Origin of the sequence: Rhodococcus sp. IEGM 1372 (genome assembly GCF_030056835.1) — a bacterium.
Classification (GTDB): domain Bacteria; phylum Actinomycetota; class Actinomycetes; order Mycobacteriales; family Mycobacteriaceae; genus Rhodococcoides.
This window is the reverse complement of sequence record NZ_JASHKS010000007.1, coordinates 1-57,671: the sequence shown is the minus strand read 5'-3', so window position 1 is coordinate 57,671 and position 57,671 is coordinate 1. Positions and strand designations below refer to the sequence as shown.

General features: G+C 64.0%; 50 protein-coding genes, 3 tRNA genes and 2 pseudogenes (1 of these 55 running past the window's edge). 32 read left to right on the top strand and 23 right to left on the bottom strand.

Features of this window, described 5'->3' with window-relative positions:
• The 4 genes in view from QM590_RS09715 to QM590_RS09700 are tightly spaced (each overlapping or abutting the next) and all read right to left on the bottom strand, a layout consistent with a single transcriptional unit that may run on beyond the window.
• On the bottom strand, positions 1–221 hold the 5' portion of the coding sequence (locus tag QM590_RS09715; RefSeq protein ID WP_269594731.1) for a class II aldolase/adducin family protein. 442 nt of this gene lie to the left of the window's left edge; the window shows 221 of its 663 coding nt (coding positions 1–221); its start codon is at positions 219–221; the stop codon falls past the left edge of the window.
• The gene (locus tag QM590_RS09710) at positions 221–1,156 is read right to left on the bottom strand and encodes a carbohydrate kinase family protein (RefSeq protein ID WP_269594732.1); all 936 of its coding nucleotides are present in this window, start codon (positions 1,154–1,156) and stop codon (positions 221–223) included. The genes QM590_RS09715 and QM590_RS09710 overlap by 1 nt, the downstream gene beginning before the upstream one ends.
• Positions 1,153–1,632 (bottom strand): SRPBCC family protein, encoded by a 480-nt coding sequence (locus QM590_RS09705; RefSeq protein ID WP_269594733.1) that lies wholly within the window; start codon positions 1,630–1,632, stop codon positions 1,153–1,155. The genes QM590_RS09710 and QM590_RS09705 overlap by 4 nt, the downstream gene beginning before the upstream one ends.
• A complete protein-coding gene (locus QM590_RS09700; protein WP_269594734.1) occupies positions 1,614–3,041 on the bottom strand; it encodes a flavin monoamine oxidase family protein in 1,428 nt (475 codons plus the stop codon). Before QM590_RS09700 ends, QM590_RS09705 begins: the two co-directional genes overlap by 19 nt.
• 137 nt (positions 3,042–3,178) lie before the next feature.
• Between QM590_RS09700 and QM590_RS09695 the strand changes: the two genes are divergently transcribed.
• A complete protein-coding gene (locus tag QM590_RS09695) occupies positions 3,179–3,790 on the top strand; it encodes a TetR/AcrR family transcriptional regulator (protein ID WP_269594735.1) in 612 nt (203 codons plus the stop codon).
• A gap of 17 nt (positions 3,791–3,807) precedes the next feature.
• Here QM590_RS09695 and QM590_RS09690 read toward each other — a convergent pair whose 3' ends face one another.
• Positions 3,808–4,380 (bottom strand): TetR/AcrR family transcriptional regulator, encoded by a 573-nt coding sequence (locus QM590_RS09690; RefSeq protein WP_269594736.1) that lies wholly within the window; start codon positions 4,378–4,380, stop codon positions 3,808–3,810.
• A gap of 103 nt (positions 4,381–4,483) precedes the next feature.
• On the opposite strand from QM590_RS09690, the pseudogene QM590_RS09685 reads away from it, so the two are divergent.
• The 4 genes and pseudogenes from QM590_RS09685 (at position 4,484) to QM590_RS09670 (ending at position 8,881) form a co-directional block, all read left to right on the top strand.
• Positions 4,484–5,398 (top strand): annotated as a pseudogene (locus QM590_RS09685) (metal-dependent hydrolase).
• A complete protein-coding gene (locus tag QM590_RS09680) occupies positions 5,395–6,504 on the top strand; it encodes a PDR/VanB family oxidoreductase (RefSeq protein ID WP_269594737.1) in 1,110 nt (369 codons plus the stop codon). Before QM590_RS09685 ends, QM590_RS09680 begins: the two are co-directional and overlap by 4 nt.
• A 17-nt stretch (positions 6,505–6,521) precedes the next feature.
• Positions 6,522–8,051, top strand: coding sequence for a flavin-containing monooxygenase (locus tag QM590_RS09675; RefSeq protein ID WP_269594738.1), 1,530 nt, complete (start codon positions 6,522–6,524; stop codon positions 8,049–8,051).
• On the top strand, positions 8,048–8,881 hold the full coding sequence (locus QM590_RS09670; RefSeq protein ID WP_269594739.1) for an SDR family NAD(P)-dependent oxidoreductase: 834 nt from the start codon (positions 8,048–8,050) through the stop codon (positions 8,879–8,881). Before QM590_RS09675 ends, QM590_RS09670 begins: the two co-directional genes overlap by 4 nt.
• 25 nt (positions 8,882–8,906) lie before the next feature.
• Here QM590_RS09670 and QM590_RS09665 read toward each other — a convergent pair whose 3' ends face one another.
• Positions 8,907–9,560 carry a TetR/AcrR family transcriptional regulator gene (locus QM590_RS09665; RefSeq protein ID WP_269594740.1) on the bottom strand — a complete coding sequence of 218 codons (654 nt, stop codon included), beginning with the start codon at positions 9,558–9,560 and terminating at the stop codon, positions 8,907–8,909.
• Between the two features lie 125 nt (positions 9,561–9,685).
• On the opposite strand from QM590_RS09665, the gene QM590_RS09660 reads away from it, so the two are divergent.
• The 4 genes from QM590_RS09660 to QM590_RS09645 are packed head-to-tail and all read left to right on the top strand — an operon-like array spanning position 9,686 to position 14,161.
• Complete coding sequence (locus QM590_RS09660; protein WP_269594741.1) at positions 9,686–10,819, top strand: VOC family protein; 1,134 nt, start codon at positions 9,686–9,688, stop codon at positions 10,817–10,819.
• Entirely contained in the window at positions 10,816–11,751 is a 936-nt protein-coding gene (locus QM590_RS09655) for a fumarylacetoacetate hydrolase family protein (protein ID WP_269594742.1), read from the top strand. The genes QM590_RS09660 and QM590_RS09655 overlap by 4 nt, the downstream gene beginning before the upstream one ends.
• Positions 11,748–13,349 (top strand): bifunctional 3-(3-hydroxy-phenyl)propionate/3-hydroxycinnamic acid hydroxylase MhpA, encoded by a 1,602-nt coding sequence (gene mhpA / locus QM590_RS09650; RefSeq protein ID WP_269594743.1) that lies wholly within the window; start codon positions 11,748–11,750, stop codon positions 13,347–13,349. Before QM590_RS09655 ends, mhpA begins: the two co-directional genes overlap by 4 nt.
• A complete protein-coding gene (locus QM590_RS09645) occupies positions 13,346–14,161 on the top strand; it encodes an SDR family oxidoreductase (protein WP_269594744.1) in 816 nt (271 codons plus the stop codon). Before mhpA ends, QM590_RS09645 begins: the two co-directional genes overlap by 4 nt.
• On the opposite strand, the gene QM590_RS09640 is transcribed toward QM590_RS09645, so the two are convergent.
• The 3 genes from QM590_RS09640 to QM590_RS09630 are packed head-to-tail and all read right to left on the bottom strand — an operon-like array spanning position 14,158 to position 17,826.
• Positions 14,158–15,258 (bottom strand): lipase family protein, encoded by a 1,101-nt coding sequence (locus QM590_RS09640; RefSeq protein ID WP_269594775.1) that lies wholly within the window; start codon positions 15,256–15,258, stop codon positions 14,158–14,160. The genes QM590_RS09645 and QM590_RS09640 overlap by 4 nt on opposite strands.
• A 53-nt stretch (positions 15,259–15,311) precedes the next feature.
• Positions 15,312–16,436 (bottom strand): Nickel transporter NicT, encoded by a 1,125-nt coding sequence (nicT, locus tag QM590_RS09635; RefSeq protein WP_269594745.1) that lies wholly within the window; start codon positions 16,434–16,436, stop codon positions 15,312–15,314.
• A gap of 28 nt (positions 16,437–16,464) precedes the next feature.
• Positions 16,465–17,826 carry an MFS transporter gene (locus QM590_RS09630; RefSeq protein ID WP_269594746.1) on the bottom strand — a complete coding sequence of 454 codons (1,362 nt, stop codon included), beginning with the start codon at positions 17,824–17,826 and terminating at the stop codon, positions 16,465–16,467.
• A gap of 200 nt (positions 17,827–18,026) precedes the next feature.
• On the opposite strand from QM590_RS09630, the gene pgfA reads away from it, so the two are divergent.
• Positions 18,027–19,079, top strand: coding sequence for a cell envelope lipid trafficking protein PgfA (gene pgfA, locus QM590_RS09625; RefSeq protein ID WP_269594747.1), 1,053 nt, complete (start codon positions 18,027–18,029; stop codon positions 19,077–19,079).
• Between the two features lie 8 nt (positions 19,080–19,087).
• Here pgfA and QM590_RS09620 read toward each other — a convergent pair whose 3' ends face one another.
• Entirely contained in the window at positions 19,088–19,735 is a 648-nt protein-coding gene (locus QM590_RS09620) for an SACE_7040 family transcriptional regulator (protein WP_094687514.1), read from the bottom strand.
• A 91-nt stretch (positions 19,736–19,826) separates the two neighbouring features.
• Between QM590_RS09620 and QM590_RS09615 the strand changes: the two genes are divergently transcribed.
• The 7 genes from QM590_RS09615 to QM590_RS09585 all read left to right on the top strand — a co-directional run bounded on the left by QM590_RS09615 (position 19,827) and on the right by QM590_RS09585 (position 26,721).
• Complete coding sequence (locus tag QM590_RS09615; RefSeq protein ID WP_269594748.1) at positions 19,827–21,404, top strand: carboxyl transferase domain-containing protein; 1,578 nt, start codon at positions 19,827–19,829, stop codon at positions 21,402–21,404.
• 5 nt (positions 21,405–21,409) lie between these two features.
• Positions 21,410–23,407: an acetyl/propionyl/methylcrotonyl-CoA carboxylase subunit alpha gene (locus tag QM590_RS09610; protein WP_269594749.1), complete on the top strand. Its 1,998-nt coding sequence runs from the start codon at positions 21,410–21,412 to the stop codon at positions 23,405–23,407.
• Complete coding sequence (locus tag QM590_RS09605) at positions 23,404–24,570, top strand: acyl-CoA dehydrogenase family protein (protein WP_269594750.1); 1,167 nt, start codon at positions 23,404–23,406, stop codon at positions 24,568–24,570. The genes QM590_RS09610 and QM590_RS09605 overlap by 4 nt, the downstream gene beginning before the upstream one ends.
• On the top strand, positions 24,567–25,052 hold the full coding sequence (locus QM590_RS09600; RefSeq protein ID WP_331712071.1) for a MaoC family dehydratase: 486 nt from the start codon (positions 24,567–24,569) through the stop codon (positions 25,050–25,052). Before QM590_RS09605 ends, QM590_RS09600 begins: the two co-directional genes overlap by 4 nt.
• Positions 25,049–25,858 carry an HpcH/HpaI aldolase/citrate lyase family protein gene (locus QM590_RS09595; protein WP_269594751.1) on the top strand — a complete coding sequence of 270 codons (810 nt, stop codon included), beginning with the start codon at positions 25,049–25,051 and terminating at the stop codon, positions 25,856–25,858. Before QM590_RS09600 ends, QM590_RS09595 begins: the two co-directional genes overlap by 4 nt.
• 78 nt (positions 25,859–25,936) lie before the next feature.
• On the top strand, positions 25,937–26,389 hold the full coding sequence (locus QM590_RS09590; protein ID WP_269594752.1) for a MarR family winged helix-turn-helix transcriptional regulator: 453 nt from the start codon (positions 25,937–25,939) through the stop codon (positions 26,387–26,389).
• A 116-nt stretch (positions 26,390–26,505) separates the two neighbouring features.
• Positions 26,506–26,721, top strand: a complete 216-nt coding sequence (locus tag QM590_RS09585) for a hypothetical protein (RefSeq protein ID WP_156516371.1) — start codon at positions 26,506–26,508, stop codon at positions 26,719–26,721.
• Positions 26,722–26,744: 23 nt separating this feature from the next.
• Here the strand turns inward: QM590_RS09585 and bla are convergent, their stop codons facing one another.
• On the bottom strand, positions 26,745–27,683 hold the full coding sequence (gene bla / locus QM590_RS09580) for a class A beta-lactamase (RefSeq protein WP_269594753.1): 939 nt from the start codon (positions 27,681–27,683) through the stop codon (positions 26,745–26,747).
• 104 nt (positions 27,684–27,787) lie between these two features.
• On the opposite strand from bla, the gene QM590_RS09575 reads away from it, so the two are divergent.
• Positions 27,788–28,642 carry a LysR family transcriptional regulator gene (locus QM590_RS09575; protein WP_269594754.1) on the top strand — a complete coding sequence of 285 codons (855 nt, stop codon included), beginning with the start codon at positions 27,788–27,790 and terminating at the stop codon, positions 28,640–28,642.
• On the top strand, positions 28,639–29,520 hold the full coding sequence (locus QM590_RS09570) for a serine hydrolase (RefSeq protein ID WP_269594755.1): 882 nt from the start codon (positions 28,639–28,641) through the stop codon (positions 29,518–29,520). Before QM590_RS09575 ends, QM590_RS09570 begins: the two co-directional genes overlap by 4 nt.
• 86 nt (positions 29,521–29,606) lie before the next feature.
• Here QM590_RS09570 and QM590_RS09565 read toward each other — a convergent pair whose 3' ends face one another.
• Entirely contained in the window at positions 29,607–30,647 is a 1,041-nt protein-coding gene (locus QM590_RS09565) for an Lrp/AsnC family transcriptional regulator (RefSeq protein WP_317813300.1), read from the bottom strand.
• A 129-nt stretch (positions 30,648–30,776) separates the two neighbouring features.
• Between QM590_RS09565 and QM590_RS09560 the strand changes: the two genes are divergently transcribed.
• Both QM590_RS09560 and QM590_RS09555 read left to right on the top strand, forming a co-directional pair.
• A complete protein-coding gene (locus QM590_RS09560) occupies positions 30,777–32,003 on the top strand; it encodes a M20 metallopeptidase family protein (protein WP_269594757.1) in 1,227 nt (408 codons plus the stop codon).
• Positions 32,000–33,322 carry an MFS transporter gene (locus tag QM590_RS09555; protein WP_269594758.1) on the top strand — a complete coding sequence of 441 codons (1,323 nt, stop codon included), beginning with the start codon at positions 32,000–32,002 and terminating at the stop codon, positions 33,320–33,322. The genes QM590_RS09560 and QM590_RS09555 overlap by 4 nt, the downstream gene beginning before the upstream one ends.
• A gap of 120 nt (positions 33,323–33,442) precedes the next feature.
• Here the strand turns inward: QM590_RS09555 and QM590_RS09550 are convergent, their stop codons facing one another.
• Positions 33,443–35,062 (bottom strand): BCCT family transporter, encoded by a 1,620-nt coding sequence (locus tag QM590_RS09550; protein WP_269594759.1) that lies wholly within the window; start codon positions 35,060–35,062, stop codon positions 33,443–33,445.
• Between the two features lie 233 nt (positions 35,063–35,295).
• Positions 35,296–36,090, bottom strand: coding sequence for an endonuclease/exonuclease/phosphatase family protein (locus tag QM590_RS09545; RefSeq protein WP_269594760.1), 795 nt, complete (start codon positions 36,088–36,090; stop codon positions 35,296–35,298).
• A gap of 200 nt (positions 36,091–36,290) precedes the next feature.
• Between QM590_RS09545 and QM590_RS09540 the strand changes: the two genes are divergently transcribed.
• Positions 36,291–36,941 carry a LysE family translocator gene (locus QM590_RS09540; RefSeq protein ID WP_269594761.1) on the top strand — a complete coding sequence of 217 codons (651 nt, stop codon included), beginning with the start codon at positions 36,291–36,293 and terminating at the stop codon, positions 36,939–36,941.
• Between the two features lie 263 nt (positions 36,942–37,204).
• On the opposite strand, the gene QM590_RS09535 is transcribed toward QM590_RS09540, so the two are convergent.
• Entirely contained in the window at positions 37,205–37,861 is a 657-nt protein-coding gene (locus QM590_RS09535) for a hypothetical protein (RefSeq protein ID WP_269594762.1), read from the bottom strand.
• A 283-nt stretch (positions 37,862–38,144) separates the two neighbouring features.
• Between QM590_RS09535 and QM590_RS09530 the strand changes: the two genes are divergently transcribed.
• The 7 genes and pseudogenes from QM590_RS09530 (at position 38,145) to QM590_RS09500 (ending at position 49,514) form a co-directional block, all read left to right on the top strand.
• The gene (locus tag QM590_RS09530; protein ID WP_269594763.1) at positions 38,145–41,489 is read left to right on the top strand and encodes a DUF4132 domain-containing protein; all 3,345 of its coding nucleotides are present in this window, start codon (positions 38,145–38,147) and stop codon (positions 41,487–41,489) included.
• On the top strand, positions 41,486–42,574 hold the full coding sequence (locus QM590_RS09525; protein WP_269594764.1) for an ATP-binding protein: 1,089 nt from the start codon (positions 41,486–41,488) through the stop codon (positions 42,572–42,574). The genes QM590_RS09530 and QM590_RS09525 overlap by 4 nt, the downstream gene beginning before the upstream one ends.
• Positions 42,529–44,211, top strand: a pseudogene (locus tag QM590_RS09520) (DUF5682 family protein); the annotation flags it as partial. The gene QM590_RS09525 and the pseudogene QM590_RS09520, both read left to right, overlap by 46 nt.
• A gap of 98 nt (positions 44,212–44,309) precedes the next feature.
• Entirely contained in the window at positions 44,310–44,798 is a 489-nt protein-coding gene (locus tag QM590_RS09515; RefSeq protein WP_269594765.1) for a DUF5682 family protein, read from the top strand.
• A gap of 20 nt (positions 44,799–44,818) precedes the next feature.
• Positions 44,819–45,952, top strand: coding sequence for a VWA domain-containing protein (locus QM590_RS09510; protein WP_269594766.1), 1,134 nt, complete (start codon positions 44,819–44,821; stop codon positions 45,950–45,952).
• Positions 45,949–47,850: a YehQ family protein gene (locus tag QM590_RS09505; RefSeq protein WP_269594768.1), complete on the top strand. Its 1,902-nt coding sequence runs from the start codon at positions 45,949–45,951 to the stop codon at positions 47,848–47,850. The genes QM590_RS09510 and QM590_RS09505 overlap by 4 nt, the downstream gene beginning before the upstream one ends.
• 347 nt (positions 47,851–48,197) lie before the next feature.
• Complete coding sequence (locus QM590_RS09500; protein ID WP_269594769.1) at positions 48,198–49,514, top strand: hypothetical protein; 1,317 nt, start codon at positions 48,198–48,200, stop codon at positions 49,512–49,514.
• A 1,015-nt stretch (positions 49,515–50,529) separates the two neighbouring features.
• Here QM590_RS09500 and QM590_RS09495 read toward each other — a convergent pair.
• The 3 genes from QM590_RS09495 to QM590_RS09485 form a co-directional block, all read right to left on the bottom strand.
• Positions 50,530–50,602 (bottom strand) — tRNA-Arg (locus QM590_RS09495).
• A gap of 50 nt (positions 50,603–50,652) precedes the next feature.
• A tRNA-Ser gene (locus tag QM590_RS09490) sits at positions 50,653–50,742 on the bottom strand.
• Between the two features lie 123 nt (positions 50,743–50,865).
• Positions 50,866–51,630: a dienelactone hydrolase family protein gene (locus tag QM590_RS09485; RefSeq protein ID WP_068054886.1), complete on the bottom strand. Its 765-nt coding sequence runs from the start codon at positions 51,628–51,630 to the stop codon at positions 50,866–50,868.
• 93 nt (positions 51,631–51,723) lie between these two features.
• Between QM590_RS09485 and hisC the strand changes: the two genes are divergently transcribed.
• Positions 51,724–52,776, top strand: coding sequence for a histidinol-phosphate transaminase (hisC, locus tag QM590_RS09480; protein WP_128646486.1), 1,053 nt, complete (start codon positions 51,724–51,726; stop codon positions 52,774–52,776).
• Here the strand turns inward: hisC and QM590_RS09475 are convergent.
• Positions 52,765–53,811, bottom strand: a complete 1,047-nt coding sequence (locus QM590_RS09475) for an alpha/beta hydrolase (RefSeq protein ID WP_128646485.1) — start codon at positions 53,809–53,811, stop codon at positions 52,765–52,767. The two genes, hisC and QM590_RS09475, sit on opposite strands and share 12 nt — an antisense overlap.
• Before the next feature lie 288 nt (positions 53,812–54,099).
• Positions 54,100–54,303, bottom strand: coding sequence for a DUF3072 domain-containing protein (locus QM590_RS09470; protein ID WP_032395510.1), 204 nt, complete (start codon positions 54,301–54,303; stop codon positions 54,100–54,102).
• A 141-nt stretch (positions 54,304–54,444) separates the two neighbouring features.
• Between QM590_RS09470 and QM590_RS09465 the strand changes: the two genes are divergently transcribed.
• Both QM590_RS09465 and QM590_RS09460 read left to right on the top strand, forming a co-directional pair.
• Entirely contained in the window at positions 54,445–54,768 is a 324-nt protein-coding gene (locus QM590_RS09465) for an excalibur calcium-binding domain-containing protein (RefSeq protein ID WP_094638902.1), read from the top strand.
• Between the two features lie 78 nt (positions 54,769–54,846).
• Positions 54,847–55,782, top strand: coding sequence for a pseudouridine synthase (locus tag QM590_RS09460; protein ID WP_187298385.1), 936 nt, complete (start codon positions 54,847–54,849; stop codon positions 55,780–55,782).
• Here the strand turns inward: QM590_RS09460 and QM590_RS09455 are convergent.
• The 3 genes from QM590_RS09455 to QM590_RS09445 form a co-directional block, all read right to left on the bottom strand.
• On the bottom strand, positions 55,768–56,730 hold the full coding sequence (locus tag QM590_RS09455) for a GGDEF domain-containing protein (protein WP_187298384.1): 963 nt from the start codon (positions 56,728–56,730) through the stop codon (positions 55,768–55,770). The two genes, QM590_RS09460 and QM590_RS09455, sit on opposite strands and share 15 nt — an antisense overlap.
• Before the next feature lie 160 nt (positions 56,731–56,890).
• A tRNA-Ser gene (locus QM590_RS09450) sits at positions 56,891–56,980 on the bottom strand.
• A 45-nt stretch (positions 56,981–57,025) separates the two neighbouring features.
• Positions 57,026–57,538, bottom strand: coding sequence for a MarR family winged helix-turn-helix transcriptional regulator (locus QM590_RS09445; protein WP_411741319.1), 513 nt, complete (start codon positions 57,536–57,538; stop codon positions 57,026–57,028).
• Between the last annotated feature and the right edge of the window lie 133 nt (positions 57,539–57,671).

Sequence of the window (57,671 nt, the reverse complement as noted above, 5' to 3'; positions counted from 1 at the left end):
GTCGGTTCGCATGCGCCGGCGCGCACGACGGCGTCCATACCGACAACCGTGACATCCTCGATCGTCGCGTCCGCCAACACCAGCTCGGTCGCCGTCACCGCCACCACATCACCCGCGCGTGCACTGACATTGCCTGCGGTACCGAGAACCAGACCCCGTCGGCCCAGGTGCCGGGCGGTCGTTGCGACGGACTGCCGTAGCTCGTCGACGTCGGCCGGCATCAGATGGTCCTGCAGGTACGTGCGAACTTTCGAACGAATTCGAGGTCGTAGGTGCCGAAGTCTGTTCCGAGGCCCTGCGCCACCTGCGCGGCGGTCGCATTGCCCAGTTCGGCAGCCTCCACGGCGTTCATGCTCAGGGACAGGCCCCGAACGAACCCGGCCGAGAACGCATCTCCGCATCCGCTGGTGTCCACCACGTCCACGGCATACGCGGGGACCTCGACGGCCGAGTCGTTCGTGACGACGAGAGTGGGCGAGGCCCCCGCGGTGGCCACCACACAGGACGCTCCGAGCTCGAGCAGTCGACGACACCCGTCTTCGACAGTCGCGCAGCCGGTCCAGCCGAGGACCTGCTCGTCGTTGGGCAGCAGGTAGTCGACGTGGGGCAGCGCGGCGGCGAACGCACCGAGTCCTTCCGGAACCGACGGTGCCAGGCTGTCGACGGTGACGACGACGCCGTCCTCGTGGGCGCGGCGCGCGATATCGCGCGCGGTGTCCGGTCCGAAGAACTCGGGTCCGCCCAGATGCAGGAAGTCGACGTTGTGGAACATGTTCCACGGAACATGCCGGGCCAGATAGCCGTTGGCTCCGATGACGTGCAGAGCCGGCCGTGATCCGTCCGGCCTGATCGGCAACACCGACGCCGAGGTCTGCACTCCCTCCATCCGATGGACGAGCGAGACGTCGATGCCCTCGTCGACGAGGAGCTGCAGTAGAAACGTGCCTGCCGAATCAGCGCCGACGACTCCCGCGGTGTGCACCGCGGCACCCAGCCGGGACAGCACCAGCGCCGTTCCCGCGGCGGTCCCCGCGGCGGACATCGCGATCTCATCCGCCAGGACCGCCGTCTGACCGTGCGGAATCTCGGTCACCGGCCGCACCAGGGTGTCGAGTATGTGCACCCCGAGGGTGAGGACTTCCGCCGGTTCCCTCATCGGATCGTCGCGGTTCGCTCGGAGAGGATCAGCGCCTCCAGGTTGCACATCGAGATGTCGAATCGCGCAGACATCCCGGCGGTGGCGATGGGTCGCACAATCCGTCCCAGCCAGCGCGGGGAGACGTCGAACCAGAATTCGAAGGTCATCGCGGTCGAGGTTCCGCCGCTGAGCGGTGCGAAGCGAAAGACGTTGGTCACGTTGGTGAGCGGCGCGAATCCCTGACCCGAATCGACTCGCAGTCGGTTCGGTTCCAGATGCCGGACGGTCCACGTGGCGTTGGTGGTGAAGCGCCCGAGTGCCGCCACTTTCTCGGTATAGACGCCACCTGTGCGTGCGGTGCCGTGATGAGCGGTGACGGCACGGACGTCGGACACCCATTCCGCATAGCGGCTGGTATCACCGGTCAGTGCCCAGACCTCCTCGGGGCTCACCGAGAGTGTGCGATGAGCCGAGACTACGAAGCGTTGTTCCACGAGAGTTCTCCTTCGGTCGAAAGTATTTCTGCTGCGGCCTTTTCACCCGATCGCACGGCACCGTCCATGTATCCGTTCCAATAGTCGGAGTGCTCGGCACCGGCCCATCGCACTCGGCCGAACGGAACATCGCGCCACCGTCCGAGCCCGGTCAACACTCCGGGGGTCAACACCGCGGTCGGCCCACCGCGGGTCCACTGTTCGTCGGTCCAGTCCAGTTCGATCCACTCCGTCGGTTCCAGTGCGCGCGGACCCACCACCGAGGCAAAAGCACGCAGCACCTCACCGCGGCGCTCGGATTCGTTGCCCTCGGACCAGTTTCGGCCACCTCGATGGCGCGCGCCCCAGGTGCCGACGAATCCCATCAGCACTCCGTGGCTTCCGTCGGGAGGCGAGTTGTCGAACATCGAGGACACCGGCACGTCGCTGTCGCGAAAGAGTGCCTGGCCGGACAGCCCGCTCGCACGCCAGAACGGTTCGGGATACACGGCCTCGCACTTGGCCAGTCCGCCGAAGTTCATCCGCTGGAACAGTGCTTCCTGCGCCGCGGGAAGCGCAGGGCTCCAGTCGATTCGGGTGGCCAGAACAGGCGGAATCGCGACGACGACCGATCGGGCCACCCACGACTCGGTATCGCTGTGCACCACCACGCGATCCGGATGCTGCTCCACGCGGCGCACGGGAGTATCGAGGCGGACCGAATCACCGAGTCGCGACGCCATTTCGATGCAGATCGCCTGTGAGCCACCGAGAAATCGCCACTGCTGCGCTCCCCCAGCGACACTCATCAAGCGGTCGACGGTGCCGGGGGTGTACTCGTTGCCTGCCCCGGCCACGTACGCCAGGCCGAAGAGCGCCGACACATCGGCGGATGTGCCGCCGAACACCGAACCGAGCAGGATGTCGAGCAGTTCCACACCGCCGTCGGTGGCCGAGTGTTTTCGGGCCCAGGTGGACAGAGTCTGCAAGTCCCACTCGGAGGCACGCGGTGCCGACCACGGTCTACCCACGGGGATCTGCCCGGCAGCCCGATCGATTCGCGCCACCAGCATCCCGACGTCGGGTAGCGCCGCCAGATCCGGCGGCACTCCGCCGTCGAAGCGTCGGGCGCGTCCGTTCTTGACGTAGACGCTCGATCCGATGTCGTATGCGGGAAACGTCCCGACGCCCACGGACGCGGCCAGGCGGAGTATGTGGTCCTGCGTCGGACCGACGAACTGTCCGCCGGTCTCCACCACCGCGTTCTCCCCGAGTGCGTGGTTGACCGTCCGTCCGCCCACCCGGTCTCTGGCCTCGAGAACCTGGACGGTCAACCCTGCGGCCGTCAGTTCCCTGGCGGCAGTCAGACCCGCGAGTCCTGCGCCGACGACCACCACGTCCACACGCGAGGCTTCCGAGATCTCGTTCATCGGTGCTCCTTTCCGGGCTGTTCGATGTAGCGGCGACAGTAACTCAATATTGGCCACTAGGCCAGGATTGGCGAAAAGTGCCTGCTGGAGAGCACTGCGATGGAGCTCAGCGACAACACCCCGGCTACGTTGTAGCCATGACCGAAGAGCGCCGGAAGACTCGATACGCGCGTGGCCAGGAGCGCCGCGACGCCCTGGTCGACGCCGCCATCGGCGTGATCGGAACACGCGGACTCGAACGCGTCTCGTTTCGGTCCGTCGCCGACGCCGCCGGCTTCCCGCCGTCGACGACCAGCTATTTCTTCGGCTCGGTCGGCGAACTCATCGATGCCGCGATCACTCGAATCGCCGAGAACGTGACGACCAAGGTCACCGCTCTACTCGACGTTGCGCAATCCGGTGGACTCACTCGCGACGATCTCGCCGACGCGATCATGGACCTCGTCTCACTGCTGTCCTCTCCGCAGGACGACGACTCCCTCGTGCAGTTCGAGGCGTACCTCGCCGTGCGTAGACGACCGGAGCTCGCGGATTCGGTGCACCGAATCATGCGGATGATCGAGGAGGCGGCCGAGGCCGCGCTGGGAGCATTCGGCATCGAGGAACCACATCTACCGGCTCGGCACTTCCTGGCCCTGATCGACGGCTACACCCTGCACGAGATCGCCAGGCCGACACCGGGTGGCAATCGGGCCGAGCTGAAGGACGCCCTGCTCCGCGTACTCGACTCGTACGTGCCGCGGGCCTGAATTCGAGGAGGAACGCGTCAGGTGGTTCCGACGAGAAGCGGCACGATGCTGCGGTGCGCGAACGCGAGCAGATCGTCGTAGGTGTCGAGCGGGGCGGCGGCCGACGGGGTCAGCAAGATCGAATGCACGACGCGCACAACGATTTCCGGAGCATCGGGCACGGCAAAGGTATCGGATTCCAGTTCACCCCTGGCAATGTGCGCGGCAGCGTTGATCGCGGACACGAGCAATGCCGATGCGTTCGTGGTCAATTGCTCGAGCACCAACGAACTCTCGGAATCGAACATCTTGATCAACACCGGATTGGTGCGCACCGAGTCGATCGTGGTCGCGAACCCGTGGGCGGCCCGATCCGCGCGTGACGTCTGTTCCGCAGCCGCAGCCGCCACCGCTACCAACAATCGCGACGACTCCCGCGCCATGACGGCCCGCACCAGGTCATCCTTGGACCCGATCCGGCGATAGACGGTAACCCGGTTGATCCTGGCGCGCTTGGCGACGTCGCCGATGGTGGTTCGCGGAATTCCGACCTCACCGAACAGTTCCAGGGCGGCATCGAGGATCGGCCCGTCGTCACCATCTGGATGCATCGTTCGATCCTATCGGCCGTCCAACTCCTACTAAATGCCACATTGTAACACATACTGTTGCTCTGTAGCATCAGGTGACCATCCTGCAGAAACGGAGTTCGGAATGTCTCGGAACAAGGCGGTCGACGCGAACGAGCACTACACGGACGAGTCCTATGCGATCGTCGCGCGCGCAGTGACATTCGACTGGTCCGGCGTTCCACTCCAGTACATCCCCCACGAGTGGTACGCCACCCACTTCTGGAATGTGATGCACCTGGTCCTGCCCGAGGGAGAACGAGCGATGGCGGACGTGTTCGCCCAGGCGCTGCCGTTCATCGACGACCGCAGGCTGCACGAGGAGGTCGTGGGATTCGTCGGCCAGGAAGCAACGCACGCGTCCTCCCACGAGAGCTTCCGCAACTATCTCGTTGCGCACGGAGTGGACATCGAACCGATTCTGCAGCGCATTCGTTTCGCCGTGGGTGTGGTGTTCGGCGACCACGGCCTCACCGGCCGCGCAGGCAAAGCTTGGTTGAACGAACGCCTCGGAATCTACGCAGCGGCAGAGCACTTCACTGCCGTGGTGGGCGAATGGCTGCTCGACAACACCGAATTCGACCGCATCGGCGTCGACCCCACGATGCTCGACCTCCTGCGCTGGCACGGCGCGGAAGAGCTCGAGCATCGCAACGTCGCATTCGACGCGTTCCAGTACGTCGACGGTGGCGGATTCCGTCGTGCCAGAACGGCAGTCGTCGCCAGTGCCGGATTGGCCGTGTTGTGGTTCAGCACCGCCGCGTACCTGTACAAGAACTCGGTTGCGACGCCGCGCACCGGCAGACGCCGAATGCGGGCCCCCTAGCCGATCGCCTTCGCACGCGCGTCGCGCAAGCACTTGATACCGGGCCTGTCGTTCCTGTTGGTACAGCTCGCCCTCTACATCCGCCCGGGCTTCCATCCCTCGAACATGGGCGACATCGACAAGGCCGTGCAGTATCTGGCGATCTCCCCGGCAGCACTGGCGGCCCAGCAGTGACGACCACAGCGCCTCCGGTACACAGCCATCTGGGCGAGGTCGACGTGACGGCACCCGGACTCGGACTGCGGGCCGTCGGTGCCGCGTCCCGCCTCTACGCCAAGCTCGTCACCGATTTTTCGATCGTGACGGCCATGTCCCCGGCGCGGCCCCGGCGAAGCGTCGGATACGAATTCGAGACCGTCGTCGACGAGACGATCGACGAGGCCGAGGACGTTCGCTCACTGTTGTTGTCTCGCAGAGACGGTGCGCCGCTTCCGAACTGGTTGCCCGGCGCGCACATCGACGTCACCACCCCATCCGGTTCGGTGCGGCAGTACTCGCTCGCCGGCCGCCCCGGCGCAGGTGATCGCTACCGCATCAGTGTCCGCAAGATCCCCGGCGGCACGGCATCCACCGAGATTCACACCCTCACCCGCGGCGATGTCCTCCGAGTTCGCGGACCCCGCAACGCCTTTCCGATGGCCGAGGCCGAGCACTACCTCTTCGTGGCCGCCGGAATCGGCATCACCCCCATCCGGGCGATGATCGAACGCGCCGCCGCGGACGGTGCGCGGTGGACGCTGTACTACCACGGTCGCTCTCGGGCGAGTCTGCCGTTCGTCGCCGTGCTGCAGCAGTTGGCCCTGACCTCACGTGGTCATGTGATCGTCAAGACCGACGATGTCGACGGACTTCCGAATCCGGCGGACATCGTCGATCTCGGAATGGGCAACTCCGCGATGTACGTCTGCGGGCCTGCGGCACTGTCGAGCAGGCTTCGTGCCGAGGCGCTCTCGAGTACGGCCGTCCGTGAATTCCACACCGAATTGTTCACGCCCGCAGCGGTGGTGGACGGCACGCCGTTCGTGCTGCAGCTCGCCCACTCCGGCGAGACCGTCGAGGTCGGTGCCCAGGAGACCGCTCTCGATGCCCTCCGTCGATCGAGGCCGGACCAGCCCTATTCCTGCCGCCAGGGCTTCTGCGGAGCGTGCGTGGTCGGTCTCGTCGGCGGACGCGTCGATCACCGTGACCGCGTTCTCGACGCCTCCGAACGCGAGAACTCGCTCACCCTGTGCGTCTCGCGCGGTGCCGTCGACGGCGAAGTTCTCGTCCTCGACCTGTAGAAGGAGCTCGAACTCTCATGACTGCAACACAATCCGGCACGGCGATGCCGCACATCGATGTCGCGATCATCGGCGCGGGATTCGGCGGCCTCGGTGCCGCAATCCGACTCGAGCAGGAAGGCCGCGGTGACTTTCTGATCTTCGAGCGCGACACCGCCGTCGGTGGAACGTGGCACGTGAACACCTATCCCGGCGCGCAGTGCGACATCCCGTCCGCGCTGTACTCCTTCTCGTTCGCGCCCAACCCGGACTGGACGCGGTTGTACCCGCTGCAGCCCGAGATCGAGGCATACCTCAACGACTGCACCGACAAATTCGGGATCAGGGATCGCATCCGCTTCGGCCACGAGGTACTGGACGCAACCTGGAACGACGAGCAGGCCCGGTGGGTGGTGCGGACGAGTGCAGGAACGTGGTCGGCGCGCATCCTCATCGGAGCCCTCGGACCGTTCAGCGAACCGGCCACGCCCAGAATCGAAGGCCTGGAATCGTTCTCGGGCAGTGTGTTCCATTCGGCGAAGTGGGACCACGAGCACTCCGCCGCGGGTCGACGCATAGCCGTCATCGGCACCGGAGCATCTGCGGTGCAGTTCGTTCCGCGCCTGGCCCCCGAGGCCGCGCACCTGACTCTGTTCCAGCGGACGCCGACATGGATTCTTCCGCACCCCGACCGGCCGATCTCCGAATCCGGCAGGTCCGCGCTTCGGAAGTACCCCCGGGCCCAGCGGGCCATGCGCCGGCTGTTCGATCTGTTCCAGGAAGCGTTGGTACCCGGACTCATCGGCCATCGCTCGTTGCTGGCACCGCTCACGGCCATGGGGCGTGCCCACCTGCGTCGTCAGGTCAAGGATCCTGTTCTTCGCGAGAAGCTCACGCCCGACTACGAATTCGGCTGCAAGCGACCCACCTTCTCGAACAAGTTCTATCCCGCACTGTGCCGAGAGAACGTCACGGTCGAGACCACCGGCATCGCTCGGATCGTGCCCGAGGGCATCGTCACCACCGACGGGACCGTGCACGAGGTGGATGCGATCGTTCTCGGGACGGGATTCACCGTGTCCGGCCACACCGGCTTTCGGCGCATCGTCGGCCGCGACGGAAAGTCGTTGGCGGACAAATGGCCCGACGGCGAGATGTCGTCGTACCGGGGTACCACGGTGCACGGCTTCCCGAACTTCTTCATGCTGCTCGGCCCCAACTCGGTGGTGTACACCTCGCAGGTGGTCACCATCGAGGCTCAGGTGAACTACATCCTCGCGGCGTTGCGCGCCATGGACTCCAACGCGATCACGGCGCTCGAAGTGAGCATGCGCGCGCAGTCGACGTTCGTCGAACACACCGACCGCACGCTCGCGGGATCGGTATGGAACTCCGGCGGGTGCAGCAGCTACTACCTGAGCCCGTCGGGTCGAAACGTGACGTACTGGCCCGGTTCGGTGCGCAACTTCACCCAGCGTATGTCGACGATCGATCTCGGCCACTACCACTGGCGCAGTGTGGATTCCCCGGCCGATACCGAGCTCGTGACGACGAAGGACCTCGCATGAAGAACCGAATCGACCTGGCCGGGAAAGTGGCGTTGGTGACCGGTGGAGCGCGTGGAATCGGAGCCGCGTCGGTCGCGGAATTGGTATCCGCGGGAGCCTTGGTGGCTGTGGTCGATCGAGACTTTCCGCCGGACGCTGCGCGATCCGAACGGATCCTGCTGCTCACCGGTGACGTCACCGATCCCGACGCGATGGCGGACTGCGTGGCCGCGACGGTGAGCGAATTCGGCGGTCTCGACATCGTGATCGCCAACGCCGGCATCACGCCCCCGCCCGCCACCATCAGGACCGTCGACCGCGCAGTTTTCGACTCGGTGATGGCCGTGAACTTCGGTGGCGTGCTCAATATCGTGCGCGCTGCGGCCGACGAGATCGTCGCGAGCGGTGGCCACATTCTGCTCGTATCGTCCTGTGCCGCTTTCACTCCCGGCATGGGCGGGTCTGCTTACATGGTGAGCAAAGCGGCGGTCGAACAGCTCGGCCGCGCGCTACGAATCGAACTCGCGGCCGTGGGCGCAACAGCGGGTCTGGCGTACTTCGGTGTGGTGGATACCGATCTGGCCCGCAACACCCTCGACAGCGATCCGATGGGCCGGCGGATCGGCGGGTTCCTACCGTGGCCGCTGAACCGGCGTCTGCCCTCGCAACGCGCCGCGGAGTTGCTCGTGCACTCGGTCCGCACGCGTCGGGCCCGACTCATCGCGCCGTCCACCTGGACGCCGTACTTCTGGTTCCGCGGAGTTCTCAACCCGATTCTGGAACGCAGACTCGTCAAGGACCGCGCGATCGCCGAGATCATCCGGGATCTGGAGAAGACGCACGCACGCTGAGTCTCGCCAGCGCGTGCACTGGCTGCTAGTCGCTGTCCCCGTCCACGCTGGGTACGTCACTCATGGGCGGTAGCGATCGCGCGCACAGGTCGCGTGCGTCGGTGTCGGATACTCCAAGGGCGAGCAGAACGCCGTAGGCCATCCGGTCGACGGACTCGACGTCGCTGCGCTCGGGTTGCTCGAGCAGTAGCTGCCCCATGCCCAGCAATGCGCCCGCCACCAGCGCCAGAGACAGCTGGAGGTCCGGTACCCGAAAGTAGCCTGCGGCGTCTCCGGCCTGGATGTCTCTGGCCGCCCGCGGACCGAGACCGTGTTGCGAGGTGATCAATTCGGGGCCGGAGTGGATGAGTACGCGGCTCAGTTCCGGCTGCAACCGGAACAGACGACCTGCGATTCGGAAGGACCGGGTGAAGGCTTCCGCCGGGTCGGCCGAGCTGTCGGTCAACGAATCGAGATAGTTGCCCAGCAGTTCCAGGGCACCGTCGACCGCGGCCTGGAACAGCTGCTCACGGCTGACGAAGTGGTTGTAGAAAGACCCCATCCCGACGTCGGCAGCCTGGGTGATCTCCGCGATCGGAGCGTTCAGTTCGCCGCGGGCGATGAATCCTTGCGCCGCTGCGATCAGCGCGCCGCGCGTGCGCGCTTTGCGCCGCTCGAGCCGATTCGGGGTCTCTGTCATGTTCCCTACTTCTGTCTGCGCTGGTCGACGCCCTGACCCTTCCTCACCGCTGACGAATTTGTCAATACTATTGACTGACGCCACACTCATAGGTGACGATATTGTCACCAACGAGGGAGGGCTTCATGGGACACGACGTCGACGGCCACAAGGACATGCACGTGGACCAAGGCGCACTCCCCGGCGAGCACCCCGGTCGCGCGAAAGATCCGATCATCAAAGTTCGGGACATCGCCTGGCTGGAGTTTCGCAAGCCGGATCTGATCAAGGCCGAGGCATTCGCCGTCGCCTTCGGTTTCACCGTCTCGCTCCGCACTCCGGAGGAGATCCATCTGCGCGGCACTCAGGTCGGCGCACCGTGCGTGATCATCCGCCGCGGTAAGAGAACACGCTTCGTGGGCGCAGCCTTCGCCGCCGCAGACGACGGCGACCTCATGAGATTGGCCGAGGCCACCGGGCAGCGGGTCCAGCGCCTACCCGACACACTCGGCGGTGCCGCGGTCACTCTCACCGACCCGGGCGGGCAACCCGTCCAGGTGGTGTCCGGGTACACCGAGCATCCCGAACTTCCCGGCCAGGAAGCGCACACCTACAACTTCGGTGATCCCCGCTACCGCCTCAACGCGACGCAACGCCCACCGCGTCAGCCCGCCCGAGTCCAACGCCTGGGACACGTGGTGCTCCAGCGCACCGGCTACCTCGAGAACCTGGACTGGTACCTGCATCACCTCGGCCTGATCGTCAGCGACTTCCTCTACTACGACGGTCAGCGTGATCGCGGTCCGGTGATGAGTTTCATCCGCTGCGATCGCGGCAACACTCCGTCCGATCATCACACTCTCGCAATGACTCTCGGCCCGTCCAACCGGTATGTGCACTCCGCCTACCAGGTGTCGGATCTCGATGCCATCGCCGCGGGCGGCGAGTACCTGACCCAACGCGGGTACCGGCATTCGTGGGGTATCGGCAGGCACATCCAGGGCAGCCAGATCTTCGACTACTGGCGTGATCCCGACGGTTTCCTGGTGGAACATTTCAGCGACGGCGACATGTTCGACAACTCCCTCGAACCCGGCTGGGCCCCGATGACGGCGTCCGGGTTGGCTCAGTGGGGGCCGCCCGCGTCGAAGGACTTCCTCGGAATCGCCCCCAGCAGAGCGTCATTGCACGAACTGAAATCGATCTTCTCCTCACTGCGCAACGACAACGAGTTCGACACCGATCGCCTTCGCGGCCTGATGAAAGTGGCATCCTCATGAGCATCGCTGTACTCCGCACCGCCGACGCCTGGTGGGTCGAAACCCCTGCGGGCGCGTCACGCATCGACACCTCGGCGGTGAGCACCGCCGAGCTCCTCGCCGATCGGCCTGCCATCGAATCCGCCTGCAGCGCAACCGATGTCGTTGCCGTGGAAACACTGTCGTTGATCTCGCCGGTGACGGCTCCCTGCCGCGTCATGGCGAACATGACCAACTACGTCTCCCACGTCAAGGACTCGGGGATGAACCCCGACACCGTTCCGCTGACGTTCTTTCGCAAGACCTCCGGTTCCATCAGCGGACCCACCGACGACGTCGTCAAGCCGCCGCACGTGAAGCTGCTCGACTACGAGATCGAGATCGGACTCGTGTTCGGCAAGACGCTCACCGTCGGAACCAAGGTCGACGCCTCCAACGTGGCCGAGTACGTCGCCGGCCTCGTGCTCACCAACGACGTCTCTGCCCGCGACGTCCAGTTGCCGAAGACTCAGTTCTACGAGGGCAAGTCGTATCCCACCTTCACTCCGGTCGGGCCGCGCCTGGTCCTTCTGGAGGCCGGTGAGTTCGACCGGTTCGGCGAACTCGCCCTCACCCTGCGGGTCAACGGCTCCGTGCGACAGAACAGTACGGTCGCCGACATGATCTTCCGCCCGGTCGAGTCGCTGAAGGCGCTGAGCAAGTTCCAGCGGGTCGACCCGGGCGACCTGCTGCTCACCGGTACTCCTGGCGGCACCGCATTGAAGGCCCCCGCCAAGCCGATCGAAATGATCGGATCGCTGGTTCCCCCGTCGGTCAAGTGGAAGGTCTTCTTCAAGAAGCAGGCCAAGAATCCCGCGTTCCTGAAAGACGGCGACGTCCTCGAACTGACCTGCTCGACTCCCGACGGAGCCCTCGATCTGGGAGTCCAGCGCACCCGGGTCTCCTACCGATGACCGGTACCGAGTCCGACGGCAGACACTTTCCCGTGCTGATCGTCGGAGCCGGTCCGACGGGCATGACCGCTGCGTTGCTGTTGGGCCGGTACGGCGTGCCCTGCCTCGTGCTGGACAGGTGGGAAGACGTCTACCCGCAGCCGCGGGCAGTTCATCTCGACGACGAGGTGTACCGCATCCTCGGCGATCTGGGCCTGGCCGAGGACTTCGCGGCCATCTCGCGTCCCGGTCGCGGACTGAGGTTGTGCACCAGGGACATTCGAACCCTGGCCGAGTTCGAGCGCGATCCCGACGATCGACCGCACGGCTACCCACAGGCCAACATGTTCGATCAACCCGAACTCGAGCGTCTGATGCGTTCCCACATCACGCGTTACGACTCCGTGCAGATGCGTGGCGGATGCGAGATCACCGATGTGCAGAACCTGACGGATTCGGTTCGGGTCCGGTACGACTCGACCGAGGACGGGACGCCACATTGGGTGACCGCCGACTACGTCCTCGGCTGCGACGGTGCCAACAGTGTGGTGCGCAGGTCCATCGGCTCTAAAATGGAGGATCTCGGTTTCGAGCAGCGATGGTTGGTCGTGGACATCGAGACCGACGTCGATCTCGAACAGTGGGACGGCGTGCACCAGGTGTGCGATTCCGAGCGATCGGCGACGTACATGCGCATCGGCCCCACCCGCTACCGCTGGGAGTTCCGGATGCTCGACGGCGAGACCCTCGACGAGTTCACCGATCTCTCGGCCATCCACCCTTTCATCGCACCGTGGTTCGTTTCCGGCGAGATCCCGGACATGAAGCTGATTCGCAGCGCGGAGTACACCTTCCGTGCACAGGTGGTCGACCGGTGGCGTGATCGCCGGGTGTTCCTGCTCGGCGACAGCGCGCATCTGACGCCGCCCTTCATCGGGCAGGGGATGGGCGCGGGGCTCCGAGATGCGCGCAATCTGGTCTGGAAGCTCGTCGGCGTGCTCGACGGGCATCTGAAGGAGACCTCGCTCGACAGCTACGAGACAGAACGAAAGACGCACGCCAAGCAGATGATCGAGTTGGCAGTCGCGATCGGATGGGCCATGACCGGCGGCAGCCGGCTCACCGGCATCATGCGCGCGAACATCGCACCCGCTCTCGGCTATCTGCCGTTCATCGGCGAGAAGGTCACCGCCAGCACCACCCCGCCACTCGCTCGATCGCCGTACGTGCTGCGTTCACCCGTACCGGTTCGCACACTGGCCGGAAAGCTCTGCCCCAACAGCCCGTTGGACGGCGGAGCTCGTCTGGACGACCTCGCACCGGGCCGGTTCCTGTTCGTCTCGTCGACACCCCTGGCCGTCGGGCACCGTCGAGAGATCGAACGCCGCGGAGCCGTCGTCGTCGAGGTTGCGGCGTCGTCGGAGCTGGGGGTCTGGCTGCGCCGCGGCCACGCTGTCGCCGCCATCGTGCGGCCGGACCGCACGGTCATGGCGTCGGGCACCTCGGTGCCGTCCCTGCACACCAAAGTGCCGACCACAGCTTTTCGCAGGACAGAATGCCCGGCACCTGTCGCGACGAAGCCGGCACCTACCCGCACCGTGAACAAGAGGCGTAGATGAACACTGCAATAGTCACCGGAGCGACGTCCGGAATCGGCGAGGCCGTCGCCGAGGTTCTGATCGCTCGCGGCTACCACGTCATCGGAACGAGCCGCGACAGCTCCTCGGTGGCGAACCCGATACCCGGCGTCGACTACCGCGACCTGGATCTGACCGACCCGGCATCGATCCGGCGGTTCGTGGACGGCATCGCCGACACCCCGGTGAATGTGCTGATCAACAACGCAGGCGAAAGCCAGTGCGGCCCAATCGAAGAGCTGCCCATCGAGGCGATCACCCGACTGTTCCAGCTCAACGTCTTCGGAGCGATCGAGTTGACCCAGGCCGTGCTGCCGGGCATGCGAGATCGTGGCAGCGGAAAGATCGTCAACATCGGGTCGATGCTCGCGAGCTTTCCGCTGGCCTACCGCTCGTCGTACGCCGCCACGAAGGCCGCGATCAAGGGGTTCTCCACGGCCGCGCGCTACGAGCTCAAGCCCTACGGAATCGACATCACCACAGTCGAGCCCGGGGCCATCGCCACCGGGCTCTCGGCCCGTCGAACCAAATACTGCGGCCCGCATTCGCCGTACCTCCGTGACTTCACCACGGTGATCTCACAGCTGGACGCCAAAGAGGCCGAGGGGATCACGGCAGAGACCGTCGCGCTCACCGTCCTCAAAGCCGTCGAGGACAAGAAGACGCTGCCCATCTACGCGGTCGGCAGCAATGCTCCGGCGGTGTTCCTCGCCCAGCGATTACTGCCGCGCACGGTGCTGGAATTGTTCACCGCACGCGCCTACGGACTGCCCAGCAAGCGACCGGTGAACTAGCGAAACAGGTTCGCGACGAACGGAATCGTATCGGCCTGCGACTGAACGAAGGCTCCACTGTGGTCGGTGTTGTAGGCCCTGAACGTCACGGGCTGACCGTTGGCCGTCAGACGGGCGACGTAGGCGGCGGTGGTCGGGAACGGAACGTCGATGTCCTGCAGTCCGTTTCCCATGAAGAAGGGCTTGTCGAATCCCGTTTCGGGCATCGCCATGTAGTCGTCGAGCACGGCGGCGAAGTTCGGCAGACCGGTCAGTGGTGCCGTGAAGAAGTCACCGATCGTCACACCGTCGAGTTGTGCCTCGAAGTCCGTCACGCACGTCGTCTCGGCCAGGTCTGCGTACTTCTTCCCGAGCGGAGTCAGGATGTCGTCCAGCCCGAGCTCGGGATGCGCGTAGCGCAGCGACGCGCCGATGTACGCGACGTAGGCGGTCAGGCCCGACGGTAGTGCCACCGGCGGTACGCCCGGTCCACCGATCGAGATCAACTTCTCGATGTACGCGGGAGTTCCGGTTCCGACGGCACCGCGGTAGTCGAGATCGGGGCCGCCGAACTCGGTCGCGTACCGAGCGGTGTAGATCGCAGCGCCACCGCCCTGCGATTGGCCGACGGCCACCCAGGATCGCGAGAGGTCCTCACTGTAGTTGCGGCCCGCCTTGACCATGTCGACCACGTTGTGCGCCGTGGTTCGACCGTCGAGATACGTTGGCAATCCAGGTGTTCCGAGGCCGGCATAGTCACTGGCGACGATGGCGTAGCCCTGCGCGAGCCAGTTCGCCAGGTACGGAAGATCCCGCGCGGCGTACGTCGGACCGATCAGAGACGGCGCACACGCGTCGCCGAGCCCGGAAGTGCCGTGGGCCCACGAGATCACCGGCCAGCCACCCTCCGGCGCAGTTCCCGGCGGTAGGAAGACGGTGCCGGTGCTCAGAGCCTTCTCACCGAAGGTGTCGGTGGTGACGTAGGTGAGCACCTCGGCCGAGGCCGCGCCGGGAATCCAGAGGTTTCGGTCCAGATCGCGAGTCGAGACGACGTCACCGATCTCCTGAGTGATAGCCGGTGCAGCGGAAGCAGGTACGGCCAGCAGCGCCGTAACCATGCTCGACGCGAGCGCCGCGGCAACTGCGAGGACACCGATCCGACGCCGAGAGTTCACTGGTTCTCCATTTCGTTCGAGTGTGTGAAGCCACCGCGTTCGTCGATGCGCGCCACCTTGTAATACACGACCGCTCCGATCCACACGACGAAGAACGTGCCGACGACGAGTTGGCCGGCCACATTCAAATCGACGACGGCCAGCGCGTCCCACAGTCCGCCGGTCAGCCCGTACTGCTCGGCGAGCAGGGTCAAGAGCTGCACCGTGCCGATCACCAGAGCAACGAAGACGGACAGTCCCGTCATCGTCATGTTGTAGTAGATCTTGCGCACCGGCGTCACGAACGCCCAGCCGTACGCCTTGGACATGAAGATGCCGTCGATGGTGTCCATGGTGGTCATGCCCGCGGCGAACAGAACCGGCAGCGCGATGATCGCCATCGGCGGCAGTCCTCCTGCCATGGCCGTCGTGCCTGCGACCGCGAGCAGACCGACCTGGGTGGCGGTATCGAATCCCAGCCCGAACAGCAGACCCAGCGGGTACATCTGCCACGAGTGGTCGATCAGCTTGTCGTATCGGCCCCGGAACAATCGGTTCATCAAGCCGCGCTTGGCCAGCAACTCGTCGAGTCCGGCTTCGGTGAACTCACCTCGTTTCGCGCGTCGCCAGACTCCGACGATTCCCGCGAGCACTGCGATGTTCAACGCCGCGATGAGATACAGAAACGTTCCGGACACCAGCGTGCCGATGATGCCGCCGACTCCGGCGAACGTGTCCTGGAACGCCGTCGCCTGCGACGCCACGAAGGCAATCGCGGCGACGAACACGAAGACGACGGTCGAATGACCGAGTGAGAAGAAGAGCCCGACGGCCAACGGCCGCTTGCCCTTCTGCAGTAGAAAGCGGGTGGTGTCGTCGATGGCGGCGATGTGATCGGCGTCGAAGGCGTGCCTGAGCCCGAGGGTGTACGCCAACACGCCGGCTCCGGCGTAGACCAGCGTGCCGTCCGCTCCGGTGAGGTTGTGGATACTCGGAATGGAGTTGTAATGGGTGAACAACCCCCACCCGATCACGTGCAGAGCGGCCACGACTCCGGCCATGGCCAGCAGGCGGGGGATCTCGTCGGGAGTGAATCGACTCTGCCGCCGGCCGACCTCGGCGCGCGATAGCTCACTCGTCATGAAGAACATTGTGACCGACGACAACGAATTACTCTTCCCGCGCAGCCTCGGCCAGGACGCGCGTCGAGTCCCGTTCCACGGACCAGTAGGCCAGGAGGGCGAACACTCCCCCGATCGCCAGCAGCGGAAGAAGCGGAATCAGGCCGACGGTGAGTGAATCCGCCGCGTCGGACACCACACCGACCATGAGCGGCCCGACGGCACCACCCGCGGTCGCGGCGATCTGCAGCATGCCGAATCCGAGACCCCGATCGCGTGCCGGAACCACATCGGCGACACAGGCGGTGAGCGTGGGAAGGGCGAAGGCCGAGAAGAAGGCGAACACGGTGAGCAGAACGACGAACTTCATCGTGGAGTTCATGCCGAGCGCGATCGACATGAACACACTTCCCACCAGAATTCCGCTACCGCCCAGCAGTACTCGCCACTGCGCGAGGCTGGTGCCGACGACGGCTCGACGGGTTGCCATCGCCGCGACGAGCGTGCCGAACACGATTCCCAGCAGTGTCATTCCTCCGCCCGCCGTCGCGGCGGCCGATTCGGACAGGCCGTACCGGCGTTGCAGCAGGCTCGGCAGCCAGAAGGTCAGACCACCGATCGACAGACTCATGACCGTCAGAGCAGCGCCGGTAAACCACAGCGTTCGGATGGGCAGCAGTCGGCGCAGCTGGGTGGCAAGCGGTCCGGACGGCGTAGGAGTCTGCGCACTCGGGTCTGCGCGGGCCGCCAGCCGGTCTGCGTATCCGCGTTCGGGCTCTTTCAGACGCGAGACGAGAACTGCGACAAGCAGTCCCGGGATCGTCATGACCATGAACGCCCCGCGCCAACCCAGCCAGTCCGCCAGCACACCACCCAGGACTATGCCCGCCCCGCCCAGGTACGCCGAGGTCCGCCACCAACCGAACGCAGTGGATCGCGTTGCAGGCGGGTAGAAGTCGGCAAGAAGGCTCGCACTCGCCGGGTTGTCCACGGCCTCCGCGGCGGCAAGACCGACCCGCACGAGGTAGAAGATCAGGAAAGTGGGTGCCAGCGCCGAACCGAGAGTCGCCAGAGACCACAGAACGACGACCCAGGTCACGATCCTGCCGCGATCGTGACGGTCGGCGAGGTATGCAGCCGGTATCGCGAGGACACCCGCGGCGATCGCGGATGCACTGGGCAGCGATCCCGCCACCGCGTCGCCGAAACCCCATTCGTCCTGCAGCTGAGGAAGAACCGCGGCCACGAGGCTGAATTCGATACGGTCCACGAAGGCCACGAGCACCAACACGATCGCCGGTCCCCAGCCGAACGGCAGGACTGCAGAACCGGGCCCGGTTCGCAACGTCCCGATGGTTCGCCAACGATTGCCGCGATCGACCGTTGTACCTCGATCGATACCGGTCGCCATGTGTCGTCCCCCGATTCAGCGTTGTGCGGCGAATGACGAGTGACCCCAGTGTGCACCTTTTCGGAAATTCTCAACATCGGTTGATGTCTCTGTAAATTCCCACGAACATGCTGACAGGTCACAACGCGGAAGCGGATATTCAGGGCTCTCGCCACGGCAGGATGAGACGGCCGGAAACGAAAAGAATTGGGACGGTGTTCATGTCACGGGTGAGAATCGCGATGTGCTTGCTCGCGGGGCTGGGATCCTTCGCGATCGTCGTCGCTCTACTTCTGCCCACCCTCGTGTACGACCGCCTGGCGGTGACTCCACTCGACATCGACGCCACCACGGTGGCCACCACCGCAGACGGTGCGGGCGGTGAGGTCCTCGACTCGACGACGATCACCGGACCCGGCCCTCTCTCCATCGCGACGGATGTACCCCTCGTTCTCCAGCGGTACATCACCGTCGAGGATCCCTCCGACGCAGACCGCGTCACCTTCCAGGCGGGAGCGACCGTGAGACGCGCCGACCGCGACGGTGACGCGGGCCTGCTCACCGCCTCGGTGGATCGGGTGACGAGCGACCGGCGCACCGGACTACCCGTCGAGCCTGCCGGATCCTTGCAGACCACACTCGACTCGCCGGCTATTCCTCTGCCGCGCACAGGCTTACAGCATCGCTTTCCCTTCGATACCCAGCCGATCACGTACACGGTCTACGACGCGACGGCGTGGACGAGCTTCGAGGCGAACTTCGTCGAGGAGCTCACCATGGAGGGGCTGCCGATCTACCACTTCCGATCGATCGTGACCGAAGCCGACCTCTCGACCACCACGCAGTCGCCGATCAACTCGGTGACCCTCCCGGCATCGAAGTGGGGATTGGGCGACGGGGACGAGCCGATCACGATGAAGCGCTGGTACTCGAACGTGCGCGACATCTACGTCGAGCCCACGAGCGGGAGCCTGGTATGGGGACAGGAAACGCCGTACCAGTACTTCGCGAGAGATCCGAAGGTCCCCGAGGTGACGATCTTCAAGGCCTCACTTGCCCTGGACGAGACGGGTCGGCTCGAGCAGGTGGCCTCGGCACGCGACGCGGCCAACAAGTTGGCCTGGGTGACCTCCCGGGGACCGCTCCTGGGATACGCGGTCGGTGGAGTGTGCCTCGCCGGTGCCGTTGCCGCCGGAGTGGTCGGATCCCGTCGCGCTCGTTCGCCCGAGCCCACCCACCGACAGGCACAGCAAGCCGAGCGCGCGTCGGTGTAGGTGGACGCTCAGGTCGATGCTGTGCGGCTCGGCGCAGCAACCCCCAACGCCCCCAGCGCCATTGCCCGCAGCACCGGACGAGCGTTCTTCGACGGAGTACGCCCCGCACTGTAGGGCGTCGAGTTGATCAGACCGAAGACCGCGTGCGCCGTGGTTCGGGCGTCGGATTCGTTCAATTCCGGGTCGACGGCACACAGCACCTCGACCCACAGTTCCACGTACTCGCGCTGCATTCGGCGCACCTTGCGGCGCGCACCCTCCGGAAGACTCTGCAGGTCGCGATCCTGGATTCTGATGAATGCCGGTGTGTCGAAGGCGAAGTCGAGGTGGAACTCGACCAACGCGGACACGGTGTCCGCGGCGACCTCACCACGATCGACCACCGCACGGCCACCGTCGAGCAGATACTCCGAAATCCCGACCATCAACTCGACGAGCACGGCCTCCTTGTTGGGGAAGTGCCGGTAGACGGCCGGTCCGCTGACACCGACGGCCGCGCCCAGATCCTCGAGTCGCACCGAGGTGAACCCGCGTTCGGCGAACAGTGATGCTGCAGCGCCCAGCAACTGCTGCCGACGCTCGGCCTTGCGTTGCTCACGCACGGTCGTCGGTTTCGCTTCCGACTCCTGCACCGTCACCTCCTCGACTCTGGACACTCAGTTAATCGTAGTTTACTATCGTGTCAGTTATCAACGATTAACTGAACCTTCGTGACACCGACGTCCAACCCCTTAAGGCGTGCACCTCATGGCGATCGACACAGCTGCCAACCGGGCAGATCACGAGCTTCTCACCAGTGAGCTCGCAGAGAAGCTGGCCACTGCTGCCCGCGGCGGGAGCGAAAAGTCTCGGGAACGGCACATCGCCCGCGGCAAGCTCCTCCCCCGCGACCGCGTCGACGAGCTTCTCGACCCCGGTAGCCCGTTCCTCGAGATCTCACCGTTGGCAGCCAACGGCCTCTACGACGACGAGTGCCCCGGCGCAGGCGTGATCGCCGGCATCGGCCGCGTCTCCGGTCGCGAATGCGTGATCATCGCCAACGACGCCACCGTCAAGGGCGGCACCTACTACCCGATGACGGTGAAGAAGCATCTACGCGCGCAGGAGATCGCACTGCAGAACACCCTGCCGTGCATCTACCTCGTCGACTCGGGCGGAGCATTCCTTCCGCGCCAGGACGAGGTCTTTCCCGACCGCGACCACTTCGGCCGCATCTTCTTCAACCAGGCGACCATGAGCGCCAGGGGAATTGCGCAGATCGCCGCCGTCATGGGCTCCTGCACGGCAGGCGGCGCGTACGTGCCCGCGATGAGCGACGAAGCGATCATCGTCAAGAATCAGGGCACGATCTTTCTCGGCGGCCCGCCTCTGGTGAAGGCCGCGACCGGCGAGGTCGTCACCGCAGAGGAACTCGGCGGTGGTGATCTTCATTCGAAGATCTCCGGCGTCACCGATCATCTGGCCGAGGACGATCGAGATGCGCTGCACCGCGTCCGCCGCATCGTCTCCACCCTCGGGCCCCGCACTCCGCGGCCGTGGGACCTTCTTCCCACACGCGCACCGGTAGCCGACCAGACCGATCTCTACGACGTGGTCCCCACCGACCCACGCACTCCCTACGACGTGCGTGAGGTGATCGGCCGCGTCGTCGACGCGGGTGAATTCGACGAGTTCAAAGCCGAATACGGCAAGACGCTCGTCACGGGATTCGCCCACGTCCACGGCCATCCCGTCGGAATCGTCGCCAACAACGGCGTACTGTTCGCCGAATCCGCCATGAAAGGCGCGCATTTCATCGAACTGTGCGACAAGCGCAGCATTCCGCTGGTCTTCCTGCAGAACATCTCCGGCTTCATGGTCGGCCGCGACTACGAGGCAGGCGGCATCGCCAAACACGGCGCGAAGATGGTCACCGCGGTCGCCTGTGCCCGCGTCCCCAAAATCACCGTCGTCATCGGCGGTTCCTACGGCGCGGGTAACTACTCGATGTGCGGCAGAGCGTATTCACCACGCTTTCTGTTCATGTGGCCCAACGCTCGAATCTCGGTGATGGGCGGCGAGCAAGCGGCGTCGGTGCTCGCCACGGTGCGCAGCGAACAACTCGACGCTGCCGGTCAGCCGTGGAGTGACGAGGACCAGGAATCGTTCAAGGCTCCCATCCGTGACCAGTACGAAAGTCAGGGCAACCCTTACTATTCGACGGCCCGCCTGTGGGACGACGGCATCATCGACCCGGCCGATACCAGGCAGGTTCTCGGACTGGCCCTCTCGGCGTGCGCCAACGCGCCGCTCGAGCCGGTCTCCTACGGCGTTTTCAGGATGTGAGAGATATGACCACGATGATCGACACCGTTCTGATCGCCAACCGCGGCGAGATCGCCGTGCGGGTGGCACGAACACTGCGCCGCATGGGAATTCGCACCGTCGCCGTGTACAGCGATGCCGACGCCGATGCCCGGCACGTCCGTGAGGCGGACACCGCCGTACGGCTCGGACCCGCGAACGCTCGTGAGAGTTACCTCGACATCGCCAAGGTGATCGCGGCCGCGAAAGCCACAGGAGCTCAGGGCATTCACCCCGGATACGGATTTCTCTCCGAGAACTCCGAGTTCGCAACCGCCTGTGCCGAAGCCGGAATCGCATTCCTCGGGCCCCCGGCGAAAGCCATCGAAGTGATGGGCGACAAGATCGCCGCGAAGGCCGCCGTCAGCGCATTCGGCGTACCCGTCGTTCCGGGAATCTCCCGTCCCGGCCTCACCGACGCCGACCTCGTCGCCGGCGCGCCGGACGTCGGATTCCCGGTACTCGTCAAACCCTCCGCCGGTGGCGGCGGCAAGGGCATGCGTCTGGTCGAGCGTGCCGAGGATCTTCCTGCAGCATTGACGAGTGCTCGCCGGGAGGCGGCCTCGTCCTTCGGAGACGACACCCTCTTCCTCGAGCGATTCGTGTTGCGGCCCCGGCACATCGAGGTACAGATCCTCGCCGACGGACACGGCAATGTCATCCACCTCGGCGAACGCGAATGCAGTCTGCAGCGCAGGCACCAGAAGGTCATCGAGGAGGCTCCATCACCGCTGCTCGACGAAGCAACTCGCGCACGCATCGGCGAGGCCGCCTGCAACACTGCCCGCAGTGTCGACTACTCCGGTGCCGGCACAGTCGAATTCATCGTCTCGGCCGATCGCCCCGACGAGTTCTTCTTCATGGAGATGAACACTCGTCTTCAGGTCGAGCACCCGGTCACCGAGATGGTCACCGGTCTCGACCTCGTCGAGTGGCAGGTTCGGGTGGCATCGGGCGAGCCCCTCACTCTCGCGCAGGACGACATCACGCTCACCGGACATGCCATCGAGGCGCGCGTCTACGCCGAGGACCCCGGCCGCGGATTCCTCCCTACCGGCGGCGCCGTCGTCGGATTGCGCGAGCCCTCTGCGCCGGGGATTCGCGTCGACTCCGGTCTCGCCGTCGGAACGGAGGTGGGCAGCAACTACGACCCCATGCTCTCCAAGGTCATCGCGCACGGTCCCGATCGCGCGACCGCATTGCGCAGCCTCGATCGTGCACTGGCCGACACCGCAGTGCTCGGGGTCGTCACCAACATCGAGTTTGCTCGGTTCCTGCTCGCCGACAACGATGTTCGTGCCGGTAATCTCGACACCGGATTGCTCGACCGCCGTGTCGAGGATTTCGTCGCCGCCGAGGCCACCGACGAGGCGCTGATCGCCGCCGCCGCAGTGCAGTGGCTCGACGCGTGGCAGACCGCGGAACAGGACATCTGGGCAGCACCATCGGGTTGGCGGGTCGGCGCGCACGCGTCGTTCCATCGTCGTCTCGCGTCCGGAGGTCGGACGGCGCACGTAGCCATCACCGGCACGACAGCCGCGGCAACGGTCGTCGTCGACGACGGATCGCCGCGCACCCTGCGGGCAACGGCCACCGAGAATTCGGTGGATCTGGTGCTCGACGGCCTACGTGAATCGATGACCTTCGCTCGAAGCGGCTCGGCAACATGGATTTCCAGCTCCCGAGGCACCTGGCGAGTCGACCGGATCGCCGAGGCGAGCGTCCGCGAGGACGACGCACACTCCGGTGACGCCGAGATCCTCTCGCCCATGCCGGGCTCGATCATCGCGATCGGAACAACCACCGGCAGCGCCGTCAGCGCGGGTACGGCCATCGTCGTCGTCGAGGCGATGAAGATGGAACACACCCTCACCACCCCGATCGACGGGACCGTCGAACTGACTGTTGCAGTGGGGGATCAGGTCCGCGTCGACCAGGTCCTCGCCCGAATCGTCCCCAACCACACCGAACAGGACCCATCATGACCGATCATCTGTCGTCCGCGAATCTGCCCGACGAGTACCAGCAGCTGGTCAAATCCGTTGCCGACTTCACCCGCACGGTAGTGGCACCGGTATCGGCGAAACACGATGCCGAGCATTCCTTTCCGTACGAGGCAGTTGCCGGCATGGCGGAGATGGGCCTGTTCGGCCTGCCGTTTCCCGAGGAGTTCGGCGGCATGGGCGGCGACTACTTCGCGCTGTGCCTCGCCCTCGAGGAGCTCGGCAAGGTCGACCAGAGCGTGGCGATGACCCTCGAAGCCGGTGTCTCGCTCGGCGCAATGCCCGTCTACCGATTCGGCAACGACGAACAGAAGCAGCAGTGGCTGCCCAAGCTCACCGCAGGCAAGGCCCTGGCCGCGTTCGGTCTCACCGAGCCCGCTGCCGGCAGCGACGCGGGTGGCACCAAAACCACCGCCAAGCGCGACGGTGGTGACTGGATCATCAACGGCAGCAAGCAGTTCATCACCAACTCAGGCACCGACATCACCGAGCTCGTTACCGTCACCGCCGTGACGGGCGTCGACGAAGCGACGGGGCGCAAGCAGATCTCGTCGATCCTCGTCCCCACCGATACCCCGGGATTCGTCGCAGAGCCCGCCTACAACAAGGTCGGCTGGAACGCGTCGGACACCCACCCGCTCAGCTTCACCGATGTACGCGTGCCCCAGGAGAATCTGCTCGGCGAGGAAGGCCGCGGGTACGCGAACTTCCTGCACATCCTCGACGAGGGCCGGATCGCGATCGCCGCCGTCTCGGTCGGTGCCGCACAGGGTTGCGTGGACGAGAGCGTCAAGTACGCCAAGGAGCGTGAGGCCTTCGGTCAACCTATCGGCCGCAATCAGGCGATCTCGTTCAAGATCGCCCGCATGGAGGCCCGCGCTCACACCGCGCGAACCGCGTACTACGACGCGGCGGCATTGATGTTGGCGGGCAAGCCGTTCAAGAAGGCTGCGTCCATCGCCAAGCTCGTCGCCTCCGAGGCTGCGATGGACAACGCGCGCGATGCGACGCAGATCCACGGCGGGTACGGCTTCATGAACGAGTACGTCGTCGCTCGCCACTACCGCGACAGCAAGATCCTCGAGATCGGTGAGGGTACAACGGAGGTTCAGCTGATGCTCATCGCACGGAGCCTGGGGCTGTGAGCGACAAGCGAATTCGTCAACGTGGCCTGTGGTTCGAGGAGATGGAACTCGGCACCGTCTACGAGCACCGACCCGGCCGCACCATCACCGAGGCCGACAACACGCTGTTCACCACGCAGACGATGAACACCCAGGCCCTGCACCTCGACGCGGCCTACAGCGAGACAACGGCGTTCGGCCAGAGATTGGTGAATTCGATGTTCACCGTGTCCACGCTCGTAGGACTGTCGGTGACGCAGTTGACCCAGGGCACCATCGTGGCGAACCTGGGTTTTTCGGAGGTGTCGTTCCCCAAGCCGCTGTTCCACGGAGACACCCTCTACGCCGAGACCGTGATCTCGGACAAGCGCGAATCGAAATCCCGCCCAGGCGAGGGCATCGTGACGTTCACGCACACCGGTCGAAACCAACACGGGGACGTCGTCGCGATTGCCGTCCGCAAGACGCTCGTCCGGATGCAACCACCGGAGGAGGCGTCGTGACCTGGGTTCCGCCGGGGCCCGCGTGGTTGTTCTGCCCGGCAGACCGCCCCGAGCGGTACGAGAAGGCAGCGGCACGAGCAGATGTCGTCATCCTCGACCTGGAGGATGCGGTCGGGGCGGCGGACAAGGCGGGTGCTCGTGAGTCCGTCGTGTCGACCCCACTGGATCCGGCGCGCACCATCGTCCGCGTCAACGCGCACGGCACCGACGATCAGGCTGCGGACCTCGCAGCGTTGCAGCAGACCGAGTACACGACCGTGATGCTCCCCAAATGTGAATCGGCCGAACAGATTGCGGCGCTGGCTCCACTGAATGTCGTCGCGCTGATCGAGTCTCCGCTCGGCGCGATGACGGTGTTCGACGCCCTCGCCGCCGACAATGCGATCGGTGCCATGTGGGGTGCCGAGGATCTGGTGGCCGCCATGGGTGGCAACTCGAGCAGGCATTTCAATGGACAATATCGTGCTGTGGCGCAGCATGTTCGGTCGCAGACGCTGCTCGCAGCCAAGGCACGCGGGGTGTTCGCGTTGGACTCGGTGTTCCTCGACATCCCCGATCTCGACGGTGTCCGCGCGGAGTCCGAGGATGCCGTGGCTATCGGCTTCGACGGAAAAGTGGCCATTCACCCGAGCCACATCCCCGTCGTTCGCCAGGCCTATGCGCCCACTGCCGAGGAACTCGACTGGGCCAACGCCGTGCTCGACGCCGTCGCCCAGAACCGTGGCGTGTTCACCTTCCGTGGCCAGATGGTCGATGCTCCGGTACTCGCGCATGCTCGACGCATCGTCGCCCGCAGGCCGTCGTAGACCGGTAATTGCAGACGCCGTTAATTGCCGGCGCGGTACGGTGGGTGGTCAGGAGTACCGGTATCGAAAGGCACGGCAATGACCGCACACGACCCCGCGCTGACGGCGCTGGCGCAGAACTGGCTGGCGCTGGCGGTGCTGCACGGCCGGATCGAGGGTCGGATCGAACGCGCACTGCAGGCCGAGCACAACCTCAGTGCTCGTGAGTACTGGCTGCTCGACGTCCTGGGCAGGCAGCACGACGGGGAGGGCGGGCATCTGCAGATGAAGCAGGTGGCCGACGCCGTCGTACTGAGCCAGAGTGCGACGACGCGACTGGTCACCCGGCTCGAAGACCGCGGACTACTCACTCGGTACCTGTGCCCCACCGATCGCCGAGGCATCTACACCGACGTCAGCGAAGAAGGCCTGGCCCTGCTCGAGGCCGCGCGCCCGACCAACGATTCGGCGCTGCGCGAGGCACTCGATGAGGCGTCGACCGAGCCGGATCTGATCCCACTGGTCGACGCCGTCCGCCGCGCGGAGGGCTGAGAATCACTGCAGGTGAGTGAGCTGGAACGTCGAGGGGTTGAACCGAGGCACATTCTTCCTTACCGTTACTTACGGTAGGCAAATACACTTCTGTCGGACGTTTCAGGAGGTACTCGATGAATCGAGCGACTCGGGCATTCTTCAGCCCTGTGGTCGGAGCCATCATCGCGCTGGCTCTCATCTGGGGCTTCGGCTCCGACGTGCCGTTCTGGAAATGCGCGCTGATGGTGGTCGTCGGCGCAGCCGTCGCGTTCGGCCTGAATCTCGCATGGGAGTCCAATCCATGGAATGACGAATCCCCCTCGGAGAGAACTCGATTGTCCGCGCCCTGACGCAACGGCACAGACGGTCGAGATCATGCCAATCCGTCGACGACCTGTCGCGTCGCATCGGCAACGAGGGAATTCATAGCCGGTGCGTCTTCGGTGCCTGACGTCGTAGCACTGAGTACGACCACGAGAATTCGCTGCCCGTCCGGTCCCAGCAACAGCCCTGCATCGTTCGAGACGCCGTAACTGCCCGTGCCGGTCTTGTCGGCCGAAGTCCACCCATCGGGGATGCCGGCGCGGAACCGGGCGTCGGAGGTCTGAGTATCGGCCATCCAGGCCAACAGCTGTTCGCGTGAGTCCGTGGTCAGCACATCGCCGTCGAGCAAGGTTCGGTAGCCGGCGGCCATCGAGTTCGGTGTTGTGGTGTCGCGTGGATCTCCGGGGATAGCGGTATTGAGTTCGGGCTCGGTGCGGTCGAGCCGGAACTCGGTGTCGCCCAGCGACCTCGCGAACTCGGTGAGAGCCGCAGTTCCACCGGCCTCACGGATCAGAAGATTGCCGGAGGTGTTGTCGCTCTCGGTCAATGCGGCCGCCGCCAGGTCTGCGATCGTGACGACGGATCCTGGTTCCCAGTCGACTGCGGACTCGGGCACCTTATCCGCTGCGGTGATCGTTCTGGTGTCGCTCAGCTGCAGTGCACCTGCATCGACGGCGGCAAGTACCGCACCGACGGCATACACCTTGAACGTCGAACAGAACGCGAAACGTTCGTCGCCTCGATGGCTTTCGGTGGAATCCGAGGCGAGATCGACAGCACTGACGCCCAGTCGAGCGGTATCCCTGGCCTCGAGGTCGAGATAGACCTGTTCGGTACTGGACTGCTCATCGACGGACTGTTCGGTGGTGGTTGTGTCGGTCTGCGGTGGTTCTGCGGTGGTCGTCGCCGAACACGCGACGCCTGTGGAGAGTGTCAAAGTCACCGCTGCGATAGCGGTGATCAGTCGGGTGGAAGTCGAGGTACGCATGGGAGTCACCCGATCACATACGGGCACCCTGGGGCCAAGTCCCGAGACGCGGCCGGATCATTCCTCTTCGGTATCGAGGCAGCTGAGCGTGTTTCAATAGGTCGGTGGACCTGGTTCGCCATCTCGAGTATTTCGTCGCCGTCGCAGAAGAACGTCACTTCGGCCGCGCCGCGGCAACTCTCGGCGTGACGCAGCCACCGGTGTCGCGGGCGATCAAGGCATTGGAGAAGCACCTCGGACTCACACTCGTGGAGCGAACGCCGGACGGCGCCGCCATCACCGAGCACGGCGCTGCGCTGTTGCCTCGAGCCCGGTTGATCGTCGACGACGCGCGCCGATTGACCACCACCGCAGAATCACTCACCACGTCCGGGACGGTTCGCATCGGCCTCATCCCTCAACTGGACGATCGGATCGCCGCGCGGATCGCCGCATCCGTGGGCGTTCAGGCACGTGTGGAGACAGCCGGTGCAGTGTCGTTGCTCGACGGGGTGCGCTCACACGACCTCGACGTCGCGGTGGTCGATCATCCGGTGGTACTCGACCGACTGTCGGCCGGACCGGTCATCGCACTCCCGCGGCGAGTCAGAGTTCCCGCCGGACATCGCTCGGCTCGGGCAGAGCGGCCACGACTGACCATGTTGTCGAACCTCGCCTTCGCGACCGCACCGAGGACTGCGAATCCACCCGCACACGATCTGATTCTCGACGCGTTCAGACGCCATGCTCTCGACCCAGAGGTGTTCATCGCGAACACCGTTCGCGATGCCGCTATCGGCGTCGCGTCGGGTCGCTGCTTCGGACTCGTTCCGGCCGCGAGCCCGGTACTGCCTGGAACCGAGCACCTCGACCTCGCTGCCGACGATGTCGCGCTTCGGGTTCGGATCGTGCGTCGCGACGACTCGGTGAAACCTCTGGTGGATCTCATCGATCGAATCCTGTTGCAGGCCTGTAGATGAACACGACCGACGAAGAGCTTCGCGCAGTGTTCGCCGATGCCGGCTGCCGAGGTTGGGTACGCGCCGAGCGAATCGACGGCACCGGCACGGTCGTCGACTTCGAGGGCGACGATCCTGTTGTCGCCGCGTCGGTGTGGAAGATCGTGCTGCTGGTTGCCACTGCGCGCGCGTTCGACGAGGGCACCTTGGCTGCGACCGATTCGGTGCGGCTCGTTCCGGCTCAGTGCAGTCCGGGTCCGACGGGCATCGCGAGCTATGCCGATCCGGTGACGATGAGTTGGCGGGACGTGGCGCGTTCGATGATCACGGTCTCCGACAATGCCGCTGCCGACGCACTTCTCGGCGCGTTGGGCCTGGATGCACTGACCCGGGTGATCGACGATCTCGGGCTGAAACACACACGCATCGTCGGCGGTACGAAGACACTGGGTGACCAGATCGTGCGGGACACCGGCAGGTTGAACGCGGACGAGGCGTTGGGATTGCTGGCCAGCAACTACTCGGTGATCGACAGTGCGGGTTTCGATCCCGCCTACACCTCCTGCACCACACCTCGCGACAGCAACGCGGCGCTCCGTGCGATCTGGTTGGGCACTGCCGCATCACCGGAACAGTGCAGGTACATGAAAGGAGTTCTGTCCCAGCAGGTGTGGCCGCACAGAATTCGCAGTGGTATTCCGTACCCGGATGTACAGGTCGCAGGCAAGACCGGAACCATCGGACCCATCCGCAATGAGGTTGCCGTCGTGTCGTTTCCGGGTGAGGAGCCCGTCGCAGTCTCGGTCTTCACCCGGGCTGCGCGGATGGATCTGTACCTCCCACTGGTCGATCAGGCCATCGGTCACGCGGCACGAGTCGCAGTGACAACAGTTCGCTAGGAGCAGTGCCGAAGACCACGAAGAGATGATCACCCCTGCGTGGTGAGGTCAGACGGGTATCTGGACTCGAGCAGGATGACCTCGACTCACCGAGGAAGGGTCCACGTCGACCCGCCCGACGTGGTGACGTATCCGGTTGCGCGGCCCTCGGCACCGAGTTCCCAACCCATTCGTTTCCGTGAACGCAGCGTCACCGACGATTCGATGATGTGCAAGCTCGGAGCCCGACTTTCGAGCCATTCCTGTACTCGCAGAATTTCGGGCACGGAGGACACCCACATGCTGAGTAGGAAGTTCGCGGGTCCGGTGAGCGACATGCAGAGTCGCAGTTCCGAACGTGCACGGATGATCTCGACGACCTCCTGATGCGCCTGCACGGGGAGCCGACACCACCACGTCACGGTAATCGGCCAGCGCGTAGCATCCTGTGCCACTTCACATCGCAGCACGACTGCGCGAGAACGCAGAAGCGCAGCAAGCTGCCGCCGAACGGACGACGTAGGTCGACCGAGCGCGGACGCTATTTCAGGGGCCGACGCCCGGCCGTTTCCCGTCAGTTCACCGACGAGCGAGCGCGCCACCTGATCGGTCAGGCTTTCCGGACGCGCGTACCCGGACCGATCAGGTGATTCGCCGAGCGCGGCGACCGCGGAATGCTGTGCGCCATCCAATGAGTCCAACCTCCACCGACTTCCTTCCACGTGCAACGCCGTGCACGTGTGGGTTTGAGTCGATCGAACACTGTCGAAGCCCGGCAGATCGTCGAGCACCAAACCGGTCAGCTCGTCGAGCGACGACGTCTGCACCGTCAACACCAGGTCTCTGCCACGCGCAGCATGCTCGATCGACACGACTCGCGGATCCTGGACCAATGCATCGACAAGCTCCGCTGAGCCGACGCGTCCACACGTCACCTCGATCATGGCGGTGATCGCACCCGCTCCGGTCAACGGTGCGGGGTACGCGGTGATCCACGCCAGCCCACGCTCGACTATCGAATGCCATCGCCGAGCCAGCGTCGCCGCGGTGGAACCCAGGATCGGAGCGAGATCCGTCCACGAAGCCCGCGGTGCGATCTGCAGAGCATGAACGAGCGAAAGTTCGGATTCGGTCAGCATTTCTTGCACAGAACACCTTCATGGGTTCGCTGGGTGATCGCTTCTGACGAAGATGGGTGCTCCTCGTAGGGGCAACCAGACACTATGACGACGGACACAGTCAACCCCGATGGATGGCTGTCGACACAATGGTGATCAATGAATCTACTGGACGACGCCCACGCCTTGGCCGGCGATCTGAAGCAGCTCCGACGCACACTGCATCGGCAGCCCGAGGTCGGTCTGGATCTGCCGCGTACGCAGGAAACGGTGCTGCAAGCACTCGATGGCCTGCCACTCGAGGTCCGTACGGGCACCCGCACGACGTCGGTGACCGCTGTTCTGCGCGGAACGAAACCGACTGACAACTTCGCGCGCACAGTGCTCCTCAGAGCCGACATGGACGGATTACCGGTTACGGAACAGACCGGCTTGGACTTTGCCTCGCAGAACGGTGCGATGCACGGCTGCGGCCACGATCTGCACACTGCCGCATTGGTCGGTGCCGCCCAACTGCTCTCACATCATCGTGACCACATCGCAGGCGATGTGGTGCTGATGTTCCAACCGGGCGAGGAAGGTTGGGACGGCGCAGCGACGATGATCGAGGAAGGCGTGCTCGACGCATCGGGCCGACGAGCGGACGCGGCCTACGGATTGCACGTCTTCTCCTCCCAACAATCCAACGGCACATTCTTTTCCCGCCCCGGCACCTTGCTCGCCGCGTCGTACCGACTCATCGTCACCGTGCAAGGGGCAGGCGGTCACGGCTCGTCACCTTCCACGGCACGTGACCCGGTGACGGCGATGGCCGAGATGATCACATCGCTGCAGACAATGGTCACGCGGACGTTCGACATCTTCGATCCCGTAGTCGTCACGGTCGCGAAGGTACGAGCGGGCTCACGCCACAACATCATTCCCGACGAGGCGTACTTCGAGGCCACGGTGCGGTGCTACTCGGAAGTCACGTACGACGCCGTACCCACCGCGCTGAGACGGGTTCTCGACGGAGTCGCGTCGGCACACCGCGTCGACGTCGACGTCGACGTGATCGCCGAGTTTCCGATGACCGTGAACAACGCCACCGAAGTCCAGCGCGGGGCAGCGACGGTCGTCGAACTTCTCGGTGAGGAGCGGTACGAAACGGCTCCACACCCTCTGTCCGGATCCGAAGATTTCTCGTACGTACTCCAGGACATTCCCGGAGCTTTCATCGGACTGGGGGCATGCATGCCCGACGCCGACACTGCTACCGCGCCGATGAACCACTCGCCCCGAGCCTGTTTCGACGATTCCGTCCTCGCCGACGCCGCGACTGTCTACGCCGGACTGGCCATCGGACGGCTCGACCACACCCCCTCACCAGAAAGCGAAGCACGATGACCGAGAGCGCAATCACCGGAGTGACACCGAGCCAAGCTCGACCGAACGACCGATGGGAGAAGACCAAAGCCATTGTGGGAGTGGGGGCCGGAAACGGAATCGAGTACTTCGATTGGACTGTCTACGCGATCTTCGCTGCCTTCTTCGCGCCCCAGTTCTTTCACACCGGATCTCCGGTCTCCGACCTACTGGCATCGTTCGGTGTCTTCGCGGTCGGTTTCGTCGCACGTCCCTTCGGCGGTCTGCTGTTCGGCTGGTTGTCCGACCGCCGTGGACGCAAGCTGTCGATGACACTCGCTGTCGCACTGGCCTCGATCGGTAGTCTCGTCATCGGTCTGACGCCGACCCACCAAACGATCGGTGCCGCAGCGGCCGTCGTCCTGGTGCTGGCCCGTCTTGCTCAGGGCGTCGCTCACGGCGGTGAATTACCCTCCGCGCAGACGTACATCATCGAGTACGCTCCCTCCGAACGTCGGGGACTGTGGTCGAGTCTGATCTACATCTCCAATACCTCGGGTGTGGTCGCAGGCACGCTCCTGGGTGCCCTGTTGACGACAACGCTGACCGGTGAGCAAATGACGGACTGGGGATGGCGACTTCCGTTCCTGTTGGGCGGCGTGCTCGGACTGTTCGTGCTGTGGATGCGTTCGCGCATGGCCGAGACCGAGGTATACGAGAAGTCCGGCGATGTTCACGCGAAAACATCGATGAGGGAGCAATTCTCGGCACATCGGCGCCAGGTTCTGCAGGTGCTCTTCTTCAGCGTCGGCGGCACGGTCTTCTACTACGTGTGGGCAGTATCGGCACCGGCCTATGCCATCACGGTGCGCGGAATCGACCCGTCCGGCGCATTGTGGGCGGGTGTGGGAGCCAATGTCGTCTTGATCGCATCACTCCCCGTCTGGGGTGCACTCTCGGACAGAATCGGGCGAAAGCCGGTGCTATTCATAGGAAACATCGGAATCGCGCTGCTACTCTTTCCGCTCGACGCCATGGTCGGATCCAGCGCGCTCACGTTGTTTCTGGCGATGTCGGTGGCGTTGTGTGCCATCGGAGCAATCCTGGCCGTCATGCCTGCGATGATGGCGGAGTTGTTTCCCACCGGCATGCGAGCCGCGGGAGTAGGGGTTCCGTATTCGATCGCGGTTGCCGCGTTCGGTGGAACTGCTGCCTACGTGCAGACATTCTTCGCCGAGCGTGGAACGCCGGACCTGTTCCAGTGGTACACACTTGCTCTGCTTGCGGTATCCATAGCCGCTCTGATCACAATTCCCGAGACGAGAGAACGCGATCTGGCCGCTTCAGAGGTCGATTCGTAGCGACTGGGTGGGTGGGCTCGTGCGAAGAAGCGACGACAGTACGGATCCCCACCCCTGTTTCGACCGTGCTGCCGCCTCTCGCCCTTCGTCACGAAACAACACAGTAGGCATGCTCTCTCGTTAATCGATGTCCGAACTACCCTGTGTCACCTCCGAGTCTCTTGCCAAGCTCGACGAGCGCACTTTCTCGGACTCGGTGCGCGACGTCTGGCCGTTATGTTCCATGAACTGTTCCCTCGTGAGCGGTACAACCTTCACTCGCTCGGCACGCAGTCCCATCACCAACGCAATGATCATCAGCGACACCAGAATGAAGATCGGTAGCCCGATCACGGTGATGACCTGTTGCAGCGCCTGCAGTCCTGCCTCACCGCCGAGCACGATCAGGGTGGAGGCCACCGCGCCTTCGGTGACGCCCCAAAACACCCGCTGCCGCACGGGGCCCGCTTCACCGTCACCGGAGCACAGCATGTCGATCACCAGCGATGCCGAGTCGGACGAGGTTGCGAAGAACAGCGCCACGACGACCACGGCGATCCCTTGAACCAGGGTCGCGGCCGGGAAGTTCTCGAAGAACGTGAACATCGCCAACGGAACGCTCTCGGACACTGCTTCCGAGATCGAACCGCCGCTGCCACCGATTCCATCGATTCTCATTGCAGACCAGCCGAATACGACGAACCACACCAGTGTGAACAGCGACGGTGCGACCAGAACTCCGGCGACGAACTGGCGGATCGTGCGGCCCCGCGAGATCCGTGCGAGGAAGACGCCCATAAACGGGGCCCAGGTGACGGTCCACGCCCAGTAGAAGACGGTCCAGCCACCCTGCCATCCCCACCCGCCGTCGGAGGTGAACTCGGCCATGGCGTCGTTCCAGAAGGACAGCGGAACGATGTCCTGTGCGTAATTGCCGAAGCTCTCGAACACCTGGCGCAGCAGAAAGACGGTGTCCGACGCGATCAGGACGAAGATCATCAAACCGACCGCGACGAGGATGTTCAGGTTGGAGAGGCGACGCACGCCCTTGTCCAACCCGACGGCAATCGAAATCGTCGCAACCACAGTGAGTACGCCGATGATCAGCACCTTCGCCCACACGGCATCGGGAAGCCCGACAAGCTCACTCAGTCCGGCGTTGATCTGAGAAGTACCGAGCCCCAACGACACTGCCAGTCCGAAGATCGTGCCCAATACTGCGAATACATCGATCGTCTTGCCTATCGGACCCGAAATGCGTTCCTTCAGAATCGGATAGAACACCGACGACACGCGCATCGGCAGCTTGTACCGGTAGATGAAGAAGCCGAATGCCAACCCTGGCAACGTGAAGATCGCCCAGGTGTGCAAGCTGAGGTGATAGAGCGAGATACTCATCGCATCCTGGGATGCTTCGACACTGTAGGGCTCCACGTCATCGAACGGCGGCGCGGAGAAATGCGAAATCGGTTCTGCCACACCCCAGAACATCAACACAGTGCCGATTCCGCCGGCGAAGAGCATTGCGAACCACGACAGGTTCGAATACTCGGGTCTGTCGTCGTCCTCACCGAGCCGCAGATGACCGTACTTACTGACGGCAACCCAGATCAGGAACACCAGCCACACCGTGACGCCGATGATGAAGAACCAGCCGAGATTGGTGACGATCCACTCCCTCCCGACACCGAACGCATTTCCCACCCAGTCCTGGAAGACGAGGAACAGAACCAGCAGTGTGATCGTGAGGCCGGCCGACACGAAGAAGATGTTATTGTCGGTTCTGAGGCCCAGTTTGCGAGCAAGTGTGTCCACGGTTGCCGTCACCATCCTCGACGGCACGGTTCGTCGGATTCGGTTCCTGCGCGGTCGTTGGGGCGTGCCGTCGCCGACCTTTAACAATTCTTTACTCGAGCCGGCCTGTCCACCGCTGCAGCCGAGTTGTTACCTGCCCGAGACGGGCAATGCGCCGAGCTCGAACCAGGACCCGGCCCTCAGAGGTCGAGCGCAAGTGCTCGGTGATCGGACACCTCCGGCGCGGCGACGATCTCGAAGCTGCGTACCTCGAACGGCGAGGACACCAGCAGATAGCTGGCACTGCGCACTTGTTTCGTGTACCTCGACGTTCGGGTATCGGCTTCTCCCACCAAGTCGGTCATCCCATGCTCGGCCAGCAACGTGAACGTCTCGCTCGACGGCAGCAGATTCAGGTCTCCGCACAGGACGATTTCGTCACTCACCGGCCGAACGTGCTCGACGATCTCCGCTAGCTTCTGGCCCTGCTCGAACCTAGCGGGACTGTCGCCCTTGCCGATTGGATCTCGCAGCCCGTGCACTTGGATGACAGAGATGAAGCTTTCGGCAACGCGATCGCGAACGGTGACCGTCAGGGCAGCTCGCGGTCGGTCCTCCACATTCCACTCCGCGTGATCGACGAACCGGGAGTGAACGAACCTCGCATCGATTCCCACGACGGGAACGTCGTCACGCACCCAGGTGGCGATCCCGAAGTCCTGCCTCAGCTCGGTGCCGTCACCGTCGGTGACAGGCCCTGCGTCGTTCGCGACGAAATGCGGCGTATATCCGGGAAGCACCGCCGACACGTCGTCGAACAGGTTCAATCGCTGCGGCAGAGTGCGCTCACCGTCCGCGAACGTCGCCCAGCCCGATCGATGCGGAGTGCGAGTGACCTCCTGAAGACAAATAACATCGGCTTCAATGGTTTTCAGCCAGGCGACGAGCTCGTCGTACATGGCACCACCCCACGCATTGATCGACACGATCTTCACGGCGTCATGATGGCAGACGAGCTCGACCTGGAACAGTCGATTTCGATGCAGCAGTGACGATCCACGAAACGTCGGAGCAGCACCCGACCCGGGACCTTGCACACAGCGTCGCGATGCACGAATTCCCCTTCACCGACGCCGCCGATGCACTCTATGGTTATCCATCACCCGACCAAGAACCGACAGGAGATCGAGCACCCGTGAGTGTGCAGTGGGCCGTCTTCTTGTCGTTGGTGTTGGCCAGCTACATCTCCCCCGGGCCCGACACTGTGATGATCCTGCGCTCGAGCGTGAAAGGGCGGATCGTCGCGATGGCAGCAGCTGCCGGCGCATTGTGCAGCTTGGCCGTGCATATGCTCGTCAGCGCGGTTGGCCTGTCGGCATTGATCGTCGCGCTTCCCGGCATCCTCACCGTCCTTGCAATCCTTGGGGCCGTGTATCTCGCCTACCTCGGTATTCGGGCGCTGATGGCGAGCGTCGGCACGAGGCGTTCAGGCGGGAGTTCCCTCACCGTCGGCCCCGAGTCGGTATCCGGTAGCCATGCCCGTCGACGCGCCTTCCGAAGTACCTTCGTCACCAACTTGACCAACCCGAAGGTGATCCTGTTCTTCGTCGCCGTGTTGCCGCAGTTCGTCGACCGATCGTCCTCGTGGCCTGTTGCTATGCAACTCGGAGTCCTGGGTGCCGCCGACGTCCTGGTCGGGGTTCTTTATCTGCCGATACTGGTCCTGTTCGGCGTCAGGGCTTTTCGCAACCTCGGCCCGCGAGGACTGGCCAACCTCGAACTCGGAGTAGGTGTTCTGCTGCTGATCTTCGCCGGCGCACTTGTCGTCGACGGCGTTCTGGGTTGAGCCCGACCGGCTGACTCCGCGAACGACTTGTGAGAACGTGGGGTGGTGGAACCCATGCGCCCGGTCGACTATGTGGAGCGGGGACTTTCTTCGGCCCCTCGGCGCGAGCAGCGCTTTTGGCGAGTATCTTACGTATGCCTGTTCATCTGTCAGTTTGTCGCGCTTGTCGTGTACGACATCGGATTCTGGTGGGTAGTCCTGGCCAGTGTCACCGCATGGGGGCTCTACACACTGTTCTGGGCTGTGTTCATACGTGACCGCTCTCAGGACTGACACCCATCGCTGCGTCGGACGGTGAACGCGGCAACCAGCGCGCCGATTACGAAGACGGACGCCGTCAGCATGATGTTCGACCACAGACTGAAGCGAGAGTCGAACGTGAACTGTTGCGGTGCAAGGTTCTCCACGTTGTAGAGGTTTGACACCAGGCTCGCCGCGACGGCCACGGCTCCCACCCCGATCACTAGGCGCGATCGCAGAGCAACACCCCAGATCAACACCGCTGCCGACATCGTCAACAGCGGTAAAAGTCCACGAATGGTCAAGTTGCCCAAAAAGAACAGCAGTCCGCTCCGCACGGCAACGACCGTGGCAATGCACAATCCAACGCTGACCGCGAGCCACAGACGAACGTGCAATTCGGCACCTGATCTACGTTCACGCCACGTGCAGTAGAGAGCAACTGTCCCGATGCACACCGGCAGTGCGATCAGCCAGTAGAGACCCGCTACCGGTGATGCGAGATAGGCAGATCCGCCGAACCACATCGGACTCGATACCGACTCCCCGGAACCGAGCGGCTGCCGAACGTAGAACGGCAGCGCGCCGATGAACAAGGCCGCGATGAGCAACAGCGGCAGGGACAACGGCGCATCCGGCCGAGCCCGTTCGCGCGAGATTTTGCCCGGTTGATCGCTCACGTGAACTCCCTCTACGGCGTCATCAAACCTTATGCCAGGTTTGTTCCGATTGTTCAGAAGCGCTGCATCGACTACACGGCGCAAAAACCGTGCATGTTCGAGACCAGGAGCGCTTCGGGATGGCAACAGCGAAAGCAATACGAGCGAGAAGTCGGATCGTGGCATCCACGAGTTGAACGACAGCGACAGACCCAGCAGTCTGAAACAGACTGCCGCAGATAGTTCGGACCGCTATCATCCTCCAGACAACCGAGCGCCATATTCGCGAGTACCGAGGAGCTGCGTGGACGAGAGCACAAACGAATCAGCGTTCGCTCCGCATGCGACTTGGCTCCCGATGAAGTATCCGCGCCACGGCGGGTTCCGGACGCACGTCGAGCCCGTATCGCCCGATGCCGGTACCGTGCTTCGCGAGGCCGTCGAAACCAACGACGAGTATGTTCGCTGGACCACAAGGTATTTGGACGCCGATCCGGACCCGAAGCCACTTGCGCTGGCGGCGCGGGACTACCGAGCTGGGACGCACAGCCCGGTCGGTGCGGCCGTCCTCGCATTCCTCCTCGGACGCTTCTTGAACCATCACGAAGTTCCGCACACGGTGTTCGTCGACGGCTGGGTCGCTCGTCACGGTCTTGTCTTCGCCACCGAAGCATTAATGGAGTATTCCGACACGAAGTTCGTCTACGTCACGGTTCCGGTCTCCGAGCTCCCGCCCGACACGATGATCATGGTGTCGCGAATCGGCCACACCGACGATTCGGTGCCCGTCGAGCTACCTCGCTACGTTCAGCAGGAACGACTCGCGCAGTCGGATTCAACCGACGAGCAGATCCGATACTCGGCTCGGGAAGAAGTGCTCGATCGCATGCGAGGACTCCTCGCGGTCGCCTCCGACCAGGAATACGCAGCGGCCCGCGATGCGGTCGCACCGCTCCGAACCAACACTGTCCGACAACTGACAGCGTCGTACCTCTTTCCGACCGAAAAGGACTGGTCCCGACAACTCATTTCGGGTGCCGACGCGCCTCACTACCACTGGATCTCACAGTTGATCACTTCGTCGAACTCCGCGGCGGAGCTGAAACGGATCGCAGCGCCCTACGGGCAAGAGTCGTGGATTCGCGACGACGCGACGGTTGCTGCCGTCGTCGAGGGAGTCGGTACCGAACTCACACCGATGCTCACAGAGTTGCTCGACGCTCCCGAACGGTATCGGTACGTTCAGGACGACGCGATTCCGATGCGACTGCTCCAGGCCTTGTCCGCGATCCCCGGCGACGACGCATTCTCGGCTCTCGCCGCACGAAGCAGCATGAAGGGCGCACTACCTGCTGTGGTGCACGCCATGCGGCACTATCCGCGTCGCGCAATGCGGCTTCTCGCCTGCCAGAATTCATCGCTGTTCGATCGTCATGTCCGCCAGAATCCAGAGCTCGCTATCGAAATGGCACCGACGCTGCCGGAGACAGAGCAGCGGCGAATCACCGAACTGACAGCTGAAGTCCCTGAGGCGACCGACCTGCCCGAGATACTCGTGAACCCGCCGTGGACGCGCAAGCACAAAGCAAACCCTCCGAACGTGTTTCCCGGCATCGCGACACCGGACATTCGAAAGATCGAGTGGCTCCCCGGCGAGCGCGAGGAACTTCAGAACTCCCGCCGCGAGTATTACACCTGGGAAACATTCAAGAGAAGCTACGTCCCCGACACGAACCCGGCGACGGTCCGCGACTTCGTTGCCCAGTACATCTTCGTCCTCGCGCCCGACGATGTGGCCCGCCCGCTTCTGACCGACTGGCCCGGCACAACACTCAAAGAACCGTTGCGGGTTGTGGCGCGCTTCGAACTCGACGCCCTGCCGATGATGTTGCGTTTCGCCCGCGCACACCCGGGCGCAGCTGCCCCGTACCTCATGCCCTACGTCGATATCGACGTTGCGCGCCTTCAGGCGACCGCGTTCGCGACCCGGAAGAATCTTCGGAAACCCGCTCTGGCGTGGCTCGTTCGACACGCTGACGACGCAGCCGCTCTGCTCGTTCCCGACGCTCTGGGCAAGCCAGGTAAACAGCGAGATCACGCGACGACCGCCCTGCGTGCCCTGGCACGAGCGACGTCGCGCGAGACCGTCCTAGGTGCAACCACGAAGTACGGACAGGACGAGGTCGACGCGATTGCCGCGATTGTGGATCTCGATCCTCTGGAAGTACTCCCCAAACGCATTCCCAAGATTCCCGAATGGGTGGACACGCCCACTCTTCCAACGGTGTTGACTGCAGATCGATCAGCGAAGCTTCCGGTTTCGGCGATGAAGCACGTGCTGACCATGTGCGCAATCAGCACCGTGGACGCCCCGTACGCGGGACTCGACCTCGCCGCGGCCCACTGCGACCGCAGGTCTCTGGGCACCGCCGTATGGGCCGTATTCGAGCGGTGGTGGGGCAACGGCGCACCGTCCAAGGAGAACTGGTCGATCCTGGCATTGGGATGGCTGGGCGACGACACCGCGGTAACACGACTGGCACCCCTCATCCGCCAGTGGCCCGGCGAAAACGGAACCGCTCGTGCGCAACTCGGTCTCGACGCCTTGGCCGCGCACGGATCGACGCGCGCGCTCACCGAGCTCGACCACATCTCGCGCAAGATGAAGTTCAAGTCGCTCAAGAACGGAGCCAAGGAACGCGTAGCCGAACTCGCGGAGAGTCTGGGACTCGATCACGAGCAGTTGGCCGACCGCATCGTCCCGGATCTCGATCTGACACCTGAAGGAACGATGTCCCTGAGCTACGGGCCACGCTCGTTCACAGTCGGATTCACCGAGGCCTTGGTTCCATTCGTACTCGACGAAAACGGCAAGAAGACTGCCGGACTTCCGAAGCCGACAACACGAGACGACCCAATAGCTGCCGAGGACGCGAAAAAGCGGTTCGCGAACTTGAAGCGTGAGGTCAAAAGTGTTGCTGCAGAGCAGATAAAGCGTTTCAACAGATCGATGGTGACCGGACGACGCTGGACGAACGATGAGTTCACTCGGTTCGTGCTCGGCAATCCCCTGCTCATTCACATCGCCCGCCGGCTGCTGTGGGGGGAGTTCGGCACCGGCCCGCACCCGACGACCGTGTTCCGGATCTCGGAAGACAACAGTCCAGCTGACGTCGACGACAACGCCGTCACCCTCGGCGACGGCACCATCGGTCTCGTCCATCCGGCACACATTCCCGACACCGTCGGAGCATGGTCCGACGTGTTCGCCGATTACGAGATCCTGCAGCCATTTCCGCAACTCGGGCGTCCGGTCCACGACCCGCTTCCCGGCGATGTCGACGGTAGCGGCCTGGCTCGATTCACCGGCGTCACCGCAACCCCGAGTCAGGCGCTGCGATTGACCTACCGCGGCTGGGAGCCGGTGTGGGAGAACCCGGCTTCATGGGGGCAAGGCCTGTTGTACCGATTGAGCGACGACGTCTCCGTACTACTGGGACTCGAACCAGGTATGGGGACCGGGGATCCCTACAACGGATACCCCGACCAGAAGCTCGTGTCCGTCGACCTCCGAGGCGGAACGCTCGGCGACGTCGATCGCGCAACGGTATCGGAGCTCATCGCCGATCTGGCCGGATTCGCCTCGTGACCACACGCGTGCAGCGCCCTCCCGCCGAGGAGCGCTACGCCGACGAACTGGCACGTCTGACCGAGAGCCATTCCGGACCACGTCCTCCCGGATGGCGGCTGACAATGACCGCGGCACGCGCATTCGTGATGGGAGATGCCTCGCTCGATGTGGTCGCGAAATACGTCGGCAACCCCTCTCTCGTCGAGAGGTCACTGGTCACTCTCGCCACCACGCGCGGGTTGATGCTCGTCGGTGAGCCCGGAACAGCGAAATCTTTACTGTCCGAATTGATCGCCGCCGCCGTGAGCGGAGACTCGACGCTGACGATTCAGGGTGGCGCAGCCACAACAGAAGACCAGATTCGGTACTCGTGGAACTATGCACTGCTCGTCGCCGAGGGCCCGTCGGCTCGATCGTTGGTGCCGGCTCCGATGCTGCGCGGTATGTCGGAGGGACGAATCGTTCGGTTCGAGGAGTTGACCCGATGTCCGTTGGAAGTTCAGGACACGTTGCTCTCCCTTCTGTCCGAGCGAGTCCTCGCAGTGCCCGAACTCGGCGGCACCGACGCGATGGTCTTCGCCCGGGAAGGGTTCAACGTCATCGCGACGGCGAACACCAGGGACCGGGGTGTCAACGAAATGAGCGCAGCGCTCAGGCGCCGATTCAACTTCGAGACAGTGCACCCCATCGCTGATTTCGAGACCGAGCGGGCGCTGGTGCGCGCGGAATCGTCGGCGCTGCTGCGGGCTTCGGGCGTCACAGTCGAGCAAGATCCCGCGGTGACCGACATTCTGGTGACGTTGTTCCGGGAGCTCAGAACAGGCTTCACCGAGGGAGGCGCTCCGGTCGAGCGATTGTCGTCGGTGATGAGCACTGCGGAAGCAGTGTCCCTGGCACACGCGACCGGCGTACGAGGGTGGTATCTCCGGGGCGACAGCGGAACGATCGGTGACCTGGCGGAGTCACTCGCTGGAACTGCGACCAAGGACAACAGCGAAGACGCAGCACGCCTTCGCCGATACATCGAGCAGCGGACCTCACACAGAGCAGAGAGCGGGTGGCAGGAACTTCGCAAAGCGCACGCGCGCCTGGTCGGACCGTGAACATCCCTTCGGGCGCTCAGAAACCCCTGGTGGTCATCGGTATACGACACAACAGCCCGGTGTGCGCACGAGTCGTGGCCGACACCATCGCCCAGCTCGAGCCGAGTCATGTTCTGATCGAAGGTCCGGTCGATTTCAACGGCCGGCTCGACGAGCTGCTCCTCGACCACACGCTGCCGATAGCCCTGTTCTCGCACGTGAGGCGAGAACACCGGTCACGTGTGACCTGGACGCCCTTCACCGAGTGGTCCCCGGAATGGGTCGCACTTCGCAGCGCGTCGAAGATGGGTGCGAGACCCTCTTTCATCGACCTACCGACCTGGCACCCCGAATTCGACGACACCTCTCCGCCGCACGGGCCGGCTGTGTCGTCGATGCTAGCGCGGCTGGCCGTCGACACGGAAGATGCACTGTGGGAGAGCGTGATCGAATCGCGCTCAACCGAGCTGACCACAGATGCGATGACCGACCTGCTCAACGAGTACTTCGACGCAGTCCGGGCCGACGACCTCACGGTGTCCGAGCGCGAACGGTACATGGCCTCGTGGATACACACGGTCCGAGACAGTCCGTCACGGGGAGCCGTCGTTGTCGTGTGCGGCGGATTGCACCGTCCTGCGATCATGGCGGAATTGGTCCGAACCTCGTTGTCCGACAACTTCACCCGGCCTTCTGTTCCGACGCCTGACCCCGAACTCGACGTCGGCAGCTACCTCGTGCCGTACTCCTACGAACGAATGTCGACGGTGTATCCGTGGTGGTGCGAGTCCGCATGGCGCGATCCGGTCACGGTCGCCGACACAGCGATCGCCGCCATCGTCCGCAACGTTAGATCTCACGGACACCCGGCGTCGACCGTCGATTTCATCGGTCTGAGACAGCAGATGTACGGTTTGGCGAGTCTGCGCGGACATGCGGTCCCCACCCGAACCGACGTGCTGGACGCTGCAGCCTCGACGCTGATCGACGAAGCGCTACCGACTCGATTGCCGTGGACCACGAATGTCGATTCCGCTCGGGGACAAAAGCATCCAGTGATCGAATTGTGCCTCGCTACCCTGCGGGGAACTCGACGTGGTTCTCTGCACCCAGCTTCACCGGTTCCCGGACTCGTTCATCATGTCGTGAATCTCCTCGACGCAGAATCACTCGCATTCGGAACGACGATCGTCCTCGACCTCATCGACCCGGCGGCCAGGACCCGAAGCCGGATACTGCATCAGCTTCGGGTGCTGGCGGTGCCAGGCTTCGAGCGCGATTCGGGGCCGGAGAGCGGGGTCGATCCGGTCTCGGTCGAGCAGTGGACGCTGGTCGACTCCCCTGGCCGCATACCGGCACTCATCGAGGCTGCAGCCCAGGGTCACACCCTCTCGAATGCCGCGGGTGTCGCACTCGACGCCGCGTTGGCGAATTGCGGTTCCGACATTCCCGCGGTCACCCGAATACTGTTCGACGCCATCCTCTGCGGGCTCGATACTCAATCGCGGCGCACTGGCCGCGCCGCTGTCTCGGCGATCGAGAGTGCATTCGAGCTCGGTGACGTCGGCCTGCTGCTTCGAGCATCGCTCGATCTGTGGCGTCACGATTCTTTGTTCGGAAGCCGCGGATCGACTGCGCTTGCCGCTGTGGTCGATTCGGCGTCGGCGCGCACCACCGTTCTGGCAGGGCGTCTCCGCGCATCCCCTGCAGGGGCAGACCTTCGCGCATTGCAGCTGTGGCTGCGCTGTCCGATGCGATGCGTCACGCACCCGAGGTACTGTCAGCCGATCCGAGCCGAGAGCTGGCCGCCACAGCGCGCGATCCCGGTGGTGCAGTCGATGTTCGTGGTGCTGCCCTCGGTGCAATCTGGGACACCACGACGTCGTCGGATGCCCTTTCCGTGGTCTCATCCGTCCGGCCGGAACAACTGGGAGACTGGCTGTCCGGGCTGTTCGGGGTGGCACGTGAGCAGTTCTCGGACAGCGAATCGAGTGATCGCGTCCTCGATGTCGTCGACGATGTCGTGAGCAGCTCCACCGAGCACGATTTCCTGCTGGCGCTGCCGGCGCTTCGACAAGCATTCGAGTTCTTTCCACCACGCGAACGTGCATCCATTGCGCGCCGAGTGGGCACCGCCCCGGCTCCCGGTGAGTCCGAGCTCGGCGGGCCGGAACTGTCGGTCGATGACGGGCGACGTCTGGACGCCCGCGTGGATGTTGCTCTGTCGCGGGTGGGCCTTCAGTGAACCGCGAACGGTGGCGGCTCGTGCTCGGAGATGCATCCGCGGGTGCGCTCGGGGAACTCGACGGCGCTGCCGCGGAACAGAATGCTGCGTTGGAGTGGCTGTATCACCGTGATCCGTCGCGACGCGCGCACGGTATTCGCGAAGGCCAGTCCTCCGCGGTACCGCCTCGATCGCGTCCCGAGGTCACGGTGCGACGCGAGACAGGCACGGGCAGTTCCCCGGTCACGGCAGTGGACTGGCTCGATGACATCCACCGACTCTTCCCCAAGGAGACGGTTCAACGTCTGGAACGGGACGCCGTGGAGAGGTACGAAATCACCGAGGTGATCACCGACCCGGTCGCGCTCGCGCGGATCGAGCCCAGCGCGAGCCTGCTTCGCGCGGTGCTTCGGACCAAGCACCTCATGGAACCACATGTACTCGAGCTGGCGAAGAACGCTGTCGACAAGGTCGTGCGGGAGCTCATCGAAAAGCTCTCCGTCGATGTGCGACAGTCCTTTCACGGCACCCGGAATCGCCGCCGAACCGTTCACCGAACGGCCAGCAATTTCGACTTCGCCGCAACGGTGCGCGCCAATCTGAAACACTGGTCCTCGGAAACCGAACGGATCACGATCCAGAGACCTCTGTTCACGTCTCGAACTCGTCGGCACCTGGACGTGTGGACGTTGATCCTGTTGGTCGATCAGTCCGGGTCGATGGTGGACTCGGTCATCCATTCCGCTGTCACAGCAGCTTGTTTCTGGAACATCCCGGGGCTGAGGACACACCTGGTTGCCTACGACACCGAAGTCGTCGACCTGACGTCGGAGGTACTGGACCCGGTGGAGCTCCTGATGGGCGTACAGCTCGGAGGTGGGACCGATGGCACTCGCGCTGTCGACTACGCGGCACAGCTGATCGACACACCCCGACGCACGATCGTCGCCGTGATCTCGGACCTCTACGAAGGAGGCAACGCGGACAGATTCGTTCGGTCCATCACCCGGCTGACCGACGACGGAGTTCGTGTACTGGCTCTTGCCGCACTCGACGAGTCCGGTGAACCGAATTACGACCGTGAAATCGGCCGCCGACTGAGCCGCGCAGGTGTGCACGTCGGAGCGATGACACCGGCGGGTCTCGCCGAGTTCGTAGCCGAATGCATCCGATGACGGCAAGACCCGACCTGGCTGCACTGACCGACGACGCACTCGCCGCAGTCGCCAACCGAGGGCTCCTCAAGAGAGCGCTTCGCATGCAGTCGACCGAACCTCCCACACTGTCGGTTTCCGAAGACGCCGTCGTCGCTCACTACGCCGACGGCGTCGAGACCATCCTTGCCGCCGAGAGTGCGTTCACCGACGCCTCGTGTACGTGCGAAGCGACCGGGATCTGCCGCCATCTCGTAGGGCTGGTCGTGGCGTATCGACTTCTGCATCCAGCGGCTCCGAGCACAACCTGGTCGCCAGCTGAATTCGACGACCGGGCACTGATCGCACACCTCGGCGCGTCGGCACTCCGGCGAGCCGAGAAAATCCGCCGCACAGGGTATTCGGCAACAGTGCACCGTTCCCGAGGCGACGACCCTTCGGTACGGGTCGAATTACCGCACAGCACAGTACGGTTCCTCGTGCCCCACGAGCTCACGCTCGCACGGTCGTCCGCTTCCGATGAGGCCACCCCAGAGTCCATCGCCCTCGCAGTCTGGGCCGTACGCGAGGCCGACGCACGCCACAACGACACCGTCCACGTGGGCGGAAGCGTGATGCCGGAGAGCACCACCGCGGGCGCAGCGTTGTTGCTCGCACGGACAGTTCTCGTCGACGGTGTCGCTCATCTGACCGAAGTACAGTACGTCGCCCTGCGGCGGACGGTGCGCTCGATACAGGCGGGAACTGCTGTGTGGCTGGCCGATGCGTGCGCGGAACTGCTCGATCAAGTCGAGGCCTACCGCTCCCGACATGCCGGACACAGCCGCATCCGCGCCGCGACCGTCATCGCGGAAATCGATGCGCGAGTACGTGTCGGACGATCTCAGGATTCGTCGATCGCAGCAACAGCTTTGGGCACAAATACTCCGAGCGAAACCCCACTTCGTAAAACCCGACTCATCGCACTCGGCACCCACGTGACCGGAACGGGACCGAACATACGCGCGGATCTGTACTTCGCGGAACCTGATTCGGACACCGTCCATCTCTTGCAAACCGAATGGACCGAACCGAGCGGAGAGATACCGACGGGCCACGCACTCTCGAAGCGACGTGTTGCCGGAACCACCATCGAAGCACTGGCATCGTCCACTGTGGTCACCGAATCTGCTGTGCGGCAGGCCAACCACCGAATAAGGCTCGGTCGCAGAGGGATCGGCCGCACAGCGATCATGCCCCTGAGCACCGACACATGGAGCAAGTCTCTGACGGTGATCAACGACTACGGTACCGAGTACACGCGGCTGGCCGGACGCACGCCGTCGGTCGTGAGCGAGCGGATCCTGACCAGAGGGGTCGGTGTAGTCCATGTCGAATCCGTTCTTTCCAAGGAATATTCCTCCGCAAGCCAGCAACTGACGATTCGAGTACGTGACGAACGACAAACCGCGGCAGAGGTAGTCGTCGACTATCGGTCGTACGCGCCGCGCGCAATGGACGCCGTCGACTCCTGCCTGTCGACCGGTCCGGCCGACGTCGCAGGGCGACTGAGCATTCGAAACGGCCTGTTGCAGATAAGCCCCTTTGCCATCGCCGGTGTGGGTGGCGTGGTCGTACCGGATCTCGAAGCGCCGGACACCGCAACCTCCACACTTCCCACCCGCACCGACCTGCTGCAGAATGCACCGAACACTGCACTGGAGCTGCTCGCCGACCTTGCGCACAAGGGTTTACGCCACGCATCGGCAACAGACACGACGTACCTTCGACGTTCCGCTGTACAACTCGCCGGTTCAGGCATGACCACCACGGCGTCAGCACTCACTCGCGTCGCGGACTCCGTCTCGGGGGACATCGGTGATCTCTTGGACGCGTGGCTCCACGCCCTGCTCAGGCTCGCGGTCGCGCAGGAATGTTGACCCCGCAACAGGATCGGCACGATTCCACCACTCGGTACACGAAAGCGCTACGCCTCGATCGACGCCGTTGAGACAGTGCGTTGCCGTCGATGGCAGATCTGGTTCAGAACGCGATAACCGAGGCACGGCGTGGCCGTGGGGCGGGGTCATGAGCGCTAGACTCGTCGTCGAATCCTCTGATCACGAAAGACGCTTCAAAGCAACGCTTTTGGAATTATACGAGCGTCTCATGGTTCTACTTCGCAATCCACGCCACAGAAGACCAAGCCGACTTTGCCATGCGCATTCGGACCACTCAGTCGAACGAGGTGGGGTACTGTCGCCGTCATGACACTGCAGAAAGGCGCATGAGCGCCCCGTCGTCCGAGCGCAGATTCTTGCGCCCACGGTACATTCTTTTCGCTGCCGACCGGCTGTGGGTGATCGATGAAACCCAGCCTGTTGCAGTACTTCTCGATCCGGGATCCGGACAGATCGACCGGATTGTGTCGTGGCCGGAGATACCATCACCGTCGCCCACGCTCACCGTTGCATCCCACGGAGATCATGTCTGGCTCCAATACCGCGGAACGGATGTTCTGGCCTGCGTCACTGCGGATGGGGTACATCACGCCGAGTACCTCGAGGGCACGCACCTGCTGACGGCTGGACCCTCGGGCGCATGGTGTTTTCGACCCACCCGGATGCGTGACGACGTCGCCCGTACCGCGGCCGCGCCTCCGCTGCTCCGACCGCAACCTGGGCCGCCTCTTATCCTGGCCCACACAGGCGGAGGCACGTCGACGATCGGCGTCGCCGGGGTTCTCGTCACAACGGACTTCGACGAACATTCGGTACGTCTCGGCGTCGAGCATGCCCCCTGGTCGCGCACCTATCGCGACACCCCGACACCGACAGGATACGTTCTCCAACAATCGAAGTCGTGGATTCACCTACCACTGAACGCAGAGACAACCCATATCGAACTCGACGACTACCCACGGTCGAGAGCTGACGGCGTCTGGCACACCAGCGAGTACGCAGACACTACCTACAACGAGCAGCACCGCCGCAAGCGCGCGCTCGGAGACGGCATCCGATGGCACTGGGGCACGCCGAGCAGACGCAGCGGCGTTCTTCTCGTGAAGGCCTTCCGCGACGGCTCGTCGACGCCCGTACGTGAGATCGCACTGCCCGGCGTCCAAGTCTACGAGGGCACCGCACGCGGTCAGCGGCTATGGCTTCTGGTCAGATCTGCAGACAGAGGCAGTCCTGGCCACCAGCTTGTTCGGCTGTCGATCGACACAGCGGAGCGCGAACGTGAAACAGCTATAGACGATCTCGGCATCACGGCTTACTGCCGTCCCGTCGCTCCCGAGCCGCCTGATCATGCGTCGTACGTTCGGTACTGCGTTCGCCGACTCGACGGGCGGCGGTTCTCGAAGCGAATGCACGACGTGCGAGCCGAATTCATCGGAGACTGGCCGCACGGTCGACTGCACATCAGTTTCACGCACGACTACTACGAGGGGTTTACTTTGGTGGCTCGACTCAACCTGTACGACGAACAGGGACAGCGTCTCGACGACATAACTCGCTATGCCCCGACAGAATTGATGGAGCAGGCAGACACTCGCGCCTACCCTGATCGGTCGCACTCCGTCGGAGGGGTGTTGTACGTATGACGCATTGGGTCGAGGTGCTGCTGAAGATCGTAGACGGGCCGCAGCGGCCGGTCATCGGTGTCGCCGGCGCAGTTCACGCCGACATCGGGCCCGGAGTCGTCTACGACGGGCACTACGGCGTCGTTCCGTCGCATGTGGGTGTCCCGTCCGGTCGAACACTGGGCGCGGCCGGGCCTCACCCGACCCACACGCGCCATCGAAGAGGTCGAATTCATCGGACGGCTCTGCTGGAACGTGGAGTTGACGACCGGCAGCAGGGGCTCGGCGATGATGCTGACGATCGACACCGAGACCGGCACCGTGTTGAAGCAGGACTGTGAGAGGGGCCGTGCTGCGTTTGTCGACTGTGCTGTGGTGGACGAACTGCCGGACTCGACGTTCGCGTGGACCGGCCCCGTCAGAATGCCTCGAAACGTGTTCGCCGAAGACCGTGCGAGGTGGGCCGAACAATCGAAACGCAACATGCAGTGGTTCCACGACCACGTCAGCGCGGACCGCATTCAGGCACATGTCTCGGTCGATTTCACCCCGACCGAGGTGCGACGAGACCCCGCACACCCAGACGACTTCGAGGCCCGCTTCGAGAAGGGCGCCGGCCGGCTGTGGAGGCGCGCACGGTCCACCGAAGACTGGCTCCTCCCCGTGAATTGGACGGGCAGGAACTACCCGACACCTATCCGAGCATGGTCTACACAGAAGTTCGACTGGGCGTGCGCACTGGATTTGGGCCCGGACAGTTTGACCGACGCGACATTGATACAACTGCAGCACGCGCTGCATCCAGGTCACGAAGTACTCGGCACACCGCCACTGAATCCGAGACCTCGCTGACCGCAGCTGCCACAAGGCTGAGGCATGCCCGCACGGAGCCGAGCCGGGCGTGTTCGGACGGGCCGAAAGCGGTAATCAACTCGTACGCTTCGACGTCGAGTTACCCGTCAGCGTCCCTGACACATCTAGCTCATCAAAACAGGCCCTGATCCGCGAGTATTCGCAGATCAGGGCCTGTTTTTCGTGCGCCCGAAGGGATTCGAACCCCTAACCTCTTGATCCGTAGTCAAGTGCTCTATCCGTTGAGCTACGGGCGCATGTTCAGTTATTCAACTGGTCCAGCTGAACGGCAACGATCTACCGTTCGTGGCGGAGGCGAGAGGATTTGAACCTCCGGTCCCGGTGAAAGGACAAGTCATTAGCAGTGACTCCCATTCGGCCGCTCTGGCACGCCTCCTAGGCTGCCGGCCCTCTCGGACCGCCGAGGAAAGAGACTACCCACAGCGGAGGCCAGAAGGCAAAACGGCTGGTCGACGCCTCTGGTTCGCGCGTCGTTCGCGTAAAAGATGCTTGTTGCTCTTCAGCGCATGAAGCTGTCGAACCAGTCGAAGATCCGGGTCTGCGCGTCGACGAGTGCGGCCGCTGCGGGGTCGCTGTGATCGGAACTGCCGGGTTGTTCGCGGGGATGGTCGGCTCGATGCTTCAGCCCCGAATAGCTGACGACGTTCGTGGCCACTGAGGCGCGCGTGGCGGCGTCGCGAAGGGCTTCGATGTGTTCCGGTGGCGTGTGCGGGTCGTCCTCGCCGTAGAGACCGAGCCAGGGGGCCTGCAGCTTGGGTGCGGCCTCGACCAACGCGACAGCGTCGGAATTGAGCGGTTCGACGATGCCGGCGGCAGCAACACTGACCGCCGCCCCGACCGGACGGCTGGTGGCCACGATCAACGCTGCTGTGCCTGCGTCGTCGAACCCGATCACCCCGACACAATCGGGATAGACACCACGCTGGACGAGCCAGTCGGAGGTGGCATCGAAGTCCGCGAAGAGGTCGTCGCCGAACACTTCCTTGTCGTCGCCGTGGCCTCGGTGGAACAGGTTCGGCGCGACGGCGAGCCAGCCTTCGAGCGCGAGTGCGCGCAGCAGGTCGAGCAGAGACTCGGGCACTTCACGTGCCTCGTGCAGCACGACGATTCCACCGCGAGGTGGACCATCGGGTTCGACGGCCGTCAACGGCACTTTCTCGCGCGGGGGTGATTCGTGCGCGGTCGTGTCCACCACGTCGTCCGCACCGACTGTGGGCGCGGAGGCGGAACGAAGAACTGCGACGTCGCTCAATATTCCCGACATACTTATCGAAGATAGGACGATCGGTCCGGTCGTGCACTGCAATATCACGGACGCGCAGAAGTCAACCCCGAACCTGGGCGCATAATGGCAGCCGTGACCGCGCGCATCCGCCCCGACCTCGACGCCATCCCCGCCTACGTTCCCGGACGCACCTTTCCGGGCGCGATCAAACTGGCGAGCAACGAAACGACGCAGGGGCCGCTGCCGAGCGTGCGCGACGCGATCGCTGAGGCCGTCGGTGGCGTCAACCGCTACCCCGACAATCGAGCGACCGCGCTCGTCGAGTCACTGGCGAAGAAGCTCGGAGTCGCCGCGGAGAACGTGGCCGTCGGCAGTGGTTCGGTTTCGCTGTGCCAGGAGGTCGTACAGATCACCTGCGGTCCCGGCGACGAAGTGCTGTTCGCGTGGCGCTCGTTCGAGGCGTACCCCATCGTCACCAGCGTCGCCGGCGCAACACCTGTGCTGGTTCCGTTGACCGCCGACCACGTGCACGATCTCGACGCGATGCTCGCCGCCATCACCGACCGCACCCGGCTGATCTTCGTCTGCAACCCGAACAACCCGACCGGAACCGTCGTCCAGCGCGACAAGCTCGAGGCGTTTCTCGATGCGGTGCCGTCGAACATTCTCGTGGTCCTCGACGAGGCCTACTTCGAGTACACCCGCCCCGACGCAGGCAACCACACCGACGGAGTGGAGCTGGCACGCGGACGACGCAATGTGATCGTGCTGCGGACGTTCTCGAAGGCCTACGGACTCGCCGGCTTGCGGGTGGGCTACGCGGTGGCCGATCCCGAGGTGATCACGGCACTGTCGAAGGTGCGGATCGCCTTCGCAGTCAGCACCGTTGCCCAGCAGGCTGCGGTGGCGTCGCTCGAGGCGTCGGCAGAGCTGCTGGCCCGCACCGATGCCCTCATCGCGGAACGGGATCGTGTGCGCGACGCGCTCGTTGCGGGCGGCTACGACGTCGGCGCATCGCAGTCCAACTTCGTCTGGCTGCCGCTGGCCGAACGCTCGGGTGAGTTCGCTGCTGCTGCAGCCGAACAGGGCGTCCTGCTGCGCGCCTACGGAAACGACGGAGTGCGGGTCACCATCGGCGACCCGCACGAGAACGACGCGTTTCTGAAGTTCGCTCTACAGGCCTAGCGCGCGCTCGAGCGTCGGCCAGGATTCACGCAGGTCGTCCTGCCAGTACGGCCACTGATGGATGCCGTACGGGCGGTAGACCACTGTCGCGGGGATGTCCAGCGACCGAAGCCGAGTATCGAACACCGTTGTGCAGTACAGCGCGGCTGCCTCGAGCGGTCCGCCCATCAGGGCGCTCTCGACTCCGCTGCCACCGGGGCCGAGCTCGTACGGACCGGGTAGGCCGGTGCCGACGGACAGGTAAACGTCTTTGCCGCGGAGCGCCTCGGCATTACGCGAAGGATCGTGCTCGACCCACTTGGGATCGGTGTTCTCGCCCCACATGTTGGTTGCGTTGCCGCCGTTGGTGGCGACGGTGGCACGCACCGCGTCTTTGAAGTTGGTCTGCGAATTGTCATAGCAACCACTGAGGCCGGCGACGCCGGTGTAGAGGCTGGGGTGACGTGTCATCAGGTCCATCGCGGCCTGGGCACCCATCGAGACACCCGAGATCGCGTTGGTGCCGTTACCGGAGAAGCGCGCATCGATCAGCGGCGGCAACTCCGACGTCAGGAACGTCTCCCACTTGTTGACGCCCAGCACCGGGTCCGGCACGTTCCAGTCCGTGTAGTAGCTGCTCGATCCACCGACCGGGAGCACGACGTTGACCTGCTTGTCGGCGAAGAAGTCGACGATGTCGGTCTTCTGCGTCCAGGTGCTTTCCTTGTAATCGGATTCTTTGCCCGCGCTCACACCGTCGAGCATGTACAGCGTCGGACGAGACACCGCCTGCGCGGCCGGAAGAAGAACCTGGACCTGGATGGCGCGGCCCATGGCCGGCGACTCCACCCACACGGCAGCGCGGCGGTCGGTCAGCATGTCCACCCGATCGATGCGCGCCGAGGGCAATGGCTGGGACTGAGCTGCGATGCCAGGAGCCGCACCGGCGCCATCGGAACTGCCGGTATCAGGGAGCGGCTGCGCCCCGGCGAGACCCGACCCCAGCAGCGACACTGCCAGAGCAGCTCCCGCTACTGCCAACACTCGACGGTGCATCAGATTGCCCATCCTCCCCCGGCGCACCCTCACGGGGCGCAACACAAACAACATCCGTCACTCAACGTACCCACCGATATGCGCGCACGCTAAAGCTGTGGGTTCGCTCACAATAGCCGCGGATACACGGGTACAAAAGTCCGCGTGATCCTTTGTTACATGTACTCGAGACATAACGGTCTACCTGGTCGGATGTCCTCGCGGACACCGCTACCGCGAGGGCACTCAATGTGACATTCGGTGGACTTTTCGGGGGTCGATGTCACATCGAGTGGACCTCTGGGCGTGTCAGCCGCGGCCGGTTTCGCCCTGCAGCTTGTCGATCATTTCCGACGCCTGCGCCTTGTTGAGACCCTCGGGAACTTCCTCGCCCGCTTCCTGCGCAAGAGTGCTCAGGTAGCTCTTCTGCGGGCCGGTCATCGGCTCGTCGCCGGTGACCCAATCGTCGGGATCCTTCTCGGGGTTCTGGTTGACCTGCTCGTTTTCGCTCATACGTTCGTAGATACGCCGAATCGATGGGTTCCAAACACGTTTGCCCGTGTGAGCTCGGGCGTAGGTCACTCGAATGACTTGATTGACAGTTCAATAATCAGCCGAGGATGCTCCACATCACATCCCCTCGATTGGAGTTCCATGAAAACGAAGAATCTGCTGGTCAAGATCGGTATCAGCGGCGCGATCGCTGCGGCCGCCCTGGTCACCGCCCCGGCCGTCGCCTCGGCCGATCCGATCACCGATTTCCTCTGCAGCAGTGGTTCGGCCCAGTTCTGCCCGGTTCTCCTGCCCCCACCCCCGGCCCCACTCGCAGCTCCAGCGCCCGCACCCCGCCAGGGCGGCACATTCCAGTACGAGAACTGCGACGCGGCGCGCGACGCCGGAGCCGACCCGGTCTATCGGGACGAGTACGGCTACGGACCTCATCTCGACCGCGACAACGACGGCATCGGCTGCGAGTAGCGAACTCGCACTTGTGCAGGCAGATGGCACTGATTTGTCTGCACAAGTGCGATCTCGGCGGGCGGATACGCTCTTCCGGTGAGACGACGCCAGCAACCGCCCCTGGCGAAGCGGCACGGTCTCGATCCCGCGCGAATACGCATGCCCGAGGACGGCATATGGCTCACCGTTCGCGAGTTCCTCGCCGCTACAGAGTCACGCATTCCCCCGCACCGGATCGACGCCATGCTCGCCGCCGGTGACATCGTCGACATGGCCGGTCCCATCTCCTTCGACGCTCCATACGTTCCCGGCGAGGCGGTCTGGTTCCACCGCGACCTACCGTCGGAAACCGTTGTGCCGTTCGATATCTCGATCGTGCACCGGGACGACGCGTTGCTGGTGATCGACAAGCCTCACTTTTTGTCGACCATCCCCCGCGGCGGACATATTCTGCAGACCGCGCTCGTGCGACTGCGTCTCGAACTCGAACTACCGCAACTGGTGCCCGCTCACCGGCTCGATCGTGTGACCGCGGGCCTGGTCCTGTTCGTCGTGGATCCGACACTGCGCGGCGCGTATCAAACGCTCTTCCAGGATCGCAAGGTCCGCAAGGAGTACGAGGCAATCGCGCGCTACGACCCGTCGCTCACACTGCCGACCGTCGTTCGCAGTCGAATCGTCTCGGAGAAGGGACAATTCACTGCCCACAAGGTCGACGGAGAACCCAACGCGCACACCACCGTCGAACTCCTGGAGCATCGAGACGGACTCGGCCGCTATCGATTGACACCGTTGACCGGCCGCACCCATCAACTACGTCTGCATATGAATTCGCTCGGCGTACCCATCCTCGGCGACGATCTCTACCCGACGGCATCCGGCCGAGCCGTCGACGACTTCACCGACCCGCTCCAATTACTCGCCAGTGCACTCGAATTCACGGACCCGATCTCGAAATCGTTGCGACGCTTCGAGACCGGATTGGGCCTGGAGCGTTGGGCCGAGGGTACTCGACCGTCAGGCCCGATCTGATCTGTCCCGTTCTGTCGAGTGAGTGAGTCGTTTGGCGTCGAGCAGTCGAGCATCCGCACGGGCCAGAAGCGAGTCCATGGTGTCGCCGCGCGAACTCACTGCGCAACCCGAGGACCACGCACTGGTGGTGAGCTGCTGAAGACGCCCCACCAGACTGTGGGCACTCTGCTCGTCGATTCCGGGCAGGACGAGGGCGAACTCGTCGCCGCCGATACGCGCGACCACATCGGACGCACGAAGACCTCGCCGAACCTCGGTGACGAATCGAGCCAGCACCCGGTCGCCGGCATGATGGCCGTACTCGTCGTTCACTCGCTTGAAGCGGTCCAGATCGATCATCACCAATGCCAGAGGTGCGCCGGACTTCTCGGCCCAGCGCAGGTACTGACTTCCGTTGCGCTCGAACCCGATTCGGTTCACTGCTCCGGTCAACGAATCCGTCTCGACCTGCCGTTGCAAGCGTCGGTAGAGATAGCTCGCAGATTCCAGACAGAACAACGACGCGAGCATCAGATTGAGCCAGGTGACCGTCAGCGATCCACTGGGGCTGAGCGCAACGCCGATGCCGGACGCCGCAATCGCCACGCCTGCAACCGACCTGGCGACCAGACGACGGAAGAACCATCCCAGATAGCAGGCGAGCAGTGGATAGAAAACAAGGTTGTTGACCGCGACGATCCCTTGGGTGGATGTGCCCATCTGGACCGAGGTGACGCCGATGAACAACAAGCAGCCCAGCAAAGCGATGCTCCGCGGAAACCTCGCACCCATCGCCGCGGGGATCAGAACCACGACGACGGCAACGGCCGTCCAGAGCCACGTCCACCACCGACCGAGAGCACCCGGATCGGAGGTGACGGCATCGAGCACGCCACTGACAGCCACGACTGCCGAGGCGAGCGAGGTGACGTTCGCGAATGGCGGATTCGTCCACAAGCGCGTCTTCAAGTGCAGTAACGGTCGACTGCGGCGCGTCCTCATGGCGACAATTGTGAGCGCAGAACGTAAGACCGGTCGACCGGGGCGGTATCGACGCCTTTCCGCGGCTCCCGGGGCAAACAAAACCGGTCCACCCTTGCGGGTGGACCGGGTTCAAACAACGAACATGTGGCGGAAGCGGAGGGATTTGAACCCCCGGACGCTTTTACACGTCTCTCGCTTTCAAGGCGAGTGCATTGGGCCGCTCTGCCACGCTTCCGTGTGCGATCTTAAACGGCCGAGCGGCCCGAGGCCCAATCGCCCCTCACCGTCGCGGTGTCGAGCCGGACGCGTCCATCGCGGCATCGACCTTCTCGAAGATGTCGCCCAGCACCTCGAGTTCGTGGGGCGAGAGGATGTCGACGAGGTGCTGCCGGACGCCGCGGACGTGCGTGGGTGCCGCCTCCGACAATCGCCGACGCCCTTCCTCGGTGATCACCGCCAGCACGCCTCTGCCGTCGTTGACGCAGGTACTGCGAGACACCATGTCCTGGAGTTCCATTCGCCTGATCTGATGCGTCAGGCGACTTCTCGAGGACAGGACACCGTCGGCGAGCTCACTCATTCGGATGGAGCCGTCGATCGATTCCGACAGCATCACCAGGATGCGGTACTCGGCCATCGACAGATCGTGGCGATCCTGCAGATCCTTGTTCAATACCCCCATCAGTCGTTGCCCGCCGTCCATATAGGCGCGCCATGCTTTCATTTCCGCAGTGTCGAGCCACTGCGGGTCCCCCCCGGGACCAATTACTAGTTCGGCCGTCACGCGTGTCATCTTAGGCGGGAAATCTACCCACGAGTAGGTTGACGCGGTTCGAGGCCCCGTTCGGCACAGCGCCCTATGGTCGAGGTAGGGACTGCCCCGAGTTCAGTTGACTCGTGGGGTTGAGTGATTCAGGCCGCGTGTG

Bases quoted from the DNA above. Each gene is read 5' to 3' on its own strand.
- QM590_RS09710 (WP_269594732.1), bottom strand. From the start codon at position 1,156: ATGAGGGAACCGGCGGAAGTCCTCACCCTCGGGGTGCACATACTCGAC.
- QM590_RS09700 (WP_269594734.1), bottom strand. From the start codon at position 3,041: ATGAACGAGATCTCGGAAGCCTCGCGTGTGGACGTGGTGGTCGTCGGC.
- QM590_RS09695 (WP_269594735.1), top strand. From the start codon at position 3,179: ATGACCGAAGAGCGCCGGAAGACTCGATACGCGCGTGGCCAGGAGCGC.
- QM590_RS09690 (WP_269594736.1), bottom strand. From the start codon at position 4,380: ATGCATCCAGATGGTGACGACGGGCCGATCCTCGATGCCGCCCTGGAA.
- QM590_RS09675 (WP_269594738.1), top strand. From the start codon at position 6,522: ATGACTGCAACACAATCCGGCACGGCGATGCCGCACATCGATGTCGCG.
- QM590_RS09670 (WP_269594739.1), top strand. From the start codon at position 8,048: ATGAAGAACCGAATCGACCTGGCCGGGAAAGTGGCGTTGGTGACCGGT.
- QM590_RS09665 (WP_269594740.1), bottom strand. From the start codon at position 9,560: ATGACAGAGACCCCGAATCGGCTCGAGCGGCGCAAAGCGCGCACGCGC.
- QM590_RS09660 (WP_269594741.1), top strand. From the start codon at position 9,686: ATGGGACACGACGTCGACGGCCACAAGGACATGCACGTGGACCAAGGC.
- QM590_RS09655 (WP_269594742.1), top strand. From the start codon at position 10,816: ATGAGCATCGCTGTACTCCGCACCGCCGACGCCTGGTGGGTCGAAACC.
- mhpA (WP_269594743.1), top strand. From the start codon at position 11,748: ATGACCGGTACCGAGTCCGACGGCAGACACTTTCCCGTGCTGATCGTC.
- QM590_RS09645 (WP_269594744.1), top strand. From the start codon at position 13,346: ATGAACACTGCAATAGTCACCGGAGCGACGTCCGGAATCGGCGAGGCC.
- QM590_RS09640 (WP_269594775.1), bottom strand. From the start codon at position 15,258: ATGGTTACGGCGCTGCTGGCCGTACCTGCTTCCGCTGCACCGGCTATC.
- nicT (WP_269594745.1), bottom strand. From the start codon at position 16,436: ATGACGAGTGAGCTATCGCGCGCCGAGGTCGGCCGGCGGCAGAGTCGA.
- QM590_RS09630 (WP_269594746.1), bottom strand. From the start codon at position 17,826: ATGGCGACCGGTATCGATCGAGGTACAACGGTCGATCGCGGCAATCGT.
- pgfA (WP_269594747.1), top strand. From the start codon at position 18,027: ATGTCACGGGTGAGAATCGCGATGTGCTTGCTCGCGGGGCTGGGATCC.
- QM590_RS09615 (WP_269594748.1), top strand. From the start codon at position 19,827: ATGGCGATCGACACAGCTGCCAACCGGGCAGATCACGAGCTTCTCACC.
- QM590_RS09610 (WP_269594749.1), top strand. From the start codon at position 21,410: ATGACCACGATGATCGACACCGTTCTGATCGCCAACCGCGGCGAGATC.
- QM590_RS09605 (WP_269594750.1), top strand. From the start codon at position 23,404: ATGACCGATCATCTGTCGTCCGCGAATCTGCCCGACGAGTACCAGCAG.
- QM590_RS09590 (WP_269594752.1), top strand. From the start codon at position 25,937: ATGACCGCACACGACCCCGCGCTGACGGCGCTGGCGCAGAACTGGCTG.
- QM590_RS09585 (WP_156516371.1), top strand. From the start codon at position 26,506: ATGAATCGAGCGACTCGGGCATTCTTCAGCCCTGTGGTCGGAGCCATC.
- bla (WP_269594753.1), bottom strand. From the start codon at position 27,683: ATGCGTACCTCGACTTCCACCCGACTGATCACCGCTATCGCAGCGGTG.
- QM590_RS09570 (WP_269594755.1), top strand. From the start codon at position 28,639: ATGAACACGACCGACGAAGAGCTTCGCGCAGTGTTCGCCGATGCCGGC.
- QM590_RS09560 (WP_269594757.1), top strand. From the start codon at position 30,777: ATGAATCTACTGGACGACGCCCACGCCTTGGCCGGCGATCTGAAGCAG.
- QM590_RS09555 (WP_269594758.1), top strand. From the start codon at position 32,000: ATGACCGAGAGCGCAATCACCGGAGTGACACCGAGCCAAGCTCGACCG.
- QM590_RS09515 (WP_269594765.1), top strand. From the start codon at position 44,310: ATGCGTCACGCACCCGAGGTACTGTCAGCCGATCCGAGCCGAGAGCTG.
- QM590_RS09505 (WP_269594768.1), top strand. From the start codon at position 45,949: ATGACGGCAAGACCCGACCTGGCTGCACTGACCGACGACGCACTCGCC.
- QM590_RS09500 (WP_269594769.1), top strand. From the start codon at position 48,198: ATGAGCGCCCCGTCGTCCGAGCGCAGATTCTTGCGCCCACGGTACATT.
- QM590_RS09485 (WP_068054886.1), bottom strand. From the start codon at position 51,630: ATGTCGGGAATATTGAGCGACGTCGCAGTTCTTCGTTCCGCCTCCGCG.
- QM590_RS09475 (WP_128646485.1), bottom strand. From the start codon at position 53,811: ATGCACCGTCGAGTGTTGGCAGTAGCGGGAGCTGCTCTGGCAGTGTCG.
- QM590_RS09470 (WP_032395510.1), bottom strand. From the start codon at position 54,303: ATGAGCGAAAACGAGCAGGTCAACCAGAACCCCGAGAAGGATCCCGAC.
- QM590_RS09465 (WP_094638902.1), top strand. From the start codon at position 54,445: ATGAAAACGAAGAATCTGCTGGTCAAGATCGGTATCAGCGGCGCGATC.
- QM590_RS09445 (WP_411741319.1), bottom strand. From the start codon at position 57,538: ATGACACGCGTGACGGCCGAACTAGTAATTGGTCCCGGGGGGGACCCG.